Consider the following 55,893-nt stretch of genomic DNA (forward strand, 5'->3'; position numbering starts at 1 on the left):
ATGTTCGACGACGACACCTTCACCGACTTCAAGCCGCGCGTCGAAGAGATCGCGCGCGGGCTCGGCAGGCTCGGCGTCACGTGGTCCTGCAATGCGAAGGCGAACGTGCCTTACGCGACGCTCAAGATCATGAAGGAGAACGGCTTGCGGCTTCTGCTCGTGGGCTACGAATCCGGCGACGATCAGATTCTTTTGAACATCAAGAAGGGCCTGCGCACGGATATCGCGCGACGCTTCGCCGACGATTGCCGCACGCTCGGCATCAAGGTCCACGGCACGTTCATTCTCGGCCTGCCCGGTGAGACGAAGGAGACAATCGAGAAAACCATTCGGTATGCGAAGGAAATCAATCCGCACACGATTCAGGTTTCGCTCGCCGCGCCTTATCCGGGCACGACGCTATACCAGCAGGCAGTCGACAACGGCTGGATGGAAGAGAACAAGACGATCCATCTCGTCAGCAAGGAAGGCGTGCAGCTTGCGGCGATCGGCTATCCGCATCTGTCGCGCGAGGAGATCTACCACGATCTCGAACGCTTCTACAAGCGCTTCTATTTCCGTCCGTCGAAGATCTGGGAGATCGTGCGCGAGATGCTCGCGAGCTGGGAGATGATGAAGCGCCGCCTGCGCGAAGGCGTCGAATTCTTCCGCTTCCTGCGCGCGCGCGAGGCGTGATGCCGTGCGCGGTTTGATCGTCACCGCCGATGATTTCGGTTTGCACGAACGCGTGAACCAGGCGGTCGCGCGCGCGCATCGGGAGGGCGTGCTGACGTGCGCGAGCCTGATGGTCGGCGCGGCGGCCGCCTACGACGCCGTGAGGATCGCGCGCGATTCGCCGGACTTGCGCGTGGGGCTTCATCTCGTCCTGAACGATGGCGTCGCCTCGCTGCCGCACTGGTCGATACCGGATCTCGCCGATGCGCGCGGCAACTTCGAAGGCTCGATGTTCGAAAACGGCGTGCGCTTCTTCTTTCTGCATGACGTGCGGCGGCAACTCGCGCTCGAAATTCGCGCGCAATTCAAGGCCTTCGCCGCCACGGGCCTCGCGCTCGATCACGTCAACGTGCACAAGCATTTCCATCTGCATCCGACGGTGCTTGCGCTGATCCTCGAAATCGGGCCGCAGTTCGGCATGCGCGCGGTGCGCCTGCCGCGCGAAATGCACGGCTCGCGCCTGCTCGCGCCGTGGGTCGCGCTGGTGAAGAAGCGGCTCGATAGTGCGGGCATCGCGTATAACGACTGGGTCGCGGGCATCTCGTCGACGGGCCGCATGGATGAAGCCGCGTTGCTCGCGCTGCTGGCAAAGGCGCCTGAAGGCGTGCTCGAAATCTACAGTCATCCCGCGACGGAAGGCGCCGCGCCCATCACGCCATCGATGCGCGATTATCGGCACGCGGACGAACTGGCCGCGCTGTGCTCGCCGCGCGTTAAGCGCGCCATCGAAGCGGCCGGCGCGATGCGCGGCGGCTTCGCGGACGTGTTCGGGTTCGCGGCCACGCCAGAGCCGATCGCATGACGGGTGTACTGAAACGCGTCGCGTGGCTGCGCTGGCCCGCGGCCATCGCGCGGCTGGTCGCGCTCGCGGTGCACGAGGGCATCGCGGATGCGTTCGCGCTCATCGCGCACACGGGGCCGGTGCTGCTGTGGCTCGTGCCGCTGCACGCGCTGCCGCTGCTGCTCGATGCGCGCGCATGGCAGCTTCTGCTAGACAAACGCGTCGGCCTCGCCGCGCTCTGGTGGATCGCGGTCGTGCGCGAAGCGGTCGGGCGTCTCTTGCCCGTGCTCGGCATCGGCGGCGAACTCGCGGGCATCCGGCTCGGCACGCGCTATCTGCCGGATGTGAGCCTCGTGAGCGCATCGGTGATCGTCGAGATGCTCGTGACGATCGCCGTGCAATACGCGCTCGCAATGCTCGGTCTCGCGCTGCTGCGCTTTCATGCGAGCGAAGAAAATGGCATTGGCAACGTGATCGCGGCGGGATTGATCGCGTCGTTGCCGGTGTGCGTCGCGGCGTTCGTCTTCGCGCACAGGGGTGCGCCGTTCCATCGTCTCGAAGCGATGGCGCGGCGCTGGCTCGATCCCGCTCACGCCCTCGCCGCGCGGCTCGACGGCAAGCGTCTCGATCACGATATCCGCGTGTTGCTGCAGCGCATGCCGCTGCTCGCGCGTTCATTCGCGTGGCAATTCGCGGGCTACGTGCTGGGCGCGGCCGAAGTCTATGCGGCGCTCGACATGCTCGGCCATCCGGTGTCGATCGCGGGGGCCGTCGCCATCGAAACGCTCACGCAGGCCGTCCGCAATGCGGTGTTCATCGCGCCCGCGGGCCTCGGCGTGCAAGAAGCGACGATCGTCGCGATAGCGGCCGCGTTCGGCGTCGACCGGCAGGCGGCGCTGTCGTTCGCGTTGCTGCGGCGCATGCGCGAGTTCGTGTGGGGCGGCATCGCGCTCGTGCTGCTGCGCGTGACGGAGCCGGAGCGCGCATGCGGATTCGCACGCGACCGCGGCTGAAGGTGAGGATTTTCGGGAGCTTGATTTCTTCCCTTGCAAAAGTTGCGTTCCGCAACTAAATTGACGGGGTTTGGTTGCGCGTCGCAACCAATGGAGACATCATGGACTTCATCGACACCCCCGTTCAATCCCGCGACAAAACCATCCTCGAACTGCGCGAGTTCTCGCGCAAGCTCGTGCGCGAACTCGGCTTCATGCGCAACACGCTCGCGGATAGCGGGCTCGCGCCTTCGGCGGTGCATGCGATCATCGAGATCGGCGCGACACCCGGCATTCAGGCACGCGACATCGCCGCGATCCTGCGGCTCGACAAATCGAACGCGAGCCGGCAGGTCGCGCGGCTCGAAGCGGCGGGGCTCGTCACGCGTCAGACATCGAGCGAGGACGCGCGCTCGTCCGAGCTTTATCTGACGGCGGCAGGGCAAAAGCTGCGCAGAAAGATCGACAAGTTCGCGACCGATCAAGTCTCCGATGCAATGCGCCGCATGGTTCCCGAAGATCAGCAGACGCTCGTGCGCTCGCTCGCGCTCTACGCCGATGCGCTCGCGCACGGTCACGATCACAAGACGCCGCACGCCGCGCATACGGAAAGCGCGCGCATCGTCGAGGGATATCGGCCGGGATGTATCGGCGATATCGCGAGTCTGCACGCGCGCTTCTATGCGCATCATGCGGGCTTCGGCGTGTTCTTCGAGCGCAGGGTCGCGACGGAGCTCGCCGCGTTCGCGGAATGCTTGCCCGCGCAAGGCAAGGCGCTGTGGCTCGTGATGGAAGGCGAGCGCACGCTCGGCTCGCTTGCCATTGACGGCGACACGGCGACGCGCGTCGCGCATCTGCGCTGGTTCATCATCGACGATGCATTGCGCGGCAGCGGCATGGGCAGGCAATTGATGGCACGCGCGATGGCTTTCGTCGACGCGCATTACGACGAGACGTATCTCTGGACCTTCAAGAGCCTCGACGCGGCGCGTCACTTGTACGAGTCGTTCGGCTTCGTCCTGAGCGATGAAGCGGAAGGCACGCAATGGGGCGCTTCGGTGATCGAGCAGCGCTTCACACGCCGCCCGGTTCGATGATTCATCGACGGAAGACGCGCGCCGTCGGTCCGAGACGTTGCGCGAAACGGCGCGCGCATTCTATGCCGAACTGCGTCGGACGCGCGCCGCGATCATGCGCGACATCGAAGCCCATGCGCCACGCCGCGATGCGCTTGCCGTAACAGGTGAGCGTTTCCAGGGACTGCATCACGAACACGATTTCCGGCAGCGTGTCTGCATAGAGCGATTCGGCTTCCTGCTCGCGTCCTTCGGCAAAGGCGTCGTGGATGGCGGCCTGATGATCGAAGGCATCGGGCGCGACGATCAACCCATCGCACCCCGCGCGCAGGTTGTCGAGAAGCTCCTGACCGCCGCGCCCGTTGAACACCGCGAGCGTCTGTTCGAGTGCGCGCAGCCGCTCGATGGTCGCGCGTATCGTCACGGCCGGGCCTTCGCCCTTCAGCAGGCGGAAGTTGGGCCGCTCGGCCGCGAGCGCGGCGATCGATTCCGCCGACAAACCCACGCCGAGATAGTCCGGCGCGTTCTGGATGCCCGCGCTCGCGCCGGTTCGTTCGAGCACCGAAGCGAAGAAGTCGTAGTAGAACGCCTCGGATTCGCCACGCCTCGATGGCGGCTGAAGAATGAGCCACGACGCGCCGCGTTCGAGCGCATAACCGGCGAGCGCGACCTGGGCATCGACGCTATCGCCGGTGATGGTGACGGCGAGCGGCACGCGATTCGCTATGTGCGCGGCGCAATCGTCGATCATCGCGTGCTTCTCGTCCGTCGACAGGCGATTCACTTCCGTCGCGAGACCGAGCGTGACGATCGCGGGCGCGCCCGCCGCGATGGTCGCGTCGATCTGCTTGCGCGTGGCGTTGCTATCGAGCCGGTTCAGTGCGTCGAAATACGCGTAGAGCACCGGCCACATGCCGGGCGGCGGCGTTTTATAGTCGGACATCGATGTCTCCGCTCAGTCTCCAACGAAAAAGGCCGCACGAGGCGGCCTTTGCGCAACCCGGACACGTCACGTTATACACGATCAGTCGAGCGTCTCCTGGGAACGCTCTCGCATGCACGCCACGGCGATCACGGACAGCACGCCGCAACCGATCACGTACCACGCGGGCGCCATCACGCTCTTCGTGATGACGATGAGCGAGGTCACGAAGAACTGCGCGAAGCCGCCGAAGATCGCGACGCCCAGGCTGTAGACGATCGCCGCGCCCGTCGCGCGCACCGAGCGCGGGAAAAGTTCGCCGAGCATCGCGCCGGTCGGGCCGACGTTGAGCGAATGCACGATCGACAGGACCGTGACGACCGCGAGCAAGGTCGCCGTGGTCGGCGATTGATTCAAGAGCGCGAAGGCCGGCCAGATCGCGAGCATGAGCAGGATGCGCGTCGTCTGCGCGAGCCTGTTGCGGCCGATGCGATCCGACAGATAGCCGCCGATCGGCGCGACGATGAAGAGAATCGCGCCCGATACGCAGCCCGAGAGCATCGACGTCCAGCCCGGCAGGCCGAGCGTCTTCACGCCATAGATCGACAGATAGAACACGATGATGAAGTGCGCCGACGTGCCGCCGATCGTCAGACCGAGGCCATTGAGCACCGCGCGGCCATGTTCGCGCAGCACGGTTACGAGCGGAATCTTCGGCGCCTTCGGGGCGGCTTCGACGCTTTCGCGCGGCGCTTCTTCGATCGTGCGGCGCAGCCACCAGCCGACCGGCACGATCGCGGTGCCGATGATGAACGGCACGCGCCATCCCCAGCTTTCGAGTTGCACCGACGTGAGCGATGCCGTGAGCGCGACGCCCGTCAATGCGCCCGCGAGCGCCGAAAGTCCCTGGCTCGCGAACTGCCACGATGCATAGAAGCCGCGGCGATTCGACGGCGCCTGTTCGAGCAGCAGCGTGGTCGATGCGCCCACTTCGCCGCCCGCCGAAAAGCCCTGGATCAGCCGCGCGATCACGAGGATGATGGGCGCCGCGATGCCCGCCTGCGCATAGGTCGGCGAGACGGCGATCATCGCGGTGCCGAGCGCCATCAGGCCGAGCGTGAGCAGCATCGCTTTCTTGCGGCCGGCGCGGTCGGCGTACATGCCGATCAGCAAGCCGCCGACGGGCCGCGTGAAGAACCCGACGCCGAAGCTCGCGACCGCGAGCAGCAACTGGCCGACAGGATCGTGCACCGGAAAGAACAGCTTGCCGATGACGAGCGCGAAAAACGCGTAGACGGTGAAGTCGTAGAACTCGAGCGCATTGCCTACGGCAGCCGCCGCGACGAGACGCGTGCGTGAGGTTCGCGTCGTCGGCGTCGGACTCGTGGCTGACGTGCTGGCTAACGTGGATGTATTCATCGTGTGCTCCGGGGCGTCGGGCGAAAAGGATCAGGCAGGATCAGGCAGCATCAGTCGGCGAGCCAGGCTTCGGCCAGGCGCACCCAGTAGCTCGCGCCGATCGCGAGGATGTCGTCGTTGAAGTCGTAGCCGGGGTTGTGCACCATGCAGCCGCCCTTCGAGCCGATGCCGTTGCCGATCCACGCATACGAACCCGGACACGCTTCGAGCATGAACGCGAAGTCCTCGCTGCCCATCAGCGGCTTCGCGGCCGGCTCGACACGCTGCGCGCCGAGCATCTTCACGGCGACATCCGTGGCGAAGGCGGTCGGCTCGGCGTGATTCACGAGCACCGGATAACCGAGTTCGTAATCGATCTCGGCCGTGCAGCCGTAAGCGAGCGCCTGCGCATCGACGAGCGCGGTGATGCGGTGCTGAAGCTGCGTGCGCACGCCCGCGTCGAGCGCGCGCACGGAGAGTTTCATCAGCGCGGTCTCGGGAATCACGTTGCACGCCTCGCCCGCCTGCACGCTGCCGACCGTGACGACCGCGGGCTTTTGCGCATCCACTTCGCGCGCGACGATGCTGTTCAGGCCGAGCATGATCGATGCGACCGCGGGCATCGGATCGCGCGCGACGTGCGGCATCGCGCCGTGACCGCCGACGCCGCGCACGGTGATGTTCACGCGGTCCGACGAAGCCATGCCCGGACCCGGCGTGAAAAACATGTCGCCTGCGGGCAGGCCGGGCATGTTGTGCAGGCCGAACACGGCGTCGCACGGAAACTTCTCGAAGAGGCCGTCTTCGATCATCGCGCGCGCGCCCGCCTCGCCTTCCTCGGCAGGCTGGAAGATCACGATCAGCGTGCCCGAGAATTGACGGCTCTCGGCGAGATAGCGCGCCGCGCACAGAAGCATCGCGGTGTGGCCGTCGTGGCCGCATGCGTGCATCGTGCGGGCGTGCTTGCTGGCGTACGGGAGGCCGGTCGTTTCCTCGATCGGCAAGGCGTCCATGTCCGCGCGCAGGCCGAGACGCTTGCCGCCATCGCCCTCTTTCAGCACGCCGACGACGCCCGTCGCGCCGAGCCCGCGATGCACTTCGTAGCCCCATTGCGCGAGCAATCCGGCGACGAGATCGCTCGTCTGCGTTTCTTCATACGCAAGCTCCGGATGCGCGTGAATGCGCCGGCGTACATCGACGAATTCCGGTGCGATGGCGGCAATGCCGGGGATGACGGGCTCGACTGACAGCATGTGACACTCCTTGCTCGATGCGTTTCAACGTGCAACAAGCATATAAAGCCGAAAAGCAAACCAAAAGACGGTAAATTTATTGCGTGATTACCGAGAGTTGTCGGTGCTAACCCTAGGGTGTCGGTCATGAGCATGAAGTACCACCAGTTGCGCGCGTTCCTGACGACCGCCGAACAAGGCAGCATTCGCGCGGCCGCGCGCAGCCTGCACCTGTCGCAAGCCGCACTCACGAAAGCGATCAAGGAACTGGAGCAGGATCTCGGCGTGCCGCTCGTGTTGCGCACCGCGCGCGGCGTGCAATTGACCGCGTTCGGCCAGCAGTTACGTGTGCGCGCACATTTGATCGTGAGCGAGATGCGCCGCGCCGAAGACGACATCGCGCAGATGAAAGGCGCGGGCGCGGGAAGCGTGAGCGCGGCCGTCACGCCGACTGCGGCGCTATCGATCCTGCCGCAGGCGTATCGCGCGTTTCGACGGCAGATGCCGAACGCGCGCGTGAGTTTCATCGAAGGCTTTCCGGGCATCGCGATGCCGCGCTTGCGCGACGGCTCGCTCGACTTCGTGGTCGCGGTAGTCGTGCCCGAGCATCTCGCGCCGGAGTTCGATCACATCGAGTTGTATGAAAGCCGCTCGGCGATCGTCGGGCGCGCGGATCATCCGTTGCGGCATTGCACGTCGCTCGCGGAGTTGTCGGATGCGGAGTGGCTCTTGAATCCGTCGCCCGAAAGCTCGACGCAAGCCTTGCTCGATTCGTATGCCGAGCGCGGGCTCGCGGTGCCGGGGCGTGTGATCGAGTGTCCGAGCTTCATCATCGCGCATGGGTTGTTGCGTGGCTCGGATGCGCTGGCCGCGATGCCCGCGGCGCTGCTCGAACATCCGTGGGTCAGCGACGGGCTCGCGATCTTCCCTATCGCCGATCCGTTGCCTGCGGTATCGGTACGCGTGATAACCCGGCGGGACAGTCCGCTGACGCCCGCCGCTACGGTGTTGCTGGAGTGTTTGCAGGATGCGGCGCGCTCGAAGTGAGGCGGGCGCGCTTGTTTTGCTCCACGTATTTCGAGGTTACCGGTGAGAATATTCAGGATTGCTCAGAACTTCACTCTGAGCATGAATCCGATCGTAAATGGCAGATCGCTCGATGGAATCGGCGGAATCAGAATGATGTTCGCGCCGACGCGCTTGTAATCGAGCATGATGAGCGGCGCGGCCACGGGTCCGACCGTGTGGTTATGACCGATGCCATAGCTGCCGTAGTCGTAACCGGAGATGAGACCCGCCATCACGGCGAGCCGGATGTAGTTCCAGTGAAGGAAGTCCGGCCCCCACACGCCGCCGCCATAGAACGACGGCTTCGACAGCGAGTTGCGAAAGTAGCCGCCCGTCACCGCCCATTGCGGCGCGACCCAGCATTCCACGCCAATGCCGGGATTGAACTCCTCGAAATCCTTTTCCGGATGAACGTGATGCGAGGCGATCATCGCATCGATCCAGAGGCCGTCGCCGCACCACTCCGCGTGCGCGGCTGGGGTCCACAGCGATGCCGCCAGGACGGCAGCCGTCAGCAAGAAAGCGTGAAAGGTTCGGAAGCGGGACAGCCATGTGCGCATGTGTTCTCCGCCATCGCGCATACGCCATGGCGCCTTTTTTGAGATGGAGGTCGAGGCGAACTCTACCCGATCGCGCCATTTTCGTGTGAGCAAGCGAAAAGAGCATGACGATGTGTGCGCGTCGTTGCGATGTCGGCGAAACTTGTCGCAGTTCGTTTCCGAATTCGAGGCAAAGCGCGATGAAGCTTTATAAGTATCTCGTCCCGTCGATGGCGGCTGCCGCATTGATTGCGTGCACGCCGCTGCAAGTGGTCACGCATCGCGTGTCGTCGAATGAAGCGAGCGTGCCGCCGGGGCGCTACCAGTTGGATCCGCATCACTGGAATGTGAGCTTCGATGTGGATCATTTCCACTACTCGCGCTTCGTCATCCGATTCGACAAGACAACGGCGCAACTCGACTGGAATGCGGACGGAATGTCCGCGAGTCCGGTGCGCGCGACCATCGATGCATCGAGCGTCAACACGAACGTGCCGCTACTCGATCGCATGCTGAAGGGGCCGGACATGTTCGATGTCGCGCGCTATCCCGACATCGTCTTCGTGAGCACGGGTTTCGAGCGCACTGGCGATGACAAAGGCGTGTTGAAGGGGGACCTGACGATACGCGGCACGACCCGGCCGGTGTCCCTGAACGTCACGTTCAACGGGCACGCGGTCAATCCGCTCACGAAGCAGCAAACGCTGGGCTTTTCAGCCGATGGGCATTTCAGCCGCGCGCAGTTCGGATTGACGACGTGGTATCCGGCCGTCGGCGACGATGTGCACGTCGCCATTCAGGCCGAATTCTCGAAGGCGCCGGCGAGCGCCTCGCAGTGATCGACCGAGCCGCTCAGGCCTCGGTCCAATCGAGCACGACCTTGCCGCTGTTGCCGGAGAGCATCGTGTCGAACGCGCGCTCGTAGTCGTCGACGGGAAAGGTGTGGGTGAGAATCGGCGAGAGATCGAGGCCGCTTTGCAGCATCGCGACCATCTTGTACCAGGTCTCGAACATCTCGCGCCCGTAGATGCCTTTGATTTCGAGACCCTTGAAGATCACCTGATTCCAGTCGATCGCGGTTTGCGCCGGTGGAATGCCGAGCAGCGCAACTTTTCCGCCGTGGTTCATCGATTCGAGCATTGCCGTGAATGCGCTGGGCACGCCGGACATTTCCAGACCGACGTCGAAGCCTTCGGTCATGCCGAGTTCGCTCATCACGTCACGCAAATCCTCATGCGCGACGTTGACGGCACGCGTCGCGCCCATCTTGCGGGCGAGCTCGAGGCGGTACTCGTTCACATCGGTGATGACGACATTGCGCGCGCCGACATGCCGCGCGATAGCCGCGGCCATCACGCCGATCGGTCCCGCGCCGGTGATCAGCACATCCTCGCCGACGAGGTTGAACGAGAGGGCAGTATGCGTCGCGTTGCCGAAGGGATCGAAGATCGCAGCGAGGTCGTCGGAAATGTCGGGCGGAATCTTGAACGCGTTGAACGCGGGAATCACGAGATATTCGGCAAAGGCGCCTTCGCGGTTCACGCCGACGCCGACCGTATTGCGACACAGATGACGGCGTCCGGCGCGACAGTTTCGACAGAAGCCGCACGTGATATGTCCTTCGCCCGACACGCGATCGCCAATGGCGAAACCGCGCACCTCCTGGCCCATCTCCACGATCTCGCCGACGTATTCATGACCGACGTGCATCGGCACGGGAATCGTCTTCTGCGCCCACTCATCCCATTTCCAGATGTGAATATCGGTGCCGCAGATAGCAGTCTTCCGAATGCGGATGAGGACGTCGTTATGGCCGACTTCGGGCCGCTTCACGCGCGTCAAGGTGAGGCCGGGTGCACGTTCGAGTTTGGCGAGGGCTTTCATTGCGTTTGATCCTGACGTTTGGTCCTGATGGTTCTGCTTCGAAGGTCGCGGGCTTGTGGCCCGGTCCCTTGCTTTATGCGCATAAAGGTCGACGGTCATGCTCAGCGGATGATGCCGAGCGATCGGCCGACGCGTGCGAACGCATCGACCGCGCGATCTATCTGTTCCTGCGTATGCGCGGCGCTCATCTGCGTGCGGATGCGCGCGCGTCCCTTGGGCACGACGGGGTAGGAGAAGCCGATCACGTAGACGCCTTCGTCGAGCAGCGCATCGGCCATCTTCGATGCGAGTTGAGCGTCGCCGAGCATGACCGGAATGATCGGATGTTCGCCGGGGACGAGATCGAAGCCGAGTGCGGACATCGCGCGGCGGAAGTGCGCGCCGTTCTCGCGGACGCGCTGGCGCAATGCCGCGCCTTCATCGCTTGCGAGCAATTCGAGCACCTTCAGCGAGGCTGCCGCGATGCTCGGCGCCAACGTGTTCGAAAAAAGATACGGCCGGCTGCGCTGACGCAGCAATTCGATGACTTCCTTGTGCGCCGCGACATATCCGCCCGACGCGCCGCCGAGCGCCTTGCCGAGCGTTCCGGTGATGATATCGACGCGATCCAGCACGCCGCAGTGCTCCGGCGTTCCGCGTCCGTTTTCGCCGATGAAGCCCACGGCGTGCGAGTCATCGACCATCACGAGTGCGCCGTAGCGGTCGGCGAGATCGCAGATGCCGGCGAGGTTGGCGATGATGCCGTCCATCGAGAAGACGCCGTCGGTCGCGATCAGCTTGAAGCGCGCGCCCGCCGCGTCGGCCTCCTGAAGGCGCGCTTCGAGATCGGCGAGGTCGTTGTTCTTGTAGCGCAGGCGCCGCGCCTTCGAAAGACGCACGCCATCGATGATGCTGGCGTGATTCAATTCATCGCTGATGATTGCGTCCTCTTCGGTGAGCAACGTCTCGAAAAGGCCGCCGTTCGCGTCGAAGCAGCTCGAATAAAGAATCGCGTCATCGGTTCCGAGAAATTGCGCGATCGCCTGTTCCAGTTCCTTATGCACGGTCTGCGTGCCGCAAATGAAGCGCACGGACGCCATGCCGAAGCCGTCGGCGTCGAGACCTGCCTTTGCGGCATCGATGAGGCGGCGATCGTCCGCGAGCCCGAGGTAATTGTTCGCGCAGAAGTTGAGCACGTCGCTTCCGTTCGCGAGACGAATGCCGGATGACTGCGGGCTCGCAATCACGCGCTCCGTCTTGTAGAAACCCGCGGCGCGAATTTCATCGAGTGTGGAGCGGAGATGGGTGAGGTATCGATCTTTCATCGCAATCCTTTTCGTGGCGTGCTGCTGGAGTCCGGCGGCGCTGCTAACGCACGCGCCCTTAGCCCTGTTATAGTGCATCCATCGCATCGGACATGTTCGGTATTTCGAACGCATTTCCGATATGCCGAACACTTTAAGGGATTGATCGTTTCATGGCAAGCACGGGTTCAGATGGAAAAACGGGCGATTTCGCGGGGGCCGGCGCGGCGCCGCCACGCGTCGGCGAAACTATTCAGCGATTGCGCAACGAGCGAAAGCTGACGCTCGACGATCTGTCGCGCGCGGCCGGGGTATCGAAATCGATGCTGTCGGAAATCGAGCGCGACAAGGCCAATCCGACGATCGCGGTCGCCTGGCGATTGACCAACGCGCTCGGCATCAGTCTGGATCAGCTGTTTGCGCAGCAGAGACCTGTCGAGGCGATTCGGGTCGCCGGGCCGCATGAAATACCGACCTTGAGCGGCGACAACGGCGGTTATCAGTTGCGCGTGTGGGGGCCGATAGAACTTGCCGGCAAGTTCGAGTGGTACGAGCTCACTTTGCAATCTGGCGCTGCGCTCACATCGAACGCGCATGAGCCAGGCACGCGTGAACATCTCACGGTGCTTAACGGATCGATCGAAGTGGATGCGTCTGGCGCGACGCGTCGGCTCAAGGCCGGTGAAACCGCGCGCTACGCGGCGGACGAAGCACACGCGATCCGCAACGTGGGCCGCGCCGACGCCAAGGCGCTGCTGGTGGTGATTCACGGCTGACCCAGGCGCGCGGGAGGCGCGGCCGACTTTATGCGCATCAAGTTCGGCCTGTGGACACCCGCGGCCAAACGAAAAACGGGACGCGCCTGGGCGCGTCCCGCTCGAAGCGGCGCCGACTTCACGGCGCCGTCATGCCCCGCATTACGGGTTCTTCTTTACGCTGTCCTTCAGATCTTCGCGCGCATCCCCCACGCCTTTTTGAACCTTGCCCGCCGCCTGCTGCATGTCGCCCTTGGCTTCCTGAGCCTTATCGCCGGTCATCTTGCCGACGCCTTCGTTGATCTTACCCTTGACCTGCTTGCCGACGCCTTCGACTTGATCCTTGTTCATCTCAGTTCTCCCGTGGTTTGCAGCGCTATGGGCCGCGCAGTGCCGTCGAACGAACGCAGTCAAGCGCCTGCGCGTTCCGCTCAGGAGATCTCCCAAGCACGGTTCAACGATGCGCTTCGTTGGCCGGCGCGCATAGCGGCGCATGTCTGAAACGCACGTAGGCGGAATCGCACATACACCCGGGTCGACTAGCGCGACGCTATTTTCATTGCAACAAGTACTGTATGTTTGTACAGTACTATAAGACCAGTTGGGAAGGGGTGAATCATGGAGTCGAACGGCGAAAATCTAAGCAAGAGGCAGTTCTCCCGCGCTGTGCGTGACCTCGAGCGCATCACGCGCCAGATTGCGGGGCGTTATATCGATAAAGGCGTGCCGCTGACCTGGCGGCTGTTGCATGCGATCGAAGCCGAAGCCGTTGCGGATCTGGGCTTCGCCGGACGGCACGAAGCCGCGCTGCGCGAGTTGTTCGCGCGTCCCGATACCTTTCATTTTCCCGAAACCGATGATGTAGTCGACGTCGCGGCCTCCGAGGCCTTGCCCGCCGTTTTCGCCTTCGCCGTGGACGCCTACGAGCGCGCCGCGCGACACCGACCGCAACTCGCCATCGCCGCGCACTGACACACACGCGCCCGGCACGCGGCAAGATCCGCGTGCCCCGGTTCATCCCCGCTCACGGCGCGAAATCCGCCGCCATGTCCGCATCGGAACGCGCTTCAAGCTTGCCGTCCCGGCATGCGGCGCGAAACACCTCGTAGTCCTTTTCGACCTGATCCGCATAGCCGCGGCCATAGCGCACGAGCACTTCGGCCATGCGATCGCTGTTGCCGAGATAGCCCGAGATCTCCGGCGCGCATCCGCCGGACTTCGCGTGTGCGCGGGCGAGCGCCCAGCCGCAAAGCGCGGCGTATTCGCGGAAAGCGTCGTCACTGTAGGTTTCCAGCTCCGCGGAAATCTTCATGTCGCGCAGTTGGCGAATATAGAGCGTGCGGCCGAGCGGACCCGTCGCCCAGCCGAGGAATGGGTCCGTGGCCGCCTGCATCAACCGTTGTCCATGCACCACGCGATGACCGTCGTGTTCGATCGCTTGCGCGTCCTTCGCCTGCTTCGCATATCTCGCGACGACCGACGTCGATGCTTCCTTCATCTGCAGGAAGAGCGGCTTGTCGTGGTGATCGGTAAGCAGCAAAACGAGGCAGCGCGTGCCGACACTGCCCACGCCGACCACTTTGAACGCGACATCCTGCAACGTAAACTGCGACAGCAGCCTCGCGCGCTCCGGCGTCAGCGTCGCGACATAGCTGCGCGTCAACGCGGCGAAGATCTCCTCGCGGCTGCCTTTCAGCGTCATCCAGCCGTCGCTCCTGTCGATCAGCGAACTCGCGCCGCGAATGTGGAACACAGCGGGCGGCGCATCGCGGATGCGCCACGTATCGCCCGTCCGATCCGCGAGCTTCGGCAACATCGTCTCGTGCGTCCGGCGCGAAGCGCGCTCGATGCCGCGCTTGATCCGCCGCCGCGCGTCGTCGCTCTGCACGGTGTCATGCATGCGATCGAACGTGATGCGTTCGTACCAGAGATCGAGCACGCTCATTTCGGCGTACTCGCGCATGTGCGTCTGATAGCTGCGCGCGGCGAGGAACGCGAACTCATCGGCTGCGAAACCGCCGTGGCCGAGATGCCGGCCGGCAATCGTGAAACTCGCGACGAGCCGCTTCAAATCCCATTCCCAGGGTCCCGGCGCGGTCTCGTCGAAATCGTTTAGATCGAAGATGAGTGCGCGTTCCGGCGTCGCGAAGCCGCCGAAATTGGATAAATGGCAGTCTCCGCAAATCTGGATGTCGATGCCACTGGCCGGCGTGACGGCCAGATCGTGCGCTTGCAGGATCGCGCTGCCGCGATAAAACGTGAACGGCGACACCAGCATGCGGCCGTAGCGCAGTGGAATCAGCGCCTCGACACGGCCTTTGCTGCTCATTCGCAGGAGTTCGATGGGATCGCGATCGATATCGCCGATTGCGTCGTGCGCGCCCCGCGGCGTGCGCTCGCGCGCGGCGCGTCCGTTCGCACGGCGTTGCTGCCAGGACTGCTGGGCCATCAATCACTCCTTTTTTGCTCTTGTGCGTACGGATGGAAGAAAGCCGTATAAACGACAGTAGTCGACGACATGCACGCCCGGCAAGACAGTTATCGACACTTCGATCGACAGCTGCGCTTGACGTCCGCCGCTCGAAGCCTGACCCTGTGCGCAGTGCAATACAGCGCGCCTACGCGCCTTCCGACACCATGCCGAACACTTCCGATCTCTTCGACCAACAGCGCACCGACTGGCAGGCGGATCCGCACGCCGCGTTCGATGCATGGCTGGCCCAACAGGCGTTCCGGGCGTCATCGGCCGATGTTTATCGCGCGCAATGGGGCAATTTTCTCGAGTGGCTGGCCACGAAGCGCGCGACGCTGCATACGGTGCAGCGTCCCGTCATCGAGCAGTTCGTCGCGCAACTGGACATTCGCCGGCCGCAGCGCATGCGTTATCTGAGGCTGATCGAACGCGTGCTGGATCATGTGCGGGAAGTGGAGTCGGCGGCGACGAATCCGGCGCGGTTCATCGCCCAGGACGGCAATGCCGCGTGGCGCAAGGCGCGTGACAACGAGCCGACGGGCTTTCTCACTCACGACGAGCGTACGCTGCTGGTCGCGCATCTGTTCTCGCCGATCGGAACGTTGCCAGCCGGACAGCGCTGGCGCGAGCGGCGCGACCGGGCGCTCGTCGCCGTGTTTCTCGGCGGCGGTGTGAAAACAGGCGAAGCCGCACAATTGAAGGTCGAGTGTTATGCGCCGGGCGCGCCCTACGTCACCGTCGATGCATCGAATCCCTTGCTGATCCGCCAGGCGCGGCTCGCGCCGTTCGCCATCGAAGTGATCGACAACTGGATCAGCGAGCGCAAGACGGCCGGTCTCGCGGGCGAGCTGCTGTTTCCAGCCGCGCCGTCAGGGCGCCCGATGCACAAGGCGACGATGCTGCGCGCGATCGACGCCGTCGTGGCCGCATCGGGGATTGCCGCCTCGCGTGTGGCGCGGGCCAGTCCGCAGACCTTGCGCAACACCTACGCGGCGGAGTTGTTCGAGGACGGAACGGACCCCGATCGCGTCGGGCAATGGCTCGGATTCCAGCAGACGATCTCCGTTCACCGCTTGCATCGGGCGTGGCAGGAATGGATGGGTGAGCAGATACGGGAGCGCGATATCGCGCAGGCGCGCGCCGGCGACGCTCGTGACGTCGATCCGCACGGACTCTCCGACGATCCCGAAAAGCCTCACCTTTGATGCTCGCCGGCCCTCGCAGCCGCTCAGGAGGCGCTGACGCGAGCGGACCGGATGAATCCGTCGACGGCGGCGAGCTTCGATGACACCGCGCCCGACGTGCGCTCGCAGTTCGGGCAGGACAGTTCGTATTCGTCTTCGTGACGCTGCAATTCCGGTTCGCCGGCCTCACATGCCGGGCAGGCGCCTGGCGCGACGACGTACGCATCGAGTTGCGTTCCCAAAGCGGCAATTTCGGCGGCGCTCAGACGTCCCTCCGCCGCAAGGGACGCGATCAACGCACCGACCTCGGCGCTGGCTCCGGACTGAACACGCTGCGCGTCGCGTTCGCGAACGAGTGCGTCGATTTCATCAGACTGGGAACGCACTTGGGATTCGAGCCGGTCGGCGCGGCTCCGTGCGGCGCTAAGTTGTTGAATAAAATCGAATTCTTTCTGGCCTGCCTCACGAACACTCGCCTGATGAGTAGCGGCCATGCCGCGCAAGGCGTCGAGCTCGACCAACATCGGCCGAACGCGTCGCTCGGCCTCCTTCACGGCATCCTTGATCTGCTGGGCGTAATGCTCCGTGCTGTGGCGCAATTCGCTCTGAAGTTCGTCAACGCGATCGCGAAGCCGCGCCGATGACTCCTGTTCCTGCTGGAGACGCTCTGACAGCGCCTCGTTTTCCTTCTCCCATCGGACGATGACTTCGCGCAAGCCGGATTGGGCTTCCGAACCCTGGTTGCGCAGCGCCTTGAGCTCGGCCTCCAATGCCGCGATTTGGGCGGCACCGGCTTCGGCGCGCGCTTCCGCGCGTCGATGAGCCTGCTCGATCGCTTCGCGGCGAATATCGGCGTCACGAACGTGAGCTTCGGTGGTCTGCATGGCGGCATCGAGACGGGATTTCTCGTCGTTCAGGGCGGAATGCGCATGCCTTTGCGCTTCGTCATACAGCGCTGCGAGCAGCTCGCCCGCCCGCTCTTGCAAGGACTCCGGCATCGCGCCAGCGTTGATGCGCACACGCAGGGCTGTACGCAGGCTCGCCCAGAATGCTTCGATGTCTTTCGGAATGTCGCTCGCGCTTCCTGTTTGCGTGAGGTCCCGGACCGTCGTCACGGAAGGGCGGATGCCGAGATCGAAGAAAAGACGTTTGCATGCGTGCTGAGAGAGCTCTTGCCGTCGCGCGCCGGCAATCCGCATTGCGTCGATTTCGTGGCGTAGGGTATCGCGGGTGATTGAATCCATGGCAAGTACAGAGCGAGTCGAGATGCAAATCATAACGTTTTACGTGTTGAACGTTACGAAAATCGCATATTGCTGTCGAATTGGATCAAATGCCTCCTATGAAGGCGGCAGTCGTCAATTTGGCTTAGCGTGAGTGGGGCTTTCCGTGAAACACTCTTAGGTAGTTAACGCAAGCGCATGATTTAGTGAGGATTTTAATGCGCTTTCTGTGGGTTGGTGCTGTTTCACGAGTTTTTGGGTGTGGTTGGAGGATTCTCCTGCGAGACGAGACTCGTCTTGAGAGTATTAGAAGTAAACACCGTTGAACCTTGTTAAAACCAGTTAACGCCAGCGGAGAGCCTTATGGGATAAGGGTTTGCGGGATGTCAGGTGAGCTTGTTCAGGAGCTATGGTGAAGTCCTTCGGGATAGTGCGGTGATGGGCTTCGGGGCACTCGGTGAGCACCCGCGGGAAGGATCGTGAGCGGATTCAGGAGGGGCCGAAAACGCTAAGGTGAGGAAATTCGGGACAATTCCGCCATGTGAGCATTGATATTTCGTGGTTCGGCTGGCTTCTATTGCTATCGAAAGGTGAGCGTTGTCGGGAGCGTGCGAAAACGGCAATTCACGACGCGAATCAGGTCATTTTTACCGGTTGGTGAGGCTTTTCGGGGCCAAACTGGTGATGAAGGTGAGCTTTTTCGGGCGTCCGGCGGCTCAAAGTGCCGAATTTACGGGGATTCCGGCGCTTGGTGAGATTTTTCGGGAGTTCAGAGACGGCGATTTGCCAGCGTGAGTGCCCGCGCCGGTGCTGATTTTGCGTGCTGCAAGGCTTGAGGTGAGTTTTTTCGGGAGCCAGAGAAAGAGTCGAGCATGGTTACTCGAGCCTGCATGAGTTTGCGACAAGGTGAGATTATCCGGGATCGGCCTCGCAATAGGCGGATTGGAAAGCCGCCTGTTCACGCTTTCTGAAACCTGAATTGCTATAAAAAACATATAGATACGCTGAGGGAACTGCGGTTGGAGATGCCCACGGTGAGCTTATTCGGGACTACCATGCTCGCGAAGCGCTGCATGGCGCACGGTTGACCGGTGAGGATATTCGGGAGGGAATTTGTTCGGATCCGCGCGGAGAAAGCGAGATAAGTGCCTGCAAGAATACGTTTCTTACGGGCGCAGCTCGCTAAGGTGAGCGTTTGCGGGAAGCAATGGTGAGCATTTGCGGGAGCGAATGTGGAGGAAGATCCGGAGCAAAGGTGAGTCTTTGCAGGACGCGAATCTTCGCGCTTCCCTTGTCTGCGGGCCCGCAGCAGACGTTTCTGACGTGCGGTTGCCTGTTTGAGGTGAGGCTTTTCGGGAGCACACATATCGCTATAGTCAGAAGTGAGATGCAGCACCGCTCGATATGCACCGCAGGACGGCAGTTTCCTGTCGAAATGCGTGCCACGACGTGCTGTATCGCACGCACCACATCGCGCCAGCGAGCCAAAAAAATTTTAAGGTGAGTGCTTTCGGGACCCCGGCGCAGGGTTCAGATCGCGCCGGCAAGTTCGCGCAATCCGTTTACCCGCGCGGGCACTGCATATATGAGATGCGATCGATCGGTGAGCGGTGAGTGTTTACGGGAACGCACCGCAGTGAGTCAGATCAATCGGCGCAGAATCACCCCAATGCGGTGAAGCGCTCCCTATAGACGAGGTTCACCCCAATCGGTATCCTTCCTCGCAATATCGATCCTGACCATCGCATGGCCACCAAGCGCGCAAAGAAGACCGACGTAGTCAGCCCGAGTTCGGCAGAATTGCGCAAGGCGGTCGAGGCCATTGCGATACAGCCGAAGAGCGGCAAGATCACGCTTCTGACGAGAAAGCTGTTCAACGTTCTGCTCGCCGTTGCCCAGCAAGCCGACGAGTCCGGTGACACGTATCGCGCGCTACTCTCGGACATCGTCGCAAATTCAGCGTTCGACTCGAACGATACCGCGCTCGTCAAAGAGCATTTGCGTCGCATGGTGTCGGTGCAGGTGGAGTGGAGCACCGGCACGTCGAGCCAGAAGCCCGGCCGCAAATGGGGTATTTCGACACTGATCGCCGACGCCGAAATCCTCGAAGACCCGACGACGCGCCGCGTATGGGTCGAGTTCTCGTTCGCCCCCAAGATCAAGAAGAAGCTGCTCGATCCCGTGCAGTACGCGCGTCTGAGCCTCCAGTTCCAAAGCCAGTTGCGCAGTAGCGCCGGTCTCGCGCTGTACGAAATATGCGTCCGTTACCTGACCAATCCCAGTCATTTGACGATGCGCGAAACGTGGGAATGGTGGCGTCCGATCCTCTCCGGCACGCCCGATACCGAAGCCGGGGATGAGGCGAAGCGCGAATACAAGTATTTCAAGCGCGATTATCTGCGTCCGGCGATCGCCGAAGTGAACGCGGTGACGAACATCTTCGTCGAGCTCGTCGAGCATCGCGAGGGACGGCGTGTCGCGGAAATCCAGTTCCGTGTGACCGAACGCAAACAGCCGATGCTCGCGCTCGATGAACATCCGAATGTGTTCGACAGTACGCTCGTGGACCGGATGGTGAAGATCGGCATTCCGCTCAAGGATGCCCAGACTCTCTACGCGGACAGTGAGGAAAATCGCATCCGGGCCGCGTTGCAGATGACGGAGCAGCGCATGCGCAGCACGTCGTTGCCGCCGGTTCGCAGCGCAGCGGCCCTCTTCAAGGACGCGCTCAAGAAAGGCTATGCGCCGCCGGTGGATGCGTTGCCGCCCGCGACGAGCGGCACAGTTGCGCGGTCCCCGGCGTCCGCCGCCTCAGCCGCCGACGATCTCAAGGCGCGGCTCCTGAGCGAATTCTCGGCCTACCGTCGCAAGGAAGCACGTGTGCTTTACGACGAGCAAGGTGAGGAAGAACGGGAGCTCGCGCGTCAGTCGTTCGAGGAAGACGTGTTGCCAGGACTGGGTACGCATATGCGCGACGATTGGCGCAAGCGTGGACTGGATTCGAAGCTCGCCGAAACATCCTTTTTCGATTGGCTTGCAAGGAAGACCTGGGGCGAACCCACGGATGGCGACTTGCTGGCGTTCACCCTGAGCCAATCGCGCGTGGGCTGATACTGTACCCACACGCAGGAAATTTCAGAACGATAAAACCGCTCACACTGACCGCCGAAGCACGATCCGGCGGCCAGTCTTCGTATTACTTCTTCACTTCTTCGTTTCGTCCGGCTGGAGCATCAGTTCGATCTGATGCAGCAACGCGTCCCGCTTTTCGCGCGACAAGCCACGCAGACGCAGTTCGAGGCGGTCCTCGCCATATGACTTCAGATCGCCGACCGCGACGCCATCCAGCTTGATCTCGAGCCGCTGCGCATAGCGCTGCCGGCTCTGCGGCTTCGGTGCTTCCTGAGCACTCGCGCGACCTTTGACGATATCGGCGACCTGACGCGTGCTCAGATCGTCTGATGTGATCTTGTTGATGAGCCGCAGCGTGGCGTCGCTGCCGCGCGCCGCGTGATAGCGCGCGATTTGATAAGCCATGTTCGAGCCGAACCGGTCAGGGCGCGCGACCATCTCGTGCATGACGCCCTCAGGAAGCTTCGCGATGGACAACGCCACGGCGATCGTCGATTCATCGAGCCCGAGATGGTCCGCCAGTTCGCGCTGGCTCTGGAAATGCTGCTCGTCGAGGAAGCGTCGCCATACGACGGCATTGTCGAAGACCGTTTGCGAGTCTCGCTGAACGTTGAGGTCGTAGCCGAGCTTGTAGCTCTGGATGCCGATCGGCAGATCGACGACGACAGCCTTCACGGCTTCCTTGTTTGCTTCCTTCAGTGCCCTCACACGGCGACCGCCGTCACTGACGAAGAACGTCCCCGGATTCTCATAGTCGGGAATCACATGGATCGCTTGCTGTTGACCCTGCTTCGCCAGATTGACGGCCAGTTCCGCGATCGAAGTCTTGAGATAGAAATGACGCGGATTGAACGGGCTAGGCTTGATCGACTTCAGCGGCAATTCGATCACTTGTCCCGTCGTATAACGATTCGCCCGTCTCCACGCGCGATATTCGTCGGACTCGGGGCCGGCGTTTATGTCGGCGGTTTCTTCGGTGACGAAGGCGCTCGATCGGCCATTCGCCGCAGCCTGCCCCGCATGCTGAATATCGACGATGCCATCGATCGCATTGAGACGATCAAGCGCGGTGCGCTTCTCGCTGCTCGTCGAGTCGGGCCGGGCCTTGAAGCCCTTTGCAAACTGGGACGGTTTCATTCAGGGTCCTTTATGCGCATAAAGTCAGGGGAGCATGTCGAGGATCTCATCGGCCACGGCGCGGATTTCCGCCGCCGCAAGCCGAGCGCCGCGATCGGTCATTTGAAGTACGGTCTGTCCGAGCGCCATCGCCTGCTTGTAGCACTCGCGCGTGGGGATCTGGGTCTTGAGCAAGGGAAAGCCAAGTTCTTCAAGCGCGACCTTGAGCTCGCGCGTGAGCATGCGCTTCTCTTCCGTCTTGTTGAGAAGGAAGACGGCGCGCAAGTCTTCGTTCATCACCTGCGCTTGCTGCACGAGCTTGACGAGGCCGACGCTCGACCAATAATCCGCTGGCGACGATGACGTTGGGATCACCGCGACGCTCGCCGCGAGCAGCACGACACCGGAGACTTTTTCGGTGATCGACGGCGGGCAATCCACGACGATGATGTCGTAGTCGTTCACGAACTTCTTGATCTCGCGGTGAATCTGCCCTCCCGCCTCGGAGAGATTGACGACGGGAAATGGAATCCCGCTCGCGCCATCCGATGCGGCGCTCGACCAATGGACCAGTGTGTTCTGACCATCCGCGTCGACTACCAGCACACGCTTCTTCTTTTCGTGAAAGGCCGCACCGAGGTGCATCGCAATCGTGCTCTTGCCGACGCCGCCCTTCTGTTGCGTGATCGCTATGATTTCCGCCGCCACGTTTTGCTCCGAAATTTGAAGTCCGTTGAATTCTACATTGGCGTAGTTATTTTTCCAGTAATAACTAACAAGAAATGACCTTCATTAGCCGTTCGGCCGAGGTTTATGCGCATAAAGTTCGGCAGCGCCGCCGTCGCGAAGACTAGAGACCTATCGTGGCCGCGCATATGAAGTCGCCGCGCGGCTTTATGCGCATAAAGTCCAGACCGCGAGGCAGTCACGAAACAGAACACCCGATAAATCGCTTCCGCGACATGTTGTTGATCGGACTCGATCCGCATCCACTACGTCCACCTCGAAGCGCACCCGACAAACCCTCCTTCAGACCTTTATGCGCATAAAGTCGCCGTCCGCGGCCTGCTCTCGGTACCACCGATCCGCGTCATCACCGGCCCAACAAAATCGCCTATCCTAAGCGCTGTCTCAACCGCCACCGATGCCGGAGTCTCCATGACCGTTCGCAACCTGGACATCCTGTTCGCGCCGAAGTCGATCGCTGTCGTGGGCGCATCCTCGCGCGCGGGCAGCATCGGCGAGATGGTGTGGACGCGTACCTTGTGCGCAGGCTTCGAAGGCCGCCTCTGGCCCGTCAATCCGAAACACAAAACCCTGGGTGGGGAAGCGGTGTATGCAGACATCGACGCTCTGCCCGAAGCGCCAAACGTGGCCGTGCTCTGCACACGGCCGCACACATGGCCGGGTCTCGTCGAACGCCTGGGCCGACGCGGAACAAAAGCAGTGGTAATCGTCGGTGAGGCGAAGGAGCGCGGCTATGCGTCGAAGTCGCCGCAAGACAAGCCTCAGTCATCGGCCGCCGAGGCGGATGAATGGACCCTTCGCACGCTTGCCGCCGCACGGCCGTTTCTCTTGCGCGTCGTCGGGCCGGCCAGTCTCGGTGTGGTGACGCCGGCGATCGGCGCGTGTCTCGGTGCGCCCGCGTGCAACATCAAGTCGGGCGGGGTCGCCTGGGTATCCGGATCGAATGCGTTGACGAACGGCGTGCTCGGCTGGGCGCGTGCGCGCGGTCTCGGCTTCTCGCGCATCGTCGCGCTCGGCGATGAAGCCGATGTCGATTCCGGCGATATCCTCGACTTCCTTGCGAGCGACGCGTCGACACGAGCGATCCTGCTCGCCATCGAAACCGTCCGATCGGCGCGCAAGTTCATGTCCGCCGCGCGCGCCGCCGCGCGAAACAAACCGGTGCTCGTGCTTCGCACGGGCCGCGACGATCCGTTCGATCGCCTCTATGGCGCCGCGTTTCGTCGCGCCGGACTCGTCCGTGTCGATTCGCTCGACGACCTGCTCGACGAAATCGAAACGCTCGGCATCGGCCGCGTTGCGGCAAGCGATGTCGCGACGGTCATCACGAGCGGCCGCGGGGTCGCGGCGCTCGCGCAAGACGCATTCGCCTCCGCCGGCGACGACCTCGCCCAATGGCCGACGGCCGCGCGCGATGCGGTGGCGGCGGCGCTGCCTCGCGCCCGCACGGGCAACCCGCTTCTGCTCGGCGATGACGCCACACCCGCCGATTTCGGCGCCGCGCTCGAAGCGCTCGCGGCGCATCGCGAGACCGGCACCGTGTTCGTCGTGCATGCGCCGACGCACAGCGCGCCGGTCTCGGAAGTCGCGCGGACGCTGATCGCCGAGCGGCGTCATGCGTACCGCGGTTTGCTCGCGTGCTTCTTCGGCTGCGTGGATGCGGCCACGCGCGACGAACTCCACGCGAACGGCATTCCCGTGCACACGACGCCGCATCGGCTGGCTCGCGGTTTCGCGCGTCTCGTCGATTTCAGGCAAGGCCGCGAATTGCTGATGCAAACGCCCGACGGTCTCCCCGCTGAAGTCCCCGACGACATCGATGCCGCGCAAGGCGAGATTCGCAACGCACTCGCCAATGGCATCGCCGAATTGAACGGCGAACGCGCGGCGCGCGTGCTCGACCGCTTCGGCATCACGGTCAAGCCGGGACCGCCGGATTCGCCGACGAGCGATGCCATCGAGATTCAGACGCGTCTGCTCAATCATCGCGTGTTCGGGCCCGTGTTCGAGTTCAGGGCCGAAGGCGGGCTCGGCCTCGCGGATGCGCTTCACGAGTTCGCGCTGCCGCCGCTCAATTCGGTGCTCGCGCGCGATCTCGTCACGCGCTCGCCGCGTTCGCGCGAACTACCCGCCGAGATGCTCCTCAATGCGCTGACGGCGTTGTCGCAACTCGTTTGCTATATCGAAGAGATCGTCGCGCTGCGGCTCGTGCTGCGCGTGACGCGCGATTCGGTTGCCGTTCATGAGCCGCAACTCACATTGGGCGCGCATCGCAAGCCGCTTGCGATCGTGCCGTATCCGCGCAGTCTCGAAGAGACGCTCGACTGGCGCGGGATGCGCATCACCGTGCGGCCCATTCGTCCCGAGGACGAAGACGCGCACGCGGCGTTCGTCGCCGCCAACACCGCCGAGGACTTGCGCCTGCGTTTCTTCGGCGCCGTGCGCAGCTTCGATCATTCGCAACTCGCGCGTATGACGCAGATCGACTACGACCGCGAGATGGCGCTGATCGTCACGCGGGCGAATGGCGAAGGAGAGGGCGAAACGCTCGGCGTTGCGCGCGCGGTCGCCGATCCCGACAACGAGACCGCGGAATTTGCGGTCGCGGCGCGCTCGGACATGAAGGGGAGGGGATTGGGATCGCTGCTGCTGTCGCGGCTCATCGACTATGCGAAGAAGCGCGGCACGCGCTGGATGATCGGCGAAGCATTGCGCGAGAATTCAGGCATGATCGCGCTGGCGCGCAATATCGGCTTCGAAGTGACGAAGACCGACGACCCGGGTGTCGTCGGTTTCAGGATGCGGCTGTGCGATTCACCGTCACAGCCGCGCGCGGATTAGGCCGCGAGTTTGGCGAGCGCATCGTCGACTTGCGCGCGCAATAGCGAGAGCTCGCCGAGCAATGCTTCGTCGTACGTACTTCCCGTTTCCTTTTCGAGCCGCGCGATCGTCAATGCGCAGCGCGACGTGTCCTTCAGCGTCGCGATGAACGGCTTGACCGATTGCCCCGACGTGAACGCTTCGAAGAGCGGCACGCGGATTTCGTCAGGCAGCGCGCGCGATGTCCACTGATACGGCTTGCCGTTGTGCGTCAGTTGCGGCGGCAGCGTGCGCTCCTTCTTCGCGGCGGGAATCAGGCCGAAGGTGCGCGCCGCATCGCCGATCTGCTCGGCCGAAAAAAGCTCGTCCGGCGTGATGTCGAATTGCGCGATATAGGTTTCGATCGCCTGCATGGCGGCCGAGCGATCGTCGCGCTTCTTCTGCGCGCGCGCGACGATGTCGCGCAGCTCGTCGGCTTCGCCGGCCGTGATCGTGAAGTTCGCCTGCTTTTGCTGAAGTTCGGTGAAGCGGAGGAATTCGTTGTCGGAAAGGAGTTTCGCCATCGGGAATGCGTCGGAATGAACACGGCGGCACGCCGACATGGCGCGCCGTCATTTGAGAGGGTCGTCATTCTAACGCGCGAAGCATGTGCCGTTCAGTCGTGCATCATCGAAAGCGATTCCGCCGCATCTTTCAGCAACGCAGTGACGTCTCCGATCGAGGGCGCCACATACTCGTCGATACGCCGCATGTAAGGGCAGGTGAGCGCGGCGATAGCCTGCCCCGACGGTCCGAGCAGCGGAAACGTCACATCGGTGACGCCGAATGTCTGCTGACTGTCCTTCTTCGAATAGCCGGTGTCGCGAATCTGCTTGTAGTCGGCGTCGAGCACCGCGCGATCGAGCGCCAGTTCGCCCTTGACCTTCGTATGCTCGGCGAGCATGTGCTCGCGCTGCTCGTCGGTCTGGAAGGCGAGCATCACACGGCCCGAGCCGGTATCGATCAGGCCGACGCGCGAGCCCAGTCGCACCGAAATGCCCCACGTGCCGGGGCCGTCCACTTGCGCGATGACAAGCAGATTGCCGCGATCGTAGACCGCGAGATGCACCGACTGCTCGGCGGCATCCGCGAAACGCTGCATGACCGGCAGCGCTTCGGCGATCAGCCGGTTCATCGGCGGATGCCGATGCGCAAGCGCATACAACTTCAGGCTCAGCGAATAGCGGTCGCCTTCGGGCGAACGCACGACGTATTGGCGCGCAACGAGCCGCTCCAGCATCCGATACATCTCGCTCGCGTTGCGCCCGAGCATCTTCGTGATTTCCGCGCGCGTGAGCCCCGATTTCTGCTCGGACAGCAATTCGAGAATGTCGAGCCCCTTGTCGAGCGCGGGCGCGCGATAACGGTCGGCGTCGTTGTCTTCCACGTCCATGTGCAGTCTGGGTCGGTTCATGAATTCGCGCCGAGTTTAAGCCTTTTGTCAGCGAACGCCGGTTCCGTCGACAAAAAACCGGCTAGGGAAATTACCGACCTGTCTCGACGCGCGCCGTTCTTGACTTCGAATTGTGCGTATATGAATAATACGTTCACTGATGAATAGATGCCACCGACAGTTTCTCGCAGCACCCCACGTTGCAGTCACGAAGAACAGGACATCAGGAGACAAGCAGATGAAGTTCACCAGGAAACTCGCCGTTGCCATCGCGGCGGTCGGCACGATCGGCCTCGCGCATGCCGCCGAGAGCGGCAAGGTCGGCCTCGGCCTGCCCATGCTCACATCGCCGTTCTGGCAGTCGTACAACAACTACCTGCCGAAATACGCGAAGGAGATGGGCATCGACATCCTCGCGCCCGTCAACTCGAACGGCGATCCCGCGCAGCAGATCACCGACATGAACAATCTGCTGAACCTCGGTGCGAAGGGCATCCTCGTCGGGCCGCTGGATTCGGCGGCGATCAGCCGCGCGCTCGATGCCTCGTCGGCGAAGAGCGTGCCGGTCGTCGCGGTCGATGTCGCGCCGACGCAAGGCAAGGTCGCGATGGTCGTGCGCGCCGACAACCGCGCGTACGGCACGAAGTCGTGCGAGTACATCGGCGAGCATGTGAAGTCGGGCAAGGTCGTGCAGATCATGGGCGATCTGGCGTCGGTGAACGGACGTGACCGCTCCGAGGCGTTCCGCGCGTGCCTGAAGAAATATCCGTCGCTGACCTTGCTGGAGATTCCGGCGGCATGGAAGGGCGACGCCGCCGCGACCGCGCTCGACAGCCTCCTGACCGCGAATCCCGATGTGAAGGCGATCTACATGCAGGCGGGCGGCGTCTACCTGTCGCCGACGCTGCAGACGCTGCGCCGCAAGCAGCTGCTCGTCAAGGCGGGCGATCCGAAGCACATCGTGATCGTGAGCAATGACGGCATTCCGCAGGAATTCGATGCGATCCGCCGCGGCGATATCGATGCGACCATCTCGCAGCCCGCCGATCTGTACGCGAAATACGGCCTCTTCTATATCAAGGCGGCGCTCGCCGGACAGACCTTCAAGCCCGGCCCGACCGATCACGGCAGCACGATCGTGCAACGTGGGCCCGGCATTCTGGAGGATCAACTGCCCGCGCCGCTCGTGACGAAGACCAACGTCGACGACAAGTCCCTCTGGGGCAACACGATCAAATGAGCGATCAAATGAGCGCGCCCGTCGTAGAGGCATTGGGCTTGACGAAGCGCTACGGCTCGACGGCAGCACTCGCCGACGTCACGATGCGAGTCCTGCCCGGCGAGTCCCACGCGCTCGTCGGGCGCAACGGCGCGGGCAAGTCGACGCTCGTCTCGATGATCACCGGCCTGCGCAAGCCCGACGCCGGCGAGATCCGCTTCGGCGGCGAACTCGCGCCGCCGCTCGCGGACCGCGATGCATGGCGCGAGCGCGTCGCGTGCGTCTATCAGCACTCGACGATCATCCGCGAGTTGTCCGTCGCCGAGAATCTGTTCATCAACCGGCAGCATCGGCGCGGCGGCGTGATCGACTGGCGCGCGATGCGCCGCGACGCCCGCGCGCTCCTCGATCACTGGAAGATCGATGTGCGCGAGGACGCACGCGCGGGCGACCTGACCGTCGAGGCGCGGCAGCTCGTCGAGATCGCGCGGGCGCTGTCGTACGGCGCGCGCTTCATCATTCTCGACGAGCCGACCGCACAGTTGGACGGCGAGGAGATCAAGCGTCTCTTCAGGCGTATCGAAGAGTTGCAGCGTGAAGGTGTCACTTTCCTGTTCATTTCCCATCACTTGCAGGAAGTGTACGAAATCTGTCAGGCAGTGACCGTGCTGCGCGATGCGCGTCATATCGTCAGCGCGCCGGTTTCGGCGTTGCCGCGTGACAAGCTCATCGAAGCGATGACGGGCGAGCAGGGCGGCCTCAACGTCGCGGATGCGGCTGCGCGTCCGCCTTTACCTGTCGATGCATCGGTCGCGCTTTCCGTGTCGACACTGTGCGGCGATGACTACGACGACATCAATTTCAGCGTGCGACGCGGCGAAGTCATCGGCCTGACGGGCGCGACGACGAGCGGGCGCACGAGCGTCGCGGAGGCCATCGCCGGATTGAAGGCGCAACGCAGCGGCACGATCGAGGTCGATGGCCGCGCGCTTCCTCCCGGCGACGTGCCCGCCGCGCTGGCGCACGGTGTCGGCTGCGTGCCGAAGGACCGGCATCGCGAAGGGCTGGTGCTATCGCAATCCGTGGCGGAAAACGCATCGATGACCATCGCGCGAACACTTGGCCGCTTCGGAATTGCGACGCCCGCGAAGAAGAACGCCTTCGGACGACGCATGATCGCCGCGCTCGGCATCAAGACACTTGGACCCGAGCATGAAGTGTCAGGCCTGTCGGGCGGCAATCAGCAGAAAGTCGTGATGGCGCGCGCGCTCGCGACCGATCCGAACGTGCTCGTGCTCATCGATCCGACCGCGGGCGTCGACGTGAAATCGAAGGAAGCGCTGCTCGGCGTCGTGGAGCGCGTGCGCGAGGAAGGCAAGGCGGTGCTCGTCGTCTCCGGCGAACTCGACGACCTGCGCACCTGCGACCGCGTCCTCGTGATGTTCCGTGGCGCTATCGCCGCCGAATTTCCTGCCGGATGGCAGGACCATGAACTCATCGCATCCGTCGAAGGAGTGAGTCTCCATGAAGCATGACGTTTCCAGTCCCGCGATGGCCGGTGTGCCGATGCAACGGCAGCGCCCGCGCATCGAACTCGCGCGCTTTCGCGATCTCGCGCTCCTGCCCGCGCTCGCGCTGCTGCTCGCGATCGGCGCGTTCGTCAGCCCGAGCTTCCTGACGCAGGCGAACCTGATCAGCATTCTCGGCGCATCGGCGGCGCTCGCGCTCGTCGTGCTCGCCGAATCGCTGATCGTGCTGACGGGCAAGTTCGATTTGTCGCTCGAATCGACGGTCGGCATCGCGCCCGCAGTCGGCGCCATGCTCGTGATGCCCGCGGCATCGTCGGGCTTCGGGCTCGAATGGCCGGCGGCGGCGGGGCTCGCGGCGATCCTCGTCGTGGGCGCGGCGGTCGGCTTCGTCAACGGCTTTCTGGTGGTGCGGCTGCGGCTGAACGCGTTCATCGTCACGCTTGCGATGCTGATCGTGCTGCGCGGGATGCTCGTCGGCGCGACCAAGGGCGGCACGCTCTTCGACATGCCGCCGTCGTTCTTCACGCTCGCGACGACGCTCGTGCTCGGTTTGCCCGTGTCGGTCTGGCTCGCGGCGGCGGCGTTCGCGATCGCCGCGTTCATGCTGCGCTATCACCGCCTCGGCCGTGCGCTCTATGCCATTGGCGGCAATCCGGAAGCGGCGCGCGCGGCGGGCATTCGCGTCGAGCGCATCACCTGGGGCGTGTTCGTTCTGGGCAGCGTGCTCGCGTCGATCGGCGGATTGATTGTTACAGGCTATGTCGGCGCGATCAACGCGAACCAGGGCAATGGCATGATTTTCACGGTGTTCGCCGCGGCGGTCATCGGCGGCATCTCGCTCGACGGCGGCAAGGGCACGATGCTCGGCGCACTGTCAGGCGTTTTGCTGCTGGGCGTCGTGCAAAACCTTCTGACACTTGCGCAAGTTCCGTCGTTCTGGATTCAGGCGATCTACGGCGCGATCATCCTCGGCTCGCTGATGGTGGCGCGGCTCGCGGGTGGCGAAGCACAAACTTGAGATATCGACGATGCAACAGACAACCGACCCGCGCCTCATCCTGCTGAGTCCGGAAGACAACTGCCTGATCGCCGCGGCGCGCTTGCAGCAAGGCGAAACGCTGATGATCGAAGGCGAGGCGGTCACGCTCGCGACGACCGTCGAGCTCGCGCACAAGCTTGCGCGGCACACGCTGTCGAAGGATGAAAAGGTGCTGCGCTACGGCGCGATCATCGGCCACGTGAATGTCGATGTCGCGCGCGGCGAGCATCTGCATACGCACAATCTGGAAAGCGACTACATCCCGACCTATACGCACGACGCTGGGCACACTTACGTACAGCACTAGAACACGCCTATGAACACTCCCGCACTCCAGGGCTATTTGCGCGCCGATGGCCGCAAAGGCATCCGCAATGTCGTCGCGGTGGCGTATCTCGTCGAATGCGCGCATCACGTCGCGCGCGAGATCGTCGCGCATTTCCGTCCATCGTTCGATGCGTTCGATGCGTCCGATTCCTTCGATCCGCAAGCCGAACCGCCCGTGCATCTGATCGGCTTTCCGGGCTGCTATCCGAACAGCTACGCGGAAAAGATGCTTGAGCGCATCAGCACGCATCCGAATGTCGGCGCGGTGCTGTTCGTTTCGCTCGGCTGCGAGAGCATGAACAAGCACTATCTCGCCGATGTCGTGCGCGCGAGCGGCCGCCCCGCCGCCGTGCTGACGATCCAGGAAAAGGGCGGCACGCGCAGCACGATCCAGAACGGTCTCGACTGGGTGCGCGAGGCGCGCGCCACGCTCGCCGCGCAGGAAAAAGTGCCGATGGCGCTCGATGAACTGGTCGTCGGCACGATCTGCGGCGGCTCGGACGGCACGAGCGGCATCACGGCGAATCCGGCGGTGGGCCGCGCGTTCGATGCGTTCATCGGCGCGGGCGCATCGTGCATCTTCGAGGAAACGGGCGAGCTCGTCGGCTGCGAGTTCCATATGAAGCGGCGCGCGGCGCGGCCCGAACTCGGCGATGCGATCGTCGACTGCGTGCAGAAGGCCGCGCGCTATTACACGGCGATGGGCCACGGCTCGTTTTCCGTCGGCAACGCGGACGGCGGCCTCACGACGCAGGAGGAAAAGTCGCTCGGCGCCTACGCGAAAAGCGGGGCGTCGCCGATCGTCGGCATCATCAAGCCGGGCGATGTGCCACCGACCGGCGGCCTCTATCTGCTCGATGTCGTGCCCGATGGCGAGCCGCGCTTCGGCTTTCCCAATATCAGCGACAACGCGGAGATCGGCGAGCTGATCGCGTGCGGCTGCCACGTGATTCTCTTCACGACGGGACGCGGCTCGGTGGTCGGCTCGGCGATATCGCCGGTGATCAAGGTCTGCGCGAATCCGTCGACGTATCGGAACCTTTCCGGCGACATGGACGTCGACGCGGGCCGCATCCTCGAAGGCCGCGCGACGCTCGACGAAGTGGGCCGCGAAATTTTCGATGTGACCGTCGCGGTGGCGTCGGGCGCGGCGTCGAAGTCGGAAGGGCTCGGGCATCAGGAATTCATTCTGACTTACAAAACCTTCGAGCCCGTCGGCCCCGCGTGTTTGCCCGGCGGTGCGGTACGCGTTACTGTGGCGGCTTGAGTTTGCGGATCCGTCGCGGAAATCGAAACAAACTGACCGGGGTTTGCACATGACCGCAGAAGCGCAAGAAGCTGTCTCGCGCCGGCGCAAGATCGGCCGCACGTTGCTCGATGTCACGGCGCTGTCGCTCGGCACCGCGCCGCTCGGCGGGCTGTATCACGAGCTCACGGAAGAGGAAGTGCGCGCGACCGTCGATGCCGCGTGGCAGGCAGGCATCCGCTTCTTCGATACCGCGCCGCATTACGGGCACACGAAGGCGGAGCATCGACTCGGCGATGCGCTGCGCCGTTATCCACGCGGCGACTTCGCGCTCTCGACGAAAGTCGGCCGGCGCTTCGTGCCGCGCACGACGCCCTACGACGGCAGCGAGGGCTGGGCCGCGCCGCTGCCGTTCCAGGCGATCTACGACTACACCTACGACGGCATCCTGCGCTCGTTCGAAGACAGCCAGATGCGGCTCGGCATGACGGATATCGATATCGTGCTGATTCACGATATCGGCCGCGTCACGCATGGCGACATGAACGCGCACTACTGGAAGCAACTGACCGATGAAGGCGGCTTTCGCGCGCTCGAAGAGTTGAAGCAATCGCGCGGTGTGAAAGCGGTAGGCCTCGGCGTGAACGAAGGCGCTGCCGTGATGGAGGCGATGGCCGAATTCGACATCGACTGCGCGCTGCTCGCGGGCCGCTACACGCTGCTCGAACAGAACACGCTCGACGATCTCTTGCCCGAATGCGAGAAACGCGGCGTGAGCATTCTGCTCGGCGGCGCGTTCAACTCCGGCATTCTCGCGCGCGGTCTCGATGCGAACGCGCACGGCGATCTCAAGTTCAATTACGGCGATGCGCCGAAGGACATTGTCGAGCGCGTCGGCAAGCTGGAGCGCGTGTGCCGCGCGTATGGCGTTGCGCTCTCGGCCGCGGCCATCCAGTTTCCTTATGCGCATAAAGTCGTGGCGACGGTGCTGATGGGCGCGCGCACGCCCGATGAGGTGCGCGAGAACGCGGCAGCCTTCGCGACGCCGGTTCCGCCCGCGCTATGGGATACGTTGCGCGCCGAAGGTCTGCTTCACGCGAATGCGCCGGTGCCGCGATGAATGTCGATGCACATCAGCACTACTGGGATCCCGCGCGCGGCGACTATGGCTGGCTCACGCCGGACATGAAGCCGCTCTATCGCGTATTCGGCCCCGACGATCTCGCGCCGCTTCGCAAGTCCGTCGATGTTCAAAAAACGGTCGTCGTGCAGGCCGCGCCGACCGTCGACGAAACGCGCTATCTGCTCGATCTCGCACGCGGTGACGATTCGATCGCGGGCGTCGTCGGCTGGGTTCCGCTCGATTCGCCCGATGCTGCGAAGATCATCGACGCGCTCGCGCGCGAGCCGAAGCTCAAGGCCGTGCGCCCGATGCTTCAGGACCTGCCCGACGATACGTGGATCGAACACGCGCCGCGCGAAGACGCTATCGAGCGCCTGATCGACCTCGATCTTGCCTTCGACGCGCTGATCTTCGCGCGGCACGTGCCTTCGCTGATCAGGTTCGTCGAGCGTTTTCCGAAGCTCAGGATCGTCGTCGATCATGGCGCGAAGCCGCCGATCCGCGATGGCATCGACGCCGGCTGGCAGCCCTGGGCCGATGGCATCGCGCAACTTGCGGCATTGCCGCAAAGACTTCAATGCAAGCTTTCGGGCCTTGCAACGGAAGCAGATCAGAACTGGAACGAAGCAACGCTGAAACCCTACGTCGCGCATCTTCTCGAACATTTCGGCCCCGGGCGTCTGATGTGGGGCAGCGACTGGCCGGTGCTCAACCTCAACGGCAGTTACACTGCGTGGCACAGCACGGCCCGAAGCCTCACGTCGCATCTCGAAAAAGCCGAACAGGACGCGATTTTCGGCGCGAACGCCCGTGCGTTCTATCGCCTCTGAATCGACTGATATACCCGGCATGTCTCAAAAACACTTCAGACTGGAGCAGTGGATGGTACAAAGACTGGCAGGCAAGACGGCGCTGATCACGGCGGCGGGGCAAGGCATTGGGCTGGCGACGGCCGAAATGTTCGCGGCGCAGGGCGCGCGCGTGATCGCCACCGACATTCGCACCGAATCGCTCGAAGGCAAGCCCTTCGAAGTGCACAAGCTCGACGTGCGCGACCCGCAGGCGATCAACGCGCTCGCGGGGGAAATCGGCGCGATCGACGTGCTCTTCAACTGCGCGGGCTTCGTGCATGCCGGCTCGATTCTTGAAGCGAGCGAAGAGGACTGGGATTTCGCCTTCGACCTGAACGCGAAGGCAATGTATCGTACGATTCGCGCGTTCCTGCCGAAGATGCTCGAAAAGGGCGGCGGCTCGATCATCAACATGTCGTCGGCGGCGTCGAGCGTGAAGGGCGTGCCGAACCGCTTCGTATATGGCGCGTCGAAGGCGGCCGTGATCGGCCTGACGAAATCCGTCGCCGCCGATTTCGTCACGCGCGGCATCCGCTGCAACGCGATCTGCCCGGGCACGGTGGAGTCGCCGTCGCTGAAGGACCGCATCGCGGAGCAGGCAAAGGCGCAGGGCGCGAGCGTCGATCAGATTCAGGCGGCGTTCGTTGCCCGTCAGCCGATGGGACGCGTCGGCCGCGCCGAAGAAATCGCGGCGCTCGCGCTCTATCTCGGCTCGGACGAATCGTCGTTCACGACGGGCCAGATTCATATCATCGATGGCGGCTGGTCGAACTGACCAAGCCCTCATTCTTTTTCGGAACCAGGAGGATCAAATCAGATGAAGCTGCTTCGTTACGGCCCCAAGGGTCAGGAAAAACCGGGTCTGCTGGACGCCGAAGGCCAGATTCGCGATCTGTCGAAGGTCGTCGATGACATCTCCGGCGCGACGCTGACCGAAGCGGGCCTGGCGAAACTGCGCGCGGTCGATGTCGCCACGCTGCCGGTGGTCGACGGCAATCCGCGCATCGGGCCGTGCGTCGGCCGTATCGGCAAGTTCGTGTGCATTGGCCTGAACTATGCGGATCACGCCGCCGAGTCGAACCTGCCCGTGCCGACCGAGCCGGTCATCTTCAACAAGTGGACGAGCGCGATTTCCGGCCCGAACGACGACGTCGAAATCCCGCGCAACTCGGTGAAGACCGACTGGGAAGTCGAGCTGGGCGTGGTGATCGGCAAGGAAGCCAAATATATCGATGAAGCCGATGCGCTCGACTACGTTGCGGGCTATTGCGTGATCAACGACGTCTCCGAGCGCGAGTGGCAGCTCGAGCACGGCACGCAATGGGACAAGGGCAAGGGCTTCGACACGTTCGGCCCGATCGGTCCGTGGATGGTGACCAAGGACGAAGTCGCCGATCCGCAGAAGCTCGATCTGTGGCTCGAAGTCGACGGCAAGCGCTATCAGAACGGCAACACGAAGACGATGGTCTTCACGGTCGCGCAACTGGTCGCGTATCTCTCGAAGGTGATGAGCCTGCAGCCGGGCGACGTCATTTCGACGGGCACGCCGCCGGGCGTCGGCATGGGCGTGAAGCCCGAAGCCGTGTATCTGAAGGCCGGCCAGACGATGAAGCTCGGCATTCAGGGCCTCGGCGAGCAGACGCAGAAGACCGTCGCGGCGAAGTAACGAAAGCCGCGGCACAAACAAAAAACCTCGCTGAAAAGCGAGGTTTTTTGCTTCAAAGGACGGTGAAAGAAGGCTTATGCGTGGAAGACCGGCTCGGTTGCGACGCCTTCGCTGATGCGCGTGATCGTGCCCTGCGCGACCGCGACGAGCCGCTCGGCGCCGCCATCGGTGACGAACACGTCGCACTGACAGGTCGCCTGCGTCATGCCCGCATGCACGACGCGCGCCCGCGCCATCAGCGTGCCGGACACGGCCGGGCGCAGATAGTTGATCTTGTATTCGCCCGTGACGACTTTCGGCCCGAGACGCAGCGCGCCCGCGAAGGTCAGCGCGTTGTCCACGAGATAGCTCACCACCCCGCCGTGCACGAAACCGTGTTGTTGCCTGAGTTCGTCCCTGATCGGCAGACATAGCGTGAGACTCGCTGAATCGACCTGCATCAGTTTCGTTCCGAGCAAGGCGCTGAACGGTTGCGCATTCAGCGCACCGCGCGCGATATCGACTATTTCGGTCATGCGGACACTCCTTGGGTGGGTTCGGTGCCGTCCTGCAAAGACAATAGGAAGCGTTCGCGCGCACTGCAAGGAAGGGATGCAAAAAATGTGCAACGGCGCGTTTCCGGCGGTATGCGCGCCGCTTCGGCGACGCTTCGCCGAAGCGGCGCATTCCCTGCATTCGCGTAGACAATCCGTTGCGGCAAACGATTCAAGCTTTCGCGCATCCCTGCCGTAAACCCGCACTGTCCCCGCGTGGGCGGGCCCTATTTCGGAAAGTGTGGTGCAAGTGATGTTCGGAAAGATCAAGGTTTCATCCGGTTTGCTCGCGGTTCTGGTGGTGTTCTGTCTCTTTCAACTGGTGACCGAAGGACTCGGTTTCTGGTCCCTCTCGCGCACGCATGACGATGTCGGCAGCCTGTCCGACATCGCGCTCAAGCAGGTCAACGCGGTCAACAAGACCACGCAGCATCTGATGGATGCGCGCATCAACCTTTCCCGCGCCGGCACGCGCATGGTGCGCGGCGGCACTGAGCCGACGGAGATCGTGCAGCACGCCCGCGAGGAGATCGCCGCGGCCGACAAATCGTTCACGGCGTTCCTGAGTGCACCCAAAACGGGCGACGAGAACGCGGCGCGCATGACCGCGCTGAAGGCGAAATACGCGGAGTATTCGAAGGCTTTGGGCGAGCTCGTCCAGTATCTCGACGCCGGCAATCTCCAGGCGTTTCTCGATCAGCCGACGCAAGGTTTCCAAGACCGCTATCTCGTGGAACAGCAAAACTTCGTGAATTTCGGCGATGAGGCGGGCCGCGGCTATCTCGCGTCGATCGATACGCGTTACGCGTGGTTCCGCGCGGTGGGCATCGCGATTCTCGTGGCGCTGGTCGCGGGCATCGTGCTCGTGCACATGGCGTTGCGCCTTGGCGTGATCGAGCCGCTGGAAGAAGCGGGACGCCATTTCGAGCGCATCGCGAACGGGCGTCTCGATGAGCGCATCGAGGATCGCGGCACGAACGAAATCGGCCGGCTTTACGCGGGCCTCGCGGCGATGCAGGCGAGCGTCGCGAGCACGGTGAAAACGGTGCGCGAGACGTCCGATTCGATCAACCTCGGCGCCGATGAAATCGCGAGCGGCAACGCCGATCTCTCCGCGCGCACGGAAAATCAGGCGGCTTCGCTCGAAGAAACCGCGTCGAGCATGGAAGAGCTGACCGCGACCGTGCGCCAGAACGCCGAGCACGCGCGCGAAGCGAACACGCTGGCGGGCGAGGCGCTCGGCGCGACGTCGCGCGGCGCCAGTGTGGTCGACGATGTCGTCGAGAAGATGCGCGGCATTGCGTCGAGTTCGGACAAGATCGCGGAAATCATTTCCGTCATCGACGGCATTGCGTTCCAGACCAACATCCTCGCCCTGAACGCGGCCGTCGAGGCGGCGCGCGCGGGCGAGCAGGGCCGCGGCTTCGCGGTCGTGGCGGGCGAAGTGCGCGGTCTCGCGCAGCGCTCGGCGCAATCGGCGAAGGAAATCAAGGAGCTGATCGGCGAATCGGTGGCGCAGGTGAGCGACGGCTCCGTGCTCGTCGAGCGCGCGGGCGAGGCGATGCGCGAAGTGTCGGCGTCGATTTCACGCGTCACGCAGATGATGGCGGAGATCAGCGCGTCGTCGCTCGAACAGAGCGTGGGCATCGAGCAGGTCAATCAGGCCGTCACGCAGATGGACGAGATGACGCAGCAGAACGCGGCGCTCGTCGAGCAGGCGGCGGCGGCCGCGTCGTCGCTGCACGAGCAGACGCGGCAACTGAAGGCGGCCGTGTCCGTGTTTCAGCTCGCCTGAGCGCGCTCAGACCGGCAAGGCCGCGTAGGACGTCGCGAGGTGATACGGCGTCGTCGACGGCATCTCGGCGCGGGTGATCTCGCCCTCCGCCGAGCGGCATTCGACCCAGCCGGTTTCATGCAGGAAGCGCGCGCGAAAACGCGCGCTCTGCTCACCGACGGCATCGCCGCGTGTGGCCAGCGCCCGCAGATACTCGGTCTGCGCCCAGATGCGCTGCGTGCCGTCGATCACGCGGCCGGTTTCGTCGAGCGCGGCGCACACGCCGCCCGTTTCTCTATCGACGCCGTGCTGCTGCGCGAAATCGAAGGCGCGCGCGAGCCTCTGCTTGAGGCCCGCCGCTTCGAACGCGGGGTGCCCGCTGCCCAGCGCCAGGAAATACCATTCGAACTGATGGCCCGGCTCCAGCCGGTTGCCCGCCGTGCCCATCGGCAATTCGGCGATCGCGCCGCTCGGCTGGTGCACGAACGCATCCGCGACGGACTGCGCGAGCTGCGCGAGGCGCTTGTCGTAAGCCGGATCGCCGGTTGCTTCGCGGGCGGCGAGCCATGCTTCCGCGAGATGCATCAGCGGATTCTGCAGCGGCGTTTCGAGCGTCGCGCCGAAATCCTCGGCCAGCGCCGCGTTCAGCAGATCGCCGCCGGTCGAAAAGCGCGCCTCGATGAGCCGCGACGTTTCATCGAGCAGCGCTAAAGCCTCCGCCGAGCCGCTATTCTTCGCGTAATGCGCGCACGCGAAAACCACGAACGCGTGCGTGTACAAGTCCTTCTGACGCTCGAGCGGCGCGCCGCTTGCGTCGACGCTATAGAACCATCCGCCGTTGCGTTTGTCCTGAAAATAGTGACGCAGCGATTCGAAGAGCGTCGCGGCATGCGCGAGGTCGCCGGCTTCGGAGAACACGAACAGTTGCCGCGCGCAGGCCATCGCGCGATAGCGCTTGGGCGGCAGCGGCGCATGATCGCCCGGTGCGACGGCCTCGTAGGCGAGACCAAGCGATTTATTGAAGCCCGGCCCGCGCCATATGGGCAGCACGACGTTCGCGTAATGCTCGCGCAACGGCGCGGCGGAAGCCGGGCTCGTCGATTGCATCGGCGACGAAGCGTTTGATCGTTGATCCTGCATACGAAGACTCTTATTTTTGCGAGAAACGCGCAGCCGTGCGAGGCCTACGCAACAAGAAAGGATAGCAAAACCAGCACGGCGTGCGCCGCGTCTTTGAGCTTCTCATCTCGGGGAGGGCAAAAACATGTTGGGAAACCTGGAACTCGTGTCGCGGCTCGTCATGGCCGCGGCGCTCGGCAGCGTGATCGGCTTCGAGCGCGAGCGGCTTTCCTGGGCGGCGGGATTGCGCACGCACATGCTCGTGTGCGTCGGCTCGGCGCTGATCATGATCGTGTCGGCGTACGGATTCGCGGACGCGCTGAAGAACGATCACGTCGTCCTCGATCCATCGCGGGTCGCGGCGCAGGTCGTGTCGGGCATCGGCTTTCTCGGCGCGGGCTCGATTCTGCTGCGCGGCGAAATCGTCCGCGGGCTGACGACGGCCGCGAGCCTCTGGTCGGTCGCGGCGATCGGGCTCGCGGTCGGCGGCGGGCTCTACACGGCGTCGATTGCCGCGACGGCGATCATCCTCATCATCCTCGCGGGCATCAAGCCGCTGGAGCGCCGCTTCATCAGCGTGAAGCAGCGCCGGCAGCTGACGATGCTCGTCGAGCGCGGCTCGCTCAGCTTTCACGCGCTGCACGAGGTGCTCGGGCCGGGCAGCGTGCGCGTGAAGCAGTTCGTCGTGCAGCAGAGCGACGATTCGCCCGATCTGGACGAGGTGCGCGTGGAACTGTCGCGGGCTTCGTCGCTGGAATATCAGGCGATCTGCGAACGTCTGCGCCAACTGGACGTCGTGCGCGAGTTCCGCGAGGACGACGCGGTTTGAATTTGCCTCGCCGATGCTGGTTTGGCGCCCCGGCCATGCGACAATGCGGCCTCTCGAAATATTTGCCAAAGCCCCGGTGTTACTTGCGCACCGGCCGCGGAGGCCGCCGCTTTTCGAACCTATGCCCGATTCCGCAGTAAAGAGAGATCCCGACACGCTCCGAGGCGACCTCGCCGCAAGACCCCGCCGCCGCCGCGCGGAAGCAGTGCGCGACGTGCCCGCGACTCAGGCCAGCGCCGACGCCGAAAAGAAGCTCGCCCGCGCAGCGCGCTCGGCGCAGCGTCTCGCGCAACTGAGCGAAGGCGCGCGCGGCGGCGAGACGCTCGACCTGTTCGCCGAGGACACCGAGCGCGCGCACCTTCAGGCGCTGAACACCGATATCCGCCAGGGCACGTTCGAAGGCTTCGAGTTGCCGGAGGTGTTTCTCGCGGCGGTGCAATCGAGTTGCGGGACGACATCCACGGGCGCGAGCGCGTCCGAATCCGCCGCCTCGAAGCGCGCCGCGCGCGGGAGCGTGGCCTCGGTTGCGCCGGTGCGGGGCCTGTTTCAGGACGATCTGCCCCACGTCGACGCGCCTCAGGCGGACGCGGGGAAGGCCGCAGGCAAGTACGGCGCGATCGCCGCTGTCGCGGTTCGATCGGCGAGCATCAGCACGTCCGTCGCGCCGGATGACGCAACGCTGTCGCCGGCGGCGCTCACTTCCGCGCTGATCGCGAGCGATCGCGACGCCCGCGGAGAACGCAGCGAAGCGGAGCCGCTCGCGAAGGCCAACGCGCCCGAGCTCGACCGCGCCCGCGCCACGGCGTTCGCGGACACCATCGACGCGCTCTACGCCGTGATGGCCGAGCAGCGCACGTCCGCCACGGCCCACGCGCGCCGCATGAAGACGATGCTGACGGTTATCGTCTGCGCGATGCTCGTCACGGTGGCGACCGGCATCGCGCAAACGGCCCTGCTGCTGCGCATGAGCCACGACAGCAAGCTGCAGCAGGACCGCACCGAGCAGTTGATGCTCAACCAGCAGGCGACGCTCGCCTCGCTCTTCGACACCGATTCCGCGACAGTGAGCGTGCGCCACGCGCCCGGCATGCCGCGCGATTCCGACGATGCCTCGCCGATACAGCCCGTGAGCGCCGCCAGCCCCGGTTCCGCGCCGAAAACGCACGTGCGTCACGCGCACCATCGCGCCACGTCCTCCACGCACTGATCCGCGCTGTTACTTTGCTACGACACGCCGCCATGTGGCGGCGTGTCGCGCTTTCGCGCGTCCTCGCGCCACGGGGCCGTCGCACGGCCTTCTCCGACCCGTCACCATTTTCCGCGAGCGGCACCGATCGGTAAAATGTAGAAAAACTACCAAATTTCTTCGCAAGAAATGTTGCATTGCACTAGAAATCGCTCCGGGCAAACCCTATAATTCGTTCTAAGGGAAAACCCTCTATCACTTACCGGAGTCAGTCATGAGCTACCTCTTTGCCCTGCTGCAAAAATTTGCCGCGCTGTTCGAATCGCCGCACCTGCCGATGGACAGCGATTACTCGTATCAAGCGCGTTTCCGTGAATCCGAGCGTCAGCGCAAGTCACGCGGCACGGCTTTCGGCTTCCGTCTGTAATGCGCGGCTGACGGCGGCGCGGGAAACACAACACCAGCAACACACGACGGCAAACGCCGTACGACCCGCCCGCCAGTTCATCGCTGTCTTGTAGTTTTTCTAGCGGTTTCTGGTCTCGCTTCTGGTCACGCTTCTGGTCTCGATTCGGCATCGAATCAGACGCATCATCCTTCCGCGCTTCACGCGCGCGACGCAGCACCCCTTCCTTTCGTCTTTCTGACACCTTTTTCGCAAGCCGCCTGCATCGAAAAAAGCATTCGGACTTGTACTCAGGCGACACGCCAAAAACCTCGGGTTTTCCATTTCCGCCTGCCGCAAAGCCTTATCCAGCAAGGCTCCGGCGATGGACCCGCGCAAAGGCCCTTATTCCAGTGTCGTATTTCCACATGTGGTTGTCGCAAATAGTCGGCTGAGAGGACTTTTTTCTAGCAACTATGTATGCACAGCGCGGACGCACGTCCGCCCACGCAAGGAGATATTCGATGAATTCCCCCAAGGTGGTAGTCGAAGGACTGTGCAAGGTGTTCGGCAACAGTCCCAAACAGGCGTTGGACATGCTGGCCGGCGGCGCGACGAAGGAAGAAGTCTTCAAGCGCACCGGACAGATCGTCGGCGTCCATAACGTGTCCTTCGATGTCAAGGAAGGCGAGATTTTCGTGCTCATGGGCCTGTCGGGCTCGGGCAAGTCCACGCTGATCCGGCTCATCAACCGGCTGGTTGAGCCGACTGCCGGCAAGGTGCTGATCGACGGCCGCGACGTGGCCGCCGTGAAACGCTCGGAGCTCACGGCGCTGCGCCGCAAAGACATGAGCATGGTGTTTCAGTCTTTCGCGCTCATGCCGCAGCGCACGGTTCTTTCCAACGCCGCATTCGGCCTCGAGGTCGCGGGCGTCGGCAAGAAGGAGCGCGAGGCGCGCGCGATGACCGTGCTCGAACAGGTCGGCCTCGCGCCATTCGCCCAAAAGTTGCCTTCGCAACTATCGGGCGGCATGCAGCAGCGCGTGGGTCTTGCGCGGGCGCTCGCGGTCAATCCCTCGCTGATGATCATGGACGAGGCGTTCTCGGCGCTCGATCCGCTCAAGCGCAAGGAAATGCAGAACGTGCTGCTCGATCTCCAGCGCGAGCAGCGCCGCACGATTCTCTTCGTGTCGCACGATCTGGAAGAAGCGATGCGCATCGGCACGCGCATCGCGATCATGGAAGGCGGCCGCGTGGTGCAGATCGGCACGCCGCAGGAAATCATCACGAATCCGGCCGACGACTACGTGGAGGCCTTCTTCGAAGGCATCGACACGAGCCGCTATCTGACGGCCGGCGATCTCATGCAGACAGACGCCGTGCCGCTCATCAAGCACTCGCCGCAGATCGATGCATCGAGCATCGCGGCGACGCTCAATGGCAGCGCCGATTACGCGTTCGTGCTCGACGGCCAGCGCCGCATCCGCGGCTTCGTCGGACGCGATGTGAGCGGCAATGCGGCGCCGCAGATCAATCCCATCGAATGCATCCAGCGCAGCATGGCGCTCGACGACGTCGTGAATCGCGTGGTGGCGAGTCCGGCGCCGCTGCCTGTCGTCGATGCGGACGGTTCGTACTGCGGGTCGATCAACAAGGCCAATGTCCTGAAGGTTCTTACGCACCATCGAGGTTCCCATGTCTGAAATCATTCCGCTTGGCAGTTGGGTGGACCACGGCGTCCACTATCTCCTCGATCACGACGCGAAGACCTTCGACTCGATCGGCAAGGTCATCGAAACCTTCGCCGCGGCGGTCGAGCACGGCCTGCAGGCCATCCCGATGTGGGCGCTGATCGCGATCTTCGTCGGCATCGGCTTGTGGCGCGTTGGCTGGCGATTCGCGGCGTTCGTGCTGGCTTCGCTATTACTGATCTACGCGACGAACTTCTGGGATCAGATGGTCATCACGCTGGGCCTCACGCTGTCGTCGACGATCATCAGCCTGTTGCTCGGCATTCCGCTCGGCATCTGGACGTCGAAGAGCAAGTATGTCGAGATGGCCGTGCGCCCCGTGCTCGACCTGATGCAGACGATGCCCGCCTTCGTCTACCTGATTCCGGCCGCAATGCTGTTCGGCCTGGGCCGCGTGCCGGGCATTCTGGCCACCGTCATTTTCGCGATGCCGCCGGCCGTGCGTCTCACCGCGCTCGGCATCAAGCAGGTGAATCGCGAGATCGTGGAAGCGGGCCAGGCATTCGGCTGCACGCCGTTCCAGTTGCTCTACAAGGTACAGATTCCGAACGCGCTGCCTTCCATCATGACCGGCGTGAACCAGACGATCATGATGGCGCTGTCGATGGTCATCATCGCGTCGATGGTCGGCGCGGGCGGTCTCGGCAACGACGTGCTGGCATCGATTCAGCGTCTGGATATCGGCCTCGGCTTCGAGAGCGGCTTGTCGGTGGTGTTGCTGGCGATCATTCTCGACCGCATCACCGAAAGCTTCGGACGTTCGCCCGGCATGGCGCGCGCCCCGCTTTTCTCGGGTCTCAAGAGCGTGATGAAGGTCCGCCGCGCACCGGCGGCGCAACAAGGCTAAAAGAGGCTCAGGCATGAAGCGCGACGCGATCGTCCCGGCGGTTACGGATTCACCGTTGTCCAATCTCGCGCACTTCGGCTTTCTCACGCTGCCGAACTTCTCGATGATCGCGTTCACGAGCGCGGTCGAGGTGCTGCGCATGGCCAACTACGTGGGCCGCGCGCAGCATTACCGATGGTCGATCATCACGCCGGACGGCGAGCCCGCGCGAGCGAGCAACGGCATCACCGTGAAGCCGACGGTGACGCTCGACGAAGCGGGCATGCCGGACGTGCTGATCGTGTGCGCGGGCTGGCACGTCGCCGATTTTGTCGACGACAAGGTGATCGCGCTGCTTCAGCGCGCGCACGAGGCGGACATTCCGCTCGGCGGCATCTGCACCGGGCCGTATGCGCTGCTCGCGGCGAAGCTGCTGGACGGTTATCGCTGCACGCTGCATTGGGAGGACATGTCGCCGGTCAACAAGCGCTTTCCGCATGTGCGTTTCGCGGACGAGCTCTTCGTGATCGATCGCGACCGCATGACCTGCACGGGCGGCACCGCGCCGCTCGACCTGATGCTCAATCTCGTCGGCATGCGGCTCGGGCAGGCGCATGCGGCGCAGGTGTCGGAGCAGTTCATCGTCGAGCGCATACGGGGATCGACGGATTATCAGCACATTCCCGTCGATGCGCGCGTTGGCTTCTCGCGCGCGGAACTCGTCGAAGTGGTGCGGCTGATGGAGGCGAACATCGAAGAGCCCTTGTCGCTCGAAGAGCTCGCGCGGCTCGTGCATCTGTCGCAGCGGCACTTGCAGCGCATGTTCAAGATGTTCCTCAACGTGTCGCCGACGCATTACTACCTGACGTTGCGCCTGCGTCGCGCACGCGAGCTCCTGCGCAATACCGATGCATCGATCGCGCGCGTAACGAGCATCTGCGGTTTCCACTCGCCTTGTCATTTCAGCAAGGCGTATCGCGCGCAGTTCGGGCATGCGCCGAGCGTGGAGCGGCGTTTGTCCGCTTAGCGCGTTACTCATCTGATTTTCTGGTCCGCGCCGGCTTTCACGAGCCGCGCGTGCGGGCCGTGCCGTGCCTTAAAAGAACCTGGGAGAGAAATACATGAAACGCTTGTGGATCGCGTCGATGGCTGCGGCGATGCTGTCGGGTGTATGCGTGGCGAATGCCGCCGAGCCGGCCGCGTGCAAGAACGTGCGCTTTGCGGATGTCGGCTGGACGGATATCGCCGCGACGACCGGACTGGCATCGACCGTTCTTCAGGGCCTCGGCTACAACCCGACGAAGACGATCGCTTCGGTGCCGATCACGTTCGCGGGCGTGAAGAGCAAGCAGATCGACGTGTTCCTCGGCTACTGGTCGCCTACGATGGACCCGATGATCGATTCGTTCAAGAAGGCGAACCAGGTGAAGATCCTGCCGACGCCGAATCTGACGGGCGCGAAGTACACGCTCGCGGTGCCGGACTATGCGTATCAGGCGGGAATCAAGAACTTCAACGACATCGCGAAGAACTACGACAAGCTCGATGGCAAGATCTATGGCATTGAGCCGGGCAATGACGGCAATGCGCTCATCAAGAAGATGATCGACAACAACATGTACGGGCTCGGCAAGTTCAAGCTCGTGGAATCGAGCGAAGCGGGCATGCTCGTCGAGGTGAATCGTGCGGTTCGGGAGAAGAAGCCTATCGTGTTCCTCGGCTGGGAACCGCATCCGATGAACGTGCAGATGAAGATCGACTATCTCGCGGGCGGCGACGATGTGTTCGGGCCTAACTATGGCGAAGCGAAAGTGCTGACGGTCACGCCGACCGACTACGACACGCGTTGCCCGAATGTCGCAAAGCTCGTGTCGAACTTGCAGTTCACGACGGACATCGAAAACCACGTGATGCTGCCGATCATGAACAAGACCGACGCGAACAAGGCGGCGCGCGAGTGGCTGAAGCAGAATCCGGCCGTGCTGGATAAATGGCTCGCGGGCGTGAAGACGTTCGATGGGAAGGATGGGTTGCCGGCGGTGAAGGCTTATGTGGCGGGGGCGAACTGAGTGGGTGGGCGCGCGTCCCGGCGCGTGTCATGCGCCGGTCGTTCTCACAAGGCTTTATTAGCTTTGATGTCGAAAGCGGCAGTGACCGCGCCCATGCTGCCGCCCTGAGCGTTTTGCACGACGTATTCCTGCTTGACCTTTGCGAATGACAAGGTGACGGTTTCTATCGCGTAGCCGGAATCGGCAGATGGATTGACCTTCGTGATCAGGACATCGTCCATGGCGATTTTGAAGTACTCCAGTGGCGTGCCGCCCGCCTTGCGCATGATTAGCTCGGCTTTGGGTATGTGTTTTCCCGTGGCGCTGTAGATGAAGAGATTGGGCGACGCACGGTCTATCTCGTGCTTGAACTCGAGGCCTGAGAAAGAGGCTCTGCCCGAGCCGCCCCCTGAGCCCGCATGCATGCTCGACTCTTGCGCAATTGTCCATTCCCAATAGATCACCTGAATTGACTTGGGATGGGCTTTGTCCAGTGATTCGCCGTCGATGCCTTGAAGTTTTAGGAAGATGTCGAAACTCATGATTATGCTTGCGCGTTTAATTTGAAGATTGCCCGATTAGCTTTGGCGTCTCTTTTCTGGTCTGCGCTTTATCATCCGAACGCATAGCCGGTAGAGAATCAGCACAACTATCGCCGTTGTGATCCAGCACGCGACGATGGTGGCAAATATCGCGATTATGCTCAGATCATCGTGCTCGCGGATGTCGGCATTGCCGGTGTGATCGAGAGTAAAACGGATGGTGTCGTACAACCATAATGGCATCTCGCTCATGTAGTTCCAGACGATGTAATCGGCCAAGCGAATGCCGCCGAAGTAAATCATCAGTGCGAGCCCAATAAGCAGTGTCGCGCGCAGAAAATAGCGTTTCATCTTACTTCAAGCGTTCCATACGCCTTCAGCACGGTCCCTGGAACCGGCAAATGCGGCGGTCGATTTCGAATGAATCGCTGCAATAGTTCGAATTCCGCAGGGTTGACCACTGTGATGCAGCCTTCGCTCAAACCGCTCGGTCCTTCGGGATGTAGACGAAATGCTCCGCGCTTTACCCCTTTTATCACGGTCGAGTCGCCGGTAAGTGGATTCCAGAGCGCAAACCACTTGGTGCGATCGGTCGTGAAGATCCCTGTTCTTGCAACTTCGTCATAGATCCAGCCGATGCGTCCTCCGGATTGCCTGTCTACAATAAAATAAATGCCAGGCGGAATTGGGCCGATTTTCGGCGTTGCAATTTCGCCTGGATTATCCCGGCCGCGCTTTTGACCTGAAAATGCTTCAACCGTGCCGTATCCCGGACAGACAAGCGTCGAGGTCGATTTGTTATTGAGAGTGAATGTACAACGGACTGACATCCGCAAGGTCCTTCAGGTATGACTCGTACGTGAAGGCCCCAACGATACTGCCTACGGATATTCTGGTGGATGATTTTTTGTAAAACAAAAATGCCCTCAAACAGCTAAGTGAGGGCATTGCCTGACATCGACAGCGAGTACACCCGGGTACGCCAGAACATCCCTCAATCGGCTCGGCCTGCTACATCAACTCCGATAATCCGTTCTCGCGCCGCCCTGAATCATCCTCAACGCTGCTTCCCACTGCAACGCCATAATCCCGTCCATCTCATCCCGCCGATATTGCTCTGCCGTCAACTCACAAACTTTCCGCGACGGCAGATTCAATTCCGCATTTCCCGCCAACGCGCGAATCTGAATCTCACAGGCCCTTTCCAGAAAATACATTTCCTGAAACGCCTCCGGAATCGACTTCCCGCATGTCAGCAGACCGTGATTCTTCAAAATCATCGCGTTATGCGATCCGAGGTCATTGACGAGCCGATCCCGTTCCGCGAGATCCAGCGCGATACCTTCATAGTCGTGATACGCGAGATGCCCGTAGTACTTCAGCGCATGCTGGCTGATCGGCAATAAGCCCTGCTTCTGCGCCGATACCGCCGCGCCCGCCGCCGTATGCGTATGCACGACGCACATGACATCGGGTCGCGCCATATGCACAGCCGAGTGAATCGTGAAGCCCGCCGGATTCACGCGATACCGCTCAGGATCGTTGCTTGCGCCTGCCTCGACCGGACGTCCCTCCTGATCGATGAGCACGAGATCCGACGCGCGCATTTCATCGAACAGCACGCCGTAGCGGTTGATCAGGAAGTGATGTTCCGCTCCCGGCACGCGGGCGCTGATATGCGTGAAGATCATGTCCGTCCAGCGAAAATGCCCGATCACGCGATAAAGCGCCGCCAGATCGCAACGCACCTTCCATTCTTCCTGCGAGTATCCGTGAGTCTCCATGCCGTTCCTCCTTGGTTTGATGAGCCGCGGAAAACGTGGACAGATCCTGCTAGATTGCCTGGGCGCGGCCCGGAAAGACTTCGTCGTAGTCCATTGCCTGATTCGCTTCCTGCGTATCCTGCGCGCCGCCCTGCTCGCGATACATCATCGGCGGCACACCGAACTGCTTGCGGAATTCACGGCCCAGATGCGATGCATCGGAAAAGCCGCAGCTGGACGCGATATCCGCCACGGTCTTGTCCGAGCTCGTCAGAAGCCACGCGGCCGTGCGCAGCCGCACCTGCTTCGCGTACGCCTGCGGTGCCTTGCCGGTTTCCGCCTTGAAAAGACGCTCGAGCTGCCGTGTCGACAGATCGAGCTTGTGCGCGAGTTCATCGAGCGTGAGCGAGCGCCCGACATGCTGCTCCATCAGCAGGATCGCACGTTTCACCTTCGGATGCGTCGCGGGCGCAAGACCCGGCGGATGCGGCTGCGGCGCGTTGCCCTTCTGCATGTCGTCGACGAGCAGAATGCGTAGCGCCTTTTGCACCGTCGCGGTTTCGAAGTGGCGCAGGAGAATGGCGGCGGCGACGTCGATCGATGCGCGTCCGCCCGAACACGTGATGCGTCTTCTGTCGATCACGAAGAGGCGGTCCGCGACGAGCGACTGTTCATCGGCATGCGGAAAGCGCTCCACGAAATCCCAGTAGTGAAACCAGCTCACGCAGATGCGATGCCCTTCGAGCACGCCCGCGCGCATCAGCGAGAACACGCCGGTGCACATGCCGACGATCGTCGCATTCGATGCGGCGGCGCGGCGAATGAACTGCAGCGTCGCATCGCTGGCGGCGGCGCCGGAATGCAGCAGGCCGCCGACCACGACGACGTAATCGAACGGCTCGGCCTGATCGAACGTTTCCCACGGCGTGATCTGGATGCCGCAACTCGCGCGCACCGGCGCGAGCGTCTCGCCGATCACGCTCCACGAGCAGCGCACCGGGCGGCTGTAATCGCCTTCGTCGGCGGACAGGCGCAACAGGTCGACGAAACCGGAGAACGCGGTCAGCGTGAAGTTCGGCAGCAGGATGATGCCGAAGCGAATGCGTGATTTCGATTGACCGTCGACGGAAGACGGCGGAAGGGACTCGGCGGCGTTCATGCGGGCGACATGCGGCTGGATGTTATCCATTGAGCATAACACTCGGCCGCGAGCCCTGGGCATGCATCAGAAAGAACGCGGCCGGCGTCGCGTGACGCCGGCCGCGTGCATGGCGAACGGATGAAACAGGAGGCGCTTCAGCCGCCGAGCACGGCGAAGGCCCAGGCGAATGCGCCACCGACGAGCGCGCCCGTCGAGCGGCCGAGCACGCTCGCGATGGTGTAATCGCCCCAGCGCTGCTCGACTTCGGCCTTCAACACGCCGAAGTAGCGCAACACGGGATCGATCGAGCAGAGCAGCATCAGCGCGGCCCAGACCGGCGCCTGACGCGTGAGCACACGGTCGATCGCAAGAAGATCCATGGCCTCGAGCGCGCCGACGACAGCGGCGGCGATGAGGAAAGAGAGAATCCAGGATTTGAAGAACTGGTCGGGTAAGGCGTGAGATTCCATCGATTCGAACCGGAAGAAGAAGACATGCTCCGAAACCCTTAGGCCCGGCTCACTTGAACACCTAGGGAATATACCGATGCGTGTTCTTCCGACGCTTCGGACCAGTCTCAAAAATCGGGGAAGTGCAACGAAGATGCGCAAAACCGCGCCAAACGCGAAATCGCCTGTTACGCGCATGCGGGCCATCCCGCCGGCCTCGAATCGTCTGCCGACTCTCCTCCGGGCGTTAAAAACCTCGTAAAGCACCACGCGCGTCACGCGGAAATAGCCGCTGACGCCGCCATCCCATTTCGACGGCGTTTTTGTTCTATCGAGTCTTTTTAGGGTTTGGTGCAATGAGCGCCATACCGAAATCGCTCGCTTAACCCAAGGACACGCCAATGAACGTCAGCGTCTTCGATCTGTTCAAGATCGGCATCGGACCTTCCAGCTCGCACACCGTCGGGCCGATGATCGCGGCGTGCCGGTTTGCGTCGCATATCGAGGACGCCAATCTGCTCGCCTTCGTCACCCGCGTGCGCGCCGAACTGTTCGGCTCGCTCGGCGCAACCGGCAAGGGTCACGGCACCGACAAGGCCGTGCTGCTCGGCCTCGAAGGTAATCTGCCCGACCTTATCGATCCGGACGTGATCGCGCCGCGTCTCGCGGAAATCCGCGCGAGCAAGCGCCTGAAGCTGCTCGGCAAGCATGACGTCGTGTTCGAGGAGCGCGAGCACATCGGCTTTTATCGCAAGCTGATGCCGGGCGCGCCGGGATCGAGCATCGTGCATCCGAACGGCATGCGCTTTCAGGCGTTCGACGAGAACGGGCAGTTGCTCGTCGAGAAGGAGTATTACTCGATCGGCGGCGGCTTCGTCGTGAATCGCGAAGGCGATCGCGTGAACGGCCTGCGCGCGGGCGGCACCGTGCCGCATCCGTTTCGCACCGGCGACGATCTGATGCGCGTCTGCAAGGAGACAGGTCTGTCTATCGCCGAACTGACGATGCAGAACGAATGCGCGAATCGCAGCGAAGCCGAAGTGCGCGAAGGCATGCTCGCCGTGTGGCGCGTGATGGCCGCGTGCGTCGAGCGCGGCTGCAAGGAGCGCGGCGAGCTGCCCGGTCCGATGCACGTGAAACGCCGCGCAGCCGATCTCGCTCAGCAACTGCGTTCGCGCTCCGAAGAGTCGTTGCGCGATCCGCTGTCGATGCTCGACTGGGTGAATCTCTACGCGATGGCCGTCAACGAGGAAAACGCCGCGGGCGGCCGCGTCGTCACCGCGCCGACCAACGGCGCCGCGGGCGTGATTCCCGCCGTGCTGCACTACTACGTGAAGTTCATGCACGGCGCGAACGACGAAGGCATCGTGCGCTTCCTGCTGACGGCCGCGGCCATCGGCATCATCTACAAGGAAACCGCTTCGATCTCCGGCGCTGAAGTCGGCTGCCAGGGCGAAGTGGGCGTCGCATGTTCGATGGCCGCCGCCGCGCTCGCCGCGGTGATGGGCGGCACGCCCGCGCAAGTGGAAAACGCCGCGGAAATCGGCATGGAGCACAACCTCGGCATGACCTGCGACCCCGTCGGCGGGCTCGTGCAGATTCCGTGCATCGAGCGCAACGCGATGGGCGCGATCAAGGCGATCAACGCCGCGCGCATGGCGATGAAGGGCGACGGCACGCACTACGTGTCGCTCGATTCGGTCATCAAGACGATGCGCGAAACCGGCGCCGATATGAAGACGAAATACAAGGAGACGTCGCGCGGTGGTCTCGCCGTCAACGTCATCGAATGCTGATTAGCCCAAACGCATAAACCCTGCACCAAAGGAAACACCCATGAGCCGCTACTCGATATTCAGCCTGCTGCGCAACGGCATGTCGTATCACGAGAACTGGGAACGCCAGTGGCGAAGTCCCGAGCCGAAGCGCGAGTACGACGTGGTGATCGTCGGCGGCGGCGGCCATGGTCTCGCGACCGCGTACTACCTCGCGAAAGAACACGGCATCACGAACGTCGCGATTCTCGAGAAGGGATGGATCGGCGGCGGCAACACGGCGCGCAACACGACCATCGTGCGTTCGAACTATCTGTGGGATGAGTCCGCCGCGCTTTACGAGAAGGCGATGAAGCTGTGGGAAGGGCTCTCGCAAGACCTGAACTACAACGTGATGTTCTCGCAGCGCGGCGTGATGAACCTCGCGCACAATCTGCAGGACGTGCGTGATACGGAACGTCGCGTGAACGCGAACCGTCTCAATGGCGTCGATGCCGAGTTCCTCACGCCGCAGCAGATCAAGGAAATCGAGCCGACGATCAACCTCAACAGCCGCTATCCGGTACTGGGCGCGTCGATTCAGCGTCGCGGCGGCGTCGCGCGTCACGATGCGGTGGCCTGGGGCTTCGCGCGCGGCGCGGATCGCGCGGGCGTCGACATCATCCAGAACTGCCAGGTCGTCGGCATTCGACGCGATGGCAACCAGGTGACGGGCGTCGATACGACCAAGGGCTTCATCAAGGCGAAGAAGGTCGCGATCGTCGCCGCGGGCAACACGACGACGCTCGCCGACATGGCCGGCATCAGCCTGCCGATCGAAAGTCATCCGCTGCAGGCGCTCGTGTCCGAGCCTATCAAGCCGGTCGTGAACACGGTGATCATGTCGAACGCGGTGCACGCGTACATCAGCCAGTCCGACAAGGGCGATCTCGTGATCGGCGCGGGCGTCGATCAATACACGGGCTTCGGGCAGCGCGGCAGCTTCCACATCATCGAAGGCACGCTGGAAGCGATCGTCGAAATGTTCCCGGTGTTCTCGCGCGTGCGCATGAATCGTCAGTGGGGCGGCATTGTCGATGTCTCGCCGGATGCATGCCCGATTATCTCCAAGACCGACGTGAAGGGCCTCTACTTCAACTGCGGCTGGGGCACGGGCGGCTTCAAGGCGACGCCGGGTTCGGGCTTCGCTTACGCGCACACGATCGCGAAGGACGAGCCGCATCCGCTGAATGCGCCTTTCTCGCTGGATCGCTTCTACACCGGTCATCTGATCGACGAACACGGCGCTGCTGCCGTAGCTCACTAAAACGCACTCGCACAAGGAAAGAAACATGCTGCTGATCGAATGCCCCTGGTGCGGGCCGCGCGCCGAAACCGAATTTTCCTGCGGCGGCGAAGCGGATATCGCGCGCCCGCTCGAAACCGAAAAGCTCTCCGACCGCGAATGGGGCGATTACCTCTTCATGCGCAAGAACCCGCGCGGCGTGCATCGCGAGCAATGGATGCACACGCAAGGCTGCCGCCGCTGGTTCAAGGTGCAGCGCGATACGGTGACCTATGAGATTCAAGGCTACGAGACGTTCGACCGTCCGCTGGCTGTGATGGACAACAACGGAGGCACGTCGAAATGAGCCAGAAAGACCGACTCGGCATGGGCGGGCGCATCAATCGCGCGATTCCTGTCACCTTCACGTTCAACGGCAAGGCCTATCAGGGCTATGAAGGCGATACGCTCGCGTCCGCGCTGCTGGCCAACGGCGAGCGCTTCGTCGCGCGTAGCTGGAAGTATCACCGTCCGCGCGGCATTATCACGGCGGGCGTCGAAGAGCCGAACGCAGTCGTGCAGCTCGAAACCGGTGCATACACCGTGCCGAACGCACGCGCGACGGAAGTCGAGCTGTATCAGGGCCTCGTCGCGAAGAGCGTGAACGCGAAGCCGAACATCGAGAACGATCGCATGGCGGTCAACCAGAAGATCGCGCGCTTCATTCCCGCGGGCTTCTACTACAAGACGTTCATGTGGCCGCGCAAGCTGTGGCCGAAGTACGAAGAAGTCATCCGCGATGCGGCGGGCCTCGGCGAAGCGCCGAAGCATCTCGATGCGGACCGCTACGACAAGTGCTTCGCGCATTGCGACGTGCTCGTGGTCGGCGGCGGACCTTCGGGTCTTGCGGCGGCGCATGCGGCTGGCTTGTCGGGCGCGCGCGTGATTCTCGTCGACGATCAGCGCGAACTCGGCGGCTCGTTGCTGTCGTGCCGCGCGGAGATCGACGGCAAGCCCGCGCTGGAATGGGTGCAGAAGGTTGAGGCCGAACTGCGCAAGATGCCCGACGTGAAGATTCTTTCGCGCAGCACGGCGTTCGGCTATCAGGATCACAACCTCGTCACGATCACGCAGCGTCTGACTGAACATCTGCCGGTGTCGCGCCGCAGCGGCACGCGCGAACTGATGTGGAAAGTGCGCGCGAAGCGCGTGATTCTCGCGACCGGCGCGCATGAGCGTCCGATCGTGTTCGGCAACAACGATCTGCCAGGCATCATGCTGGCGTCGGCGGTGTCGACGTATCTGCATCGCTATGCAGTGCTGCCTGGCCGCAATGCTGTCGTGTTCACGAACAACGACGACGCATACCAGTGCGCGCTCGATCTGAAGGCGGCAGGCGCCGAAGTGACCGTCGTCGATCCGCGTCCGGCCGAATCGAAAGGCGCATTGCCCGCGGCCGCACGCCGCCAGGGTGTGCGCGTGATGAACAACGCGGTGGTCACCGTTGCGCGCGGCAAGCTGCGGGTCGCGTCGGTGGAAGTCGCATCGTATGCGAAGGGCCAGGTCGGCCAGAAGCAGACGGAACTGCCGTGCGATCTGGTCGCTTTGTCGGGCGGCTGGAGCCCGGTGCTGCACCTGTTCGCGCAGTCGGGCGGCAAGGCGCACTGGCACGACGAGAAAGCGTGCTTCGTGCCCGGCAAGGCGCTGCAGCTCGAGAGCAGCGTCGGCGCGTGCGCGGGCGAGTTCTCGCTGGCGCGCGGCCTGCGCTTCGGCGCAGAAGCGGGCGCGGAAGCGGCGCGCGCGGCGGGTCATATCGTTGTGAAGCCGAATGCGTTGAAAGTGGCGGAAATCGCCGAAGCACCGATGATGCCGCTGTGGATCGTCGGCAACAAGGACATGGCGACGCGCGGCCCGAAGCAGTTCGTCGATTTCCAGAACGACGTGTCGGCGGCGGATATTTATCTGGCGGCGCGTGAAGGCTTCGAATCCGTCGAGCACGTGAAGCGTTATACGGCGATGGGCTTCGGCACGGATCAGGGCAAGCTCGGCAACATCAACGGCATGGCGATTCTCGCGGGCGCGCTGGGCAAGACCATTCCCGAAACCGGCACGACGACGTTCCGCCCGAATTACACCCCTGTCACTTTCGGCACGTTCGCGGGCCGCGAGCTCGGCGAGTTCCTCGATCCGGTGCGCAAGACCGCGGTTCACGAATGGCACGTCGAGAACGGCGCGCTGTTCGAGGACGTCGGCAACTGGAAGCGTCCGTGGTACTTCCCGAAGCCGGGCGAGGACATGCACGCGGCCGTTGCGCGCGAGTCGCTCGCGGTGCGTCAGAGCGTCGGCATTCTCGATGCATCGACGCTCGGCAAGATCGACATTCAAGGCCCGGATTCGGCGAAGCTGCTCAACTGGATGTACACGAATCCGTGGAGCAAGCTCGAAGTCGGCAAGTGCCGCTATGGCCTGATGCTCGACGAAAACGGCATGATCTTCGACGACGGCGTGACGGTGCGCCTCGGCGAACAGCACTACATGATGACGACGACCACCGGCGGCGCGGCGCGCGTGCTGACGTGGCTCGAGCGCTGGCTGCAAACCGAATGGCCCGACATGCGCGTGCGTCTCGCATCGGTGACGGACCATTGGGCGACCTTCGCGGTCGTTGGCCCGAATAGCCGCAAGGTGCTTCAGAAGGTGTGTCAGGACATCGACTTCGCGAACGCGGCGTTCCCTT

The 55,893-nt window shown here is 63.1% G+C and carries 53 protein-coding genes (2 of these 53 cut by a window edge); 32 read left to right on the forward strand and 21 right to left on the reverse strand.

Annotated features, from left to right (window positions below; genetic code table 11):
* The 4 genes from hpnJ to AC1Z32_RS34025 form a co-directional block, all read left to right on the forward strand.
* Nucleotides 1–675, forward strand: the 3' end of a protein-coding gene (gene hpnJ / locus AC1Z32_RS34010) for a hopanoid biosynthesis associated radical SAM protein HpnJ (protein ID WP_483483195.1). 750 nt of this gene lie to the left of the window's left edge; only the last 675 of its 1,425 coding nucleotides appear in the window; its start codon lies beyond the left edge, outside the window; its stop codon occupies nt 673–675.
* Nucleotides 676–679: 4 nt separating this feature from the next.
* The gene (gene hpnK, locus AC1Z32_RS34015; protein ID WP_483483196.1) at nt 680–1,516 is read left to right on the forward strand and encodes a hopanoid biosynthesis-associated protein HpnK; all 837 of its coding nucleotides are present in this window, start codon (nt 680–682) and stop codon (nt 1,514–1,516) included.
* Nucleotides 1,513–2,508, forward strand: coding sequence for a lysylphosphatidylglycerol synthase domain-containing protein (locus AC1Z32_RS34020; protein WP_483483197.1), 996 nt, complete (start codon nt 1,513–1,515; stop codon nt 2,506–2,508). Before hpnK ends, AC1Z32_RS34020 begins: the two co-directional genes overlap by 4 nt.
* 101 nt (nt 2,509–2,609) lie before the next feature.
* The gene (locus AC1Z32_RS34025; RefSeq protein ID WP_483483198.1) at nt 2,610–3,584 is read left to right on the forward strand and encodes a GNAT family N-acetyltransferase; all 975 of its coding nucleotides are present in this window, start codon (nt 2,610–2,612) and stop codon (nt 3,582–3,584) included.
* Nucleotide 3,585: 1 nt separating this feature from the next.
* On the opposite strand, the gene AC1Z32_RS34030 is transcribed toward AC1Z32_RS34025, so the two are convergent.
* From AC1Z32_RS34030 to AC1Z32_RS34040, 3 genes are all read right to left on the reverse strand, one after another.
* Complete coding sequence (locus AC1Z32_RS34030; protein WP_483483199.1) at nt 3,586–4,506, reverse strand: dihydrodipicolinate synthase family protein; 921 nt, start codon at nt 4,504–4,506, stop codon at nt 3,586–3,588.
* An 81-nt stretch (nt 4,507–4,587) separates the two neighbouring features.
* A complete protein-coding gene (locus tag AC1Z32_RS34035; protein WP_483483200.1) occupies nt 4,588–5,904 on the reverse strand; it encodes an MFS transporter in 1,317 nt (438 codons plus the stop codon).
* 50 nt (nt 5,905–5,954) lie between these two features.
* On the reverse strand, nt 5,955–7,136 hold the full coding sequence (locus tag AC1Z32_RS34040) for a M20 aminoacylase family protein (protein ID WP_483483201.1): 1,182 nt from the start codon (nt 7,134–7,136) through the stop codon (nt 5,955–5,957).
* A 132-nt stretch (nt 7,137–7,268) separates the two neighbouring features.
* Here AC1Z32_RS34040 and AC1Z32_RS34045 point away from each other — a divergent pair, with 132 nt between their 5' ends.
* Nucleotides 7,269–8,162: a LysR substrate-binding domain-containing protein gene (locus AC1Z32_RS34045; protein ID WP_483483382.1), complete on the forward strand. Its 894-nt coding sequence runs from the start codon at nt 7,269–7,271 to the stop codon at nt 8,160–8,162.
* A gap of 62 nt (nt 8,163–8,224) precedes the next feature.
* Here AC1Z32_RS34045 and AC1Z32_RS34050 read toward each other — a convergent pair whose 3' ends face one another.
* Nucleotides 8,225–8,743, reverse strand: coding sequence for a hypothetical protein (locus tag AC1Z32_RS34050; RefSeq protein ID WP_483483202.1), 519 nt, complete (start codon nt 8,741–8,743; stop codon nt 8,225–8,227).
* Between the two features lie 179 nt (nt 8,744–8,922).
* On the opposite strand from AC1Z32_RS34050, the gene AC1Z32_RS34055 reads away from it, so the two are divergent.
* A complete protein-coding gene (locus tag AC1Z32_RS34055) occupies nt 8,923–9,561 on the forward strand; it encodes a YceI family protein (protein WP_483483203.1) in 639 nt (212 codons plus the stop codon).
* Nucleotides 9,562–9,574: 13 nt separating this feature from the next.
* On the opposite strand, the gene tdh is transcribed toward AC1Z32_RS34055, so the two are convergent.
* The gene (tdh, locus tag AC1Z32_RS34060; RefSeq protein ID WP_483483204.1) at nt 9,575–10,606 is read right to left on the reverse strand and encodes an L-threonine 3-dehydrogenase; all 1,032 of its coding nucleotides are present in this window, start codon (nt 10,604–10,606) and stop codon (nt 9,575–9,577) included.
* 101 nt (nt 10,607–10,707) lie between these two features.
* Nucleotides 10,708–11,910 (reverse strand): glycine C-acetyltransferase, encoded by a 1,203-nt coding sequence (locus tag AC1Z32_RS34065; RefSeq protein WP_483483205.1) that lies wholly within the window; start codon nt 11,908–11,910, stop codon nt 10,708–10,710.
* Between the two features lie 152 nt (nt 11,911–12,062).
* On the opposite strand from AC1Z32_RS34065, the gene AC1Z32_RS34070 reads away from it, so the two are divergent.
* The gene (locus tag AC1Z32_RS34070) at nt 12,063–12,665 is read left to right on the forward strand and encodes a helix-turn-helix domain-containing protein (RefSeq protein WP_483483206.1); all 603 of its coding nucleotides are present in this window, start codon (nt 12,063–12,065) and stop codon (nt 12,663–12,665) included.
* Nucleotides 12,666–12,806: 141 nt separating this feature from the next.
* Here AC1Z32_RS34070 and AC1Z32_RS34075 read toward each other — a convergent pair whose 3' ends face one another.
* On the reverse strand, nt 12,807–12,995 hold the full coding sequence (locus tag AC1Z32_RS34075; protein WP_061168765.1) for a CsbD family protein: 189 nt from the start codon (nt 12,993–12,995) through the stop codon (nt 12,807–12,809).
* 267 nt (nt 12,996–13,262) lie between these two features.
* Between AC1Z32_RS34075 and AC1Z32_RS34080 the strand changes: the two genes are divergently transcribed.
* The gene (locus AC1Z32_RS34080) at nt 13,263–13,616 is read left to right on the forward strand and encodes a DUF2471 family protein (RefSeq protein ID WP_062605173.1); all 354 of its coding nucleotides are present in this window, start codon (nt 13,263–13,265) and stop codon (nt 13,614–13,616) included.
* Between the two features lie 52 nt (nt 13,617–13,668).
* On the opposite strand, the gene AC1Z32_RS34085 is transcribed toward AC1Z32_RS34080, so the two are convergent.
* Nucleotides 13,669–15,093: a DUF2252 domain-containing protein gene (locus tag AC1Z32_RS34085; RefSeq protein WP_483483207.1), complete on the reverse strand. Its 1,425-nt coding sequence runs from the start codon at nt 15,091–15,093 to the stop codon at nt 13,669–13,671.
* A gap of 188 nt (nt 15,094–15,281) precedes the next feature.
* Between AC1Z32_RS34085 and AC1Z32_RS34090 the strand changes: the two genes are divergently transcribed.
* Complete coding sequence (locus tag AC1Z32_RS34090; RefSeq protein ID WP_483483208.1) at nt 15,282–16,322, forward strand: tyrosine-type recombinase/integrase; 1,041 nt, start codon at nt 15,282–15,284, stop codon at nt 16,320–16,322.
* A 23-nt stretch (nt 16,323–16,345) separates the two neighbouring features.
* Here AC1Z32_RS34090 and AC1Z32_RS34095 read toward each other — a convergent pair whose 3' ends face one another.
* Nucleotides 16,346–17,545, reverse strand: a complete 1,200-nt coding sequence (locus AC1Z32_RS34095) for a DNA-binding protein (protein ID WP_483483209.1) — start codon at nt 17,543–17,545, stop codon at nt 16,346–16,348.
* A 1,725-nt stretch (nt 17,546–19,270) separates the two neighbouring features.
* Between AC1Z32_RS34095 and AC1Z32_RS34100 the strand changes: the two genes are divergently transcribed.
* Nucleotides 19,271–20,635 (forward strand): RepB family plasmid replication initiator protein, encoded by a 1,365-nt coding sequence (locus AC1Z32_RS34100; protein ID WP_483483210.1) that lies wholly within the window; start codon nt 19,271–19,273, stop codon nt 20,633–20,635.
* Between the two features lie 93 nt (nt 20,636–20,728).
* Here the strand turns inward: AC1Z32_RS34100 and AC1Z32_RS34105 are convergent, their stop codons facing one another.
* Complete coding sequence (locus tag AC1Z32_RS34105) at nt 20,729–21,793, reverse strand: ParB/RepB/Spo0J family partition protein (RefSeq protein ID WP_483483211.1); 1,065 nt, start codon at nt 21,791–21,793, stop codon at nt 20,729–20,731.
* A gap of 24 nt (nt 21,794–21,817) precedes the next feature.
* A complete protein-coding gene (gene parA / locus AC1Z32_RS34110; RefSeq protein WP_062605179.1) occupies nt 21,818–22,480 on the reverse strand; it encodes a ParA family partition ATPase in 663 nt (220 codons plus the stop codon).
* 450 nt (nt 22,481–22,930) lie between these two features.
* Here parA and AC1Z32_RS34115 point away from each other — a divergent pair, with 450 nt between their 5' ends.
* Nucleotides 22,931–25,360: a bifunctional acetate--CoA ligase family protein/GNAT family N-acetyltransferase gene (locus AC1Z32_RS34115; RefSeq protein WP_483483212.1), complete on the forward strand. Its 2,430-nt coding sequence runs from the start codon at nt 22,931–22,933 to the stop codon at nt 25,358–25,360.
* Here AC1Z32_RS34115 and AC1Z32_RS34120 read toward each other — a convergent pair.
* Entirely contained in the window at nt 25,357–25,902 is a 546-nt protein-coding gene (locus AC1Z32_RS34120) for a hypothetical protein (RefSeq protein ID WP_483483213.1), read from the reverse strand. The two genes, AC1Z32_RS34115 and AC1Z32_RS34120, sit on opposite strands and share 4 nt — an antisense overlap.
* A 92-nt stretch (nt 25,903–25,994) precedes the next feature.
* On the reverse strand, nt 25,995–26,771 hold the full coding sequence (locus AC1Z32_RS34125; protein WP_483483383.1) for an IclR family transcriptional regulator: 777 nt from the start codon (nt 26,769–26,771) through the stop codon (nt 25,995–25,997).
* A gap of 238 nt (nt 26,772–27,009) precedes the next feature.
* Between AC1Z32_RS34125 and AC1Z32_RS34130 the strand changes: the two genes are divergently transcribed.
* Genes AC1Z32_RS34130 through AC1Z32_RS34170 form a run of 9 tightly spaced genes read left to right on the forward strand, consistent with a single transcriptional unit; the run spans nt 27,010 to nt 35,771 of the window.
* Nucleotides 27,010–28,011: a sugar ABC transporter substrate-binding protein gene (locus tag AC1Z32_RS34130; RefSeq protein WP_483483214.1), complete on the forward strand. Its 1,002-nt coding sequence runs from the start codon at nt 27,010–27,012 to the stop codon at nt 28,009–28,011.
* 8 nt (nt 28,012–28,019) lie between these two features.
* Entirely contained in the window at nt 28,020–29,525 is a 1,506-nt protein-coding gene (locus AC1Z32_RS34135; RefSeq protein WP_483483215.1) for a sugar ABC transporter ATP-binding protein, read from the forward strand.
* Nucleotides 29,515–30,537 (forward strand): ABC transporter permease, encoded by a 1,023-nt coding sequence (locus AC1Z32_RS34140; RefSeq protein ID WP_483483216.1) that lies wholly within the window; start codon nt 29,515–29,517, stop codon nt 30,535–30,537. Before AC1Z32_RS34135 ends, AC1Z32_RS34140 begins: the two co-directional genes overlap by 11 nt.
* Before the next feature lie 10 nt (nt 30,538–30,547).
* The gene (locus AC1Z32_RS34145) at nt 30,548–30,865 is read left to right on the forward strand and encodes a UxaA family hydrolase (protein ID WP_483483217.1); all 318 of its coding nucleotides are present in this window, start codon (nt 30,548–30,550) and stop codon (nt 30,863–30,865) included.
* Nucleotides 30,866–30,874: 9 nt separating this feature from the next.
* Nucleotides 30,875–32,152, forward strand: a complete 1,278-nt coding sequence (locus AC1Z32_RS34150) for a UxaA family hydrolase (RefSeq protein WP_483483218.1) — start codon at nt 30,875–30,877, stop codon at nt 32,150–32,152.
* A 49-nt stretch (nt 32,153–32,201) separates the two neighbouring features.
* The gene (locus AC1Z32_RS34155; RefSeq protein WP_483483219.1) at nt 32,202–33,251 is read left to right on the forward strand and encodes an aldo/keto reductase; all 1,050 of its coding nucleotides are present in this window, start codon (nt 32,202–32,204) and stop codon (nt 33,249–33,251) included.
* Complete coding sequence (locus tag AC1Z32_RS34160) at nt 33,248–34,084, forward strand: amidohydrolase family protein (protein WP_483483220.1); 837 nt, start codon at nt 33,248–33,250, stop codon at nt 34,082–34,084. The genes AC1Z32_RS34155 and AC1Z32_RS34160 overlap by 4 nt, the downstream gene beginning before the upstream one ends.
* 52 nt (nt 34,085–34,136) lie before the next feature.
* The gene (locus AC1Z32_RS34165) at nt 34,137–34,880 is read left to right on the forward strand and encodes an SDR family oxidoreductase (RefSeq protein WP_483483221.1); all 744 of its coding nucleotides are present in this window, start codon (nt 34,137–34,139) and stop codon (nt 34,878–34,880) included.
* Between the two features lie 42 nt (nt 34,881–34,922).
* Nucleotides 34,923–35,771, forward strand: a complete 849-nt coding sequence (locus AC1Z32_RS34170; protein WP_483483222.1) for an ureidoglycolate lyase — start codon at nt 34,923–34,925, stop codon at nt 35,769–35,771.
* A 74-nt stretch (nt 35,772–35,845) separates the two neighbouring features.
* Here the strand turns inward: AC1Z32_RS34170 and AC1Z32_RS34175 are convergent, their stop codons facing one another.
* Complete coding sequence (locus tag AC1Z32_RS34175) at nt 35,846–36,286, reverse strand: PaaI family thioesterase (RefSeq protein ID WP_483483223.1); 441 nt, start codon at nt 36,284–36,286, stop codon at nt 35,846–35,848.
* Between the two features lie 271 nt (nt 36,287–36,557).
* Here AC1Z32_RS34175 and AC1Z32_RS34180 point away from each other — a divergent pair, with 271 nt between their 5' ends.
* The gene (locus AC1Z32_RS34180) at nt 36,558–38,099 is read left to right on the forward strand and encodes a methyl-accepting chemotaxis protein (protein WP_483483384.1); all 1,542 of its coding nucleotides are present in this window, start codon (nt 36,558–36,560) and stop codon (nt 38,097–38,099) included.
* Nucleotides 38,100–38,105: 6 nt separating this feature from the next.
* Here the strand turns inward: AC1Z32_RS34180 and AC1Z32_RS34185 are convergent, their stop codons facing one another.
* Nucleotides 38,106–39,218 (reverse strand): AGE family epimerase/isomerase, encoded by a 1,113-nt coding sequence (locus tag AC1Z32_RS34185; protein ID WP_483483224.1) that lies wholly within the window; start codon nt 39,216–39,218, stop codon nt 38,106–38,108.
* Nucleotides 39,219–39,342: 124 nt separating this feature from the next.
* Between AC1Z32_RS34185 and AC1Z32_RS34190 the strand changes: the two genes are divergently transcribed.
* From AC1Z32_RS34190 to AC1Z32_RS34220, 7 genes are all read left to right on the forward strand, one after another.
* Nucleotides 39,343–40,026: an MgtC/SapB family protein gene (locus AC1Z32_RS34190; protein WP_483483225.1), complete on the forward strand. Its 684-nt coding sequence runs from the start codon at nt 39,343–39,345 to the stop codon at nt 40,024–40,026.
* A gap of 214 nt (nt 40,027–40,240) precedes the next feature.
* Nucleotides 40,241–41,233: a hypothetical protein gene (locus AC1Z32_RS34195; protein WP_483483226.1), complete on the forward strand. Its 993-nt coding sequence runs from the start codon at nt 40,241–40,243 to the stop codon at nt 41,231–41,233.
* A 253-nt stretch (nt 41,234–41,486) separates the two neighbouring features.
* On the forward strand, nt 41,487–41,639 hold the full coding sequence (locus AC1Z32_RS34200; protein WP_483483227.1) for a hypothetical protein: 153 nt from the start codon (nt 41,487–41,489) through the stop codon (nt 41,637–41,639).
* Nucleotides 41,640–42,121: 482 nt separating this feature from the next.
* Nucleotides 42,122–43,300 (forward strand): quaternary amine ABC transporter ATP-binding protein, encoded by a 1,179-nt coding sequence (locus AC1Z32_RS34205; protein WP_483483228.1) that lies wholly within the window; start codon nt 42,122–42,124, stop codon nt 43,298–43,300.
* A complete protein-coding gene (gene choW, locus AC1Z32_RS34210) occupies nt 43,293–44,195 on the forward strand; it encodes a choline ABC transporter permease subunit (protein ID WP_062605198.1) in 903 nt (300 codons plus the stop codon). The genes AC1Z32_RS34205 and choW overlap by 8 nt, the downstream gene beginning before the upstream one ends.
* A gap of 13 nt (nt 44,196–44,208) precedes the next feature.
* Entirely contained in the window at nt 44,209–45,201 is a 993-nt protein-coding gene (locus tag AC1Z32_RS34215; RefSeq protein WP_483483229.1) for a GlxA family transcriptional regulator, read from the forward strand.
* Between the two features lie 94 nt (nt 45,202–45,295).
* Nucleotides 45,296–46,243: a choline ABC transporter substrate-binding protein gene (locus AC1Z32_RS34220; RefSeq protein ID WP_483483230.1), complete on the forward strand. Its 948-nt coding sequence runs from the start codon at nt 45,296–45,298 to the stop codon at nt 46,241–46,243.
* A gap of 44 nt (nt 46,244–46,287) precedes the next feature.
* Here the strand turns inward: AC1Z32_RS34220 and AC1Z32_RS34225 are convergent, their stop codons facing one another.
* From AC1Z32_RS34225 to AC1Z32_RS34250, 6 genes are all read right to left on the reverse strand, one after another.
* Nucleotides 46,288–46,764 (reverse strand): Hcp family type VI secretion system effector, encoded by a 477-nt coding sequence (locus AC1Z32_RS34225; protein ID WP_483483231.1) that lies wholly within the window; start codon nt 46,762–46,764, stop codon nt 46,288–46,290.
* Nucleotides 46,765–46,800: 36 nt separating this feature from the next.
* Nucleotides 46,801–47,115, reverse strand: a complete 315-nt coding sequence (locus AC1Z32_RS34230) for a hypothetical protein (protein ID WP_483483232.1) — start codon at nt 47,113–47,115, stop codon at nt 46,801–46,803.
* Nucleotides 47,112–47,594 carry a DUF2778 domain-containing protein gene (locus tag AC1Z32_RS34235; RefSeq protein WP_483483233.1) on the reverse strand — a complete coding sequence of 161 codons (483 nt, stop codon included), beginning with the start codon at nt 47,592–47,594 and terminating at the stop codon, nt 47,112–47,114. The genes AC1Z32_RS34230 and AC1Z32_RS34235 overlap by 4 nt, the downstream gene beginning before the upstream one ends.
* A 186-nt stretch (nt 47,595–47,780) precedes the next feature.
* The gene (locus AC1Z32_RS34240; protein WP_483483234.1) at nt 47,781–48,548 is read right to left on the reverse strand and encodes a class II aldolase/adducin family protein; all 768 of its coding nucleotides are present in this window, start codon (nt 48,546–48,548) and stop codon (nt 47,781–47,783) included.
* Between the two features lie 49 nt (nt 48,549–48,597).
* Complete coding sequence (locus AC1Z32_RS34245; RefSeq protein ID WP_483483385.1) at nt 48,598–49,686, reverse strand: GlxA family transcriptional regulator; 1,089 nt, start codon at nt 49,684–49,686, stop codon at nt 48,598–48,600.
* Between the two features lie 137 nt (nt 49,687–49,823).
* A complete protein-coding gene (locus tag AC1Z32_RS34250; protein WP_483483235.1) occupies nt 49,824–50,138 on the reverse strand; it encodes a hypothetical protein in 315 nt (104 codons plus the stop codon).
* 380 nt (nt 50,139–50,518) lie between these two features.
* Here AC1Z32_RS34250 and AC1Z32_RS34255 point away from each other — a divergent pair, with 380 nt between their 5' ends.
* The 4 genes in view from AC1Z32_RS34255 to AC1Z32_RS34270 are tightly spaced (at most 40 nt apart) and all read left to right on the forward strand, a layout consistent with a single transcriptional unit that may run on beyond the window.
* Complete coding sequence (locus AC1Z32_RS34255) at nt 50,519–51,913, forward strand: L-serine ammonia-lyase (RefSeq protein WP_483483236.1); 1,395 nt, start codon at nt 50,519–50,521, stop codon at nt 51,911–51,913.
* Between the two features lie 40 nt (nt 51,914–51,953).
* Nucleotides 51,954–53,198 carry a sarcosine oxidase subunit beta family protein gene (locus AC1Z32_RS34260; RefSeq protein ID WP_062605207.1) on the forward strand — a complete coding sequence of 415 codons (1,245 nt, stop codon included), beginning with the start codon at nt 51,954–51,956 and terminating at the stop codon, nt 53,196–53,198.
* Nucleotides 53,199–53,223: 25 nt separating this feature from the next.
* A complete protein-coding gene (locus AC1Z32_RS34265) occupies nt 53,224–53,523 on the forward strand; it encodes a sarcosine oxidase subunit delta (RefSeq protein WP_483483237.1) in 300 nt (99 codons plus the stop codon).
* Nucleotides 53,520–55,893, forward strand: the 5' portion of a protein-coding gene (locus AC1Z32_RS34270; RefSeq protein WP_483483238.1) for a sarcosine oxidase subunit alpha family protein. Its footprint extends 629 nt past the window's final position; only the first 2,374 of its 3,003 coding nucleotides appear in the window; the start codon lies at nt 53,520–53,522; the stop codon falls past the right edge of the window. The genes AC1Z32_RS34265 and AC1Z32_RS34270 overlap by 4 nt, the downstream gene beginning before the upstream one ends.

The sequence above is a fragment of the Caballeronia sp. 11_S32 genome, from assembly GCF_056930355.1.

What these genes read in the sequence shown, in the direction of transcription:
- AC1Z32_RS34235 (WP_483483233.1), bottom strand. Translation starts at nt 47,594, where the DNA reads ATGTCAGTCCGTTGTACATTCACTCTCAATAACAAATCGACCTCGACG.
- AC1Z32_RS34170 (WP_483483222.1), top strand. Translation starts at nt 34,923, where the DNA reads ATGAAGCTGCTTCGTTACGGCCCCAAGGGTCAGGAAAAACCGGGTCTG.
- AC1Z32_RS34025 (WP_483483198.1), top strand. Translation starts at nt 2,610, where the DNA reads ATGGACTTCATCGACACCCCCGTTCAATCCCGCGACAAAACCATCCTC.
- AC1Z32_RS34145 (WP_483483217.1), top strand. Translation starts at nt 30,548, where the DNA reads ATGCAACAGACAACCGACCCGCGCCTCATCCTGCTGAGTCCGGAAGAC.
- AC1Z32_RS34200 (WP_483483227.1), top strand. Translation starts at nt 41,487, where the DNA reads ATGAGCTACCTCTTTGCCCTGCTGCAAAAATTTGCCGCGCTGTTCGAA.
- AC1Z32_RS34040 (WP_483483201.1), bottom strand. Translation starts at nt 7,136, where the DNA reads ATGCTGTCAGTCGAGCCCGTCATCCCCGGCATTGCCGCCATCGCACCG.
- AC1Z32_RS34220 (WP_483483230.1), top strand. Translation starts at nt 45,296, where the DNA reads ATGAAACGCTTGTGGATCGCGTCGATGGCTGCGGCGATGCTGTCGGGT.
- AC1Z32_RS34225 (WP_483483231.1), bottom strand. Translation starts at nt 46,764, where the DNA reads ATGAGTTTCGACATCTTCCTAAAACTTCAAGGCATCGACGGCGAATCA.
- AC1Z32_RS34020 (WP_483483197.1), top strand. Translation starts at nt 1,513, where the DNA reads ATGACGGGTGTACTGAAACGCGTCGCGTGGCTGCGCTGGCCCGCGGCC.
- AC1Z32_RS34185 (WP_483483224.1), bottom strand. Translation starts at nt 39,218, where the DNA reads ATGCAGGATCAACGATCAAACGCTTCGTCGCCGATGCAATCGACGAGC.
- AC1Z32_RS34205 (WP_483483228.1), top strand. Translation starts at nt 42,122, where the DNA reads ATGAATTCCCCCAAGGTGGTAGTCGAAGGACTGTGCAAGGTGTTCGGC.
- AC1Z32_RS34160 (WP_483483220.1), top strand. Translation starts at nt 33,248, where the DNA reads ATGAATGTCGATGCACATCAGCACTACTGGGATCCCGCGCGCGGCGAC.
- AC1Z32_RS34085 (WP_483483207.1), bottom strand. Translation starts at nt 15,093, where the DNA reads ATGGCCCAGCAGTCCTGGCAGCAACGCCGTGCGAACGGACGCGCCGCG.
- AC1Z32_RS34240 (WP_483483234.1), bottom strand. Translation starts at nt 48,548, where the DNA reads ATGGAGACTCACGGATACTCGCAGGAAGAATGGAAGGTGCGTTGCGAT.
- AC1Z32_RS34075 (WP_061168765.1), bottom strand. Translation starts at nt 12,995, where the DNA reads ATGAACAAGGATCAAGTCGAAGGCGTCGGCAAGCAGGTCAAGGGTAAG.
- AC1Z32_RS34065 (WP_483483205.1), bottom strand. Translation starts at nt 11,910, where the DNA reads ATGAAAGATCGATACCTCACCCATCTCCGCTCCACACTCGATGAAATT.
- AC1Z32_RS34095 (WP_483483209.1), bottom strand. Translation starts at nt 17,545, where the DNA reads ATGGATTCAATCACCCGCGATACCCTACGCCACGAAATCGACGCAATG.
- AC1Z32_RS34130 (WP_483483214.1), top strand. Translation starts at nt 27,010, where the DNA reads ATGAAGTTCACCAGGAAACTCGCCGTTGCCATCGCGGCGGTCGGCACG.
- AC1Z32_RS34180 (WP_483483384.1), top strand. Translation starts at nt 36,558, where the DNA reads ATGTTCGGAAAGATCAAGGTTTCATCCGGTTTGCTCGCGGTTCTGGTG.
- AC1Z32_RS34265 (WP_483483237.1), top strand. Translation starts at nt 53,224, where the DNA reads ATGCTGCTGATCGAATGCCCCTGGTGCGGGCCGCGCGCCGAAACCGAA.
- AC1Z32_RS34070 (WP_483483206.1), top strand. Translation starts at nt 12,063, where the DNA reads ATGGCAAGCACGGGTTCAGATGGAAAAACGGGCGATTTCGCGGGGGCC.
- AC1Z32_RS34120 (WP_483483213.1), bottom strand. Translation starts at nt 25,902, where the DNA reads ATGGCGAAACTCCTTTCCGACAACGAATTCCTCCGCTTCACCGAACTT.
- AC1Z32_RS34190 (WP_483483225.1), top strand. Translation starts at nt 39,343, where the DNA reads ATGTTGGGAAACCTGGAACTCGTGTCGCGGCTCGTCATGGCCGCGGCG.
- AC1Z32_RS34050 (WP_483483202.1), bottom strand. Translation starts at nt 8,743, where the DNA reads ATGCGCACATGGCTGTCCCGCTTCCGAACCTTTCACGCTTTCTTGCTG.
- AC1Z32_RS34250 (WP_483483235.1), bottom strand. Translation starts at nt 50,138, where the DNA reads ATGGAATCTCACGCCTTACCCGACCAGTTCTTCAAATCCTGGATTCTC.
- AC1Z32_RS34080 (WP_062605173.1), top strand. Translation starts at nt 13,263, where the DNA reads ATGGAGTCGAACGGCGAAAATCTAAGCAAGAGGCAGTTCTCCCGCGCT.
- AC1Z32_RS34045 (WP_483483382.1), top strand. Translation starts at nt 7,269, where the DNA reads ATGAAGTACCACCAGTTGCGCGCGTTCCTGACGACCGCCGAACAAGGC.
- AC1Z32_RS34230 (WP_483483232.1), bottom strand. Translation starts at nt 47,115, where the DNA reads ATGAAACGCTATTTTCTGCGCGCGACACTGCTTATTGGGCTCGCACTG.
- AC1Z32_RS34035 (WP_483483200.1), bottom strand. Translation starts at nt 5,904, where the DNA reads ATGAATACATCCACGTTAGCCAGCACGTCAGCCACGAGTCCGACGCCG.
- AC1Z32_RS34135 (WP_483483215.1), top strand. Translation starts at nt 28,020, where the DNA reads ATGAGCGCGCCCGTCGTAGAGGCATTGGGCTTGACGAAGCGCTACGGC.
- AC1Z32_RS34100 (WP_483483210.1), top strand. Translation starts at nt 19,271, where the DNA reads ATGGCCACCAAGCGCGCAAAGAAGACCGACGTAGTCAGCCCGAGTTCG.
- AC1Z32_RS34150 (WP_483483218.1), top strand. Translation starts at nt 30,875, where the DNA reads ATGAACACTCCCGCACTCCAGGGCTATTTGCGCGCCGATGGCCGCAAA.
- AC1Z32_RS34255 (WP_483483236.1), top strand. Translation starts at nt 50,519, where the DNA reads ATGAACGTCAGCGTCTTCGATCTGTTCAAGATCGGCATCGGACCTTCC.
- AC1Z32_RS34175 (WP_483483223.1), bottom strand. Translation starts at nt 36,286, where the DNA reads ATGACCGAAATAGTCGATATCGCGCGCGGTGCGCTGAATGCGCAACCG.
- AC1Z32_RS34105 (WP_483483211.1), bottom strand. Translation starts at nt 21,793, where the DNA reads ATGAAACCGTCCCAGTTTGCAAAGGGCTTCAAGGCCCGGCCCGACTCG.
- AC1Z32_RS34125 (WP_483483383.1), bottom strand. Translation starts at nt 26,771, where the DNA reads ATGGACGTGGAAGACAACGACGCCGACCGTTATCGCGCGCCCGCGCTC.
- AC1Z32_RS34090 (WP_483483208.1), top strand. Translation starts at nt 15,282, where the DNA reads ATGCCGAACACTTCCGATCTCTTCGACCAACAGCGCACCGACTGGCAG.
- AC1Z32_RS34155 (WP_483483219.1), top strand. Translation starts at nt 32,202, where the DNA reads ATGACCGCAGAAGCGCAAGAAGCTGTCTCGCGCCGGCGCAAGATCGGC.
- choW (WP_062605198.1), top strand. Translation starts at nt 43,293, where the DNA reads ATGTCTGAAATCATTCCGCTTGGCAGTTGGGTGGACCACGGCGTCCAC.
- tdh (WP_483483204.1), bottom strand. Translation starts at nt 10,606, where the DNA reads ATGAAAGCCCTCGCCAAACTCGAACGTGCACCCGGCCTCACCTTGACG.
- AC1Z32_RS34140 (WP_483483216.1), top strand. Translation starts at nt 29,515, where the DNA reads ATGAAGCATGACGTTTCCAGTCCCGCGATGGCCGGTGTGCCGATGCAA.
- AC1Z32_RS34245 (WP_483483385.1), bottom strand. Translation starts at nt 49,686, where the DNA reads ATGAACGCCGCCGAGTCCCTTCCGCCGTCTTCCGTCGACGGTCAATCG.
- AC1Z32_RS34030 (WP_483483199.1), bottom strand. Translation starts at nt 4,506, where the DNA reads ATGTCCGACTATAAAACGCCGCCGCCCGGCATGTGGCCGGTGCTCTAC.
- AC1Z32_RS34165 (WP_483483221.1), top strand. Translation starts at nt 34,137, where the DNA reads ATGGTACAAAGACTGGCAGGCAAGACGGCGCTGATCACGGCGGCGGGG.
- AC1Z32_RS34215 (WP_483483229.1), top strand. Translation starts at nt 44,209, where the DNA reads ATGAAGCGCGACGCGATCGTCCCGGCGGTTACGGATTCACCGTTGTCC.
- AC1Z32_RS34055 (WP_483483203.1), top strand. Translation starts at nt 8,923, where the DNA reads ATGAAGCTTTATAAGTATCTCGTCCCGTCGATGGCGGCTGCCGCATTG.
- AC1Z32_RS34115 (WP_483483212.1), top strand. Translation starts at nt 22,931, where the DNA reads ATGACCGTTCGCAACCTGGACATCCTGTTCGCGCCGAAGTCGATCGCT.
- AC1Z32_RS34260 (WP_062605207.1), top strand. Translation starts at nt 51,954, where the DNA reads ATGAGCCGCTACTCGATATTCAGCCTGCTGCGCAACGGCATGTCGTAT.